This window comes from Streptomyces panaciradicis (assembly GCF_023516615.1).
GTDB classification, from domain to species: Bacteria; Actinomycetota; Actinomycetes; order Streptomycetales; family Streptomycetaceae; genus Streptomyces; species Streptomyces panaciradicis.
On record NZ_JAMGBF010000060.1, the window covers coordinates 56,713 to 105,297 of the forward strand.

41 protein-coding genes and 2 pseudogenes (1 of these 43 only partly in view) are annotated in these 48,585 nt (G+C 70.4%); 28 read left to right on the forward strand and 15 right to left on the reverse strand.

Annotation, left to right across the window (positions count from 1 at the left end; genetic code table 11):
- A protein-coding gene (locus tag M8J74_RS21110; protein WP_249837927.1) for an FG-GAP-like repeat-containing protein crosses the window boundary here: on the forward strand, positions 1–3,177 show its 3' portion. It extends 6 nt beyond the left edge of the window; only the last 3,177 of its 3,183 coding nucleotides appear in the window; its start codon lies beyond the left edge, outside the window; its stop codon occupies positions 3,175–3,177.
- A 143-nt stretch (positions 3,178–3,320) separates the two neighbouring features.
- Here M8J74_RS21110 and M8J74_RS21115 read toward each other — a convergent pair whose 3' ends face one another.
- From M8J74_RS21115 to M8J74_RS45155, 3 genes and pseudogenes are all read right to left on the reverse strand, one after another.
- Positions 3,321–3,698, reverse strand: a complete 378-nt coding sequence (locus tag M8J74_RS21115) for a toxin Doc (RefSeq protein WP_249837928.1) — start codon at positions 3,696–3,698, stop codon at positions 3,321–3,323.
- The gene (locus tag M8J74_RS21120) at positions 3,698–3,937 is read right to left on the reverse strand and encodes a hypothetical protein (protein ID WP_058920699.1); all 240 of its coding nucleotides are present in this window, start codon (positions 3,935–3,937) and stop codon (positions 3,698–3,700) included. The genes M8J74_RS21115 and M8J74_RS21120 overlap by 1 nt, the downstream gene beginning before the upstream one ends.
- 226 nt (positions 3,938–4,163) lie before the next feature.
- Positions 4,164–4,260, reverse strand: a pseudogene (locus M8J74_RS45155) (transposase); the annotation flags it as partial.
- Positions 4,261–4,755: 495 nt separating this feature from the next.
- On the opposite strand from M8J74_RS45155, the gene M8J74_RS21130 reads away from it, so the two are divergent.
- The 4 genes from M8J74_RS21130 to M8J74_RS21145 all read left to right on the forward strand — a co-directional run bounded on the left by M8J74_RS21130 (position 4,756) and on the right by M8J74_RS21145 (position 10,149).
- Positions 4,756–5,718, forward strand: coding sequence for a UDP-glucuronic acid decarboxylase family protein (locus tag M8J74_RS21130; protein ID WP_249837929.1), 963 nt, complete (start codon positions 4,756–4,758; stop codon positions 5,716–5,718).
- Positions 5,719–5,746: 28 nt separating this feature from the next.
- Positions 5,747–7,612 (forward strand): glycosyltransferase family 2 protein, encoded by a 1,866-nt coding sequence (locus M8J74_RS21135; protein ID WP_249837930.1) that lies wholly within the window; start codon positions 5,747–5,749, stop codon positions 7,610–7,612.
- A gap of 66 nt (positions 7,613–7,678) precedes the next feature.
- On the forward strand, positions 7,679–8,803 hold the full coding sequence (gene galE / locus M8J74_RS21140; protein WP_249837931.1) for a UDP-glucose 4-epimerase GalE: 1,125 nt from the start codon (positions 7,679–7,681) through the stop codon (positions 8,801–8,803).
- Positions 8,800–10,149 (forward strand): UDP-glucose dehydrogenase family protein, encoded by a 1,350-nt coding sequence (locus M8J74_RS21145; protein ID WP_249837932.1) that lies wholly within the window; start codon positions 8,800–8,802, stop codon positions 10,147–10,149. The genes galE and M8J74_RS21145 overlap by 4 nt, the downstream gene beginning before the upstream one ends.
- Here the strand turns inward: M8J74_RS21145 and M8J74_RS21150 are convergent.
- Entirely contained in the window at positions 10,116–11,801 is a 1,686-nt protein-coding gene (locus M8J74_RS21150) for a right-handed parallel beta-helix repeat-containing protein (protein ID WP_249837933.1), read from the reverse strand. The genes M8J74_RS21145 and M8J74_RS21150 overlap by 34 nt on opposite strands.
- 516 nt (positions 11,802–12,317) lie before the next feature.
- On the opposite strand from M8J74_RS21150, the gene M8J74_RS21155 reads away from it, so the two are divergent.
- From M8J74_RS21155 to M8J74_RS21175, 5 genes are all read left to right on the forward strand, one after another.
- Complete coding sequence (locus tag M8J74_RS21155) at positions 12,318–12,737, forward strand: WXG100 family type VII secretion target (RefSeq protein WP_249837934.1); 420 nt, start codon at positions 12,318–12,320, stop codon at positions 12,735–12,737.
- A 145-nt stretch (positions 12,738–12,882) separates the two neighbouring features.
- A complete protein-coding gene (locus tag M8J74_RS21160; RefSeq protein ID WP_249837935.1) occupies positions 12,883–14,325 on the forward strand; it encodes a WXG100 family type VII secretion target in 1,443 nt (480 codons plus the stop codon).
- On the forward strand, positions 14,322–14,483 hold the full coding sequence (locus tag M8J74_RS21165; protein ID WP_249837936.1) for a hypothetical protein: 162 nt from the start codon (positions 14,322–14,324) through the stop codon (positions 14,481–14,483). The genes M8J74_RS21160 and M8J74_RS21165 overlap by 4 nt, the downstream gene beginning before the upstream one ends.
- 51 nt (positions 14,484–14,534) lie before the next feature.
- Entirely contained in the window at positions 14,535–14,966 is a 432-nt protein-coding gene (locus tag M8J74_RS21170; RefSeq protein WP_249837937.1) for a protease inhibitor I42 family protein, read from the forward strand.
- The gene (locus M8J74_RS21175) at positions 14,963–15,376 is read left to right on the forward strand and encodes a hypothetical protein (RefSeq protein WP_249837938.1); all 414 of its coding nucleotides are present in this window, start codon (positions 14,963–14,965) and stop codon (positions 15,374–15,376) included. Before M8J74_RS21170 ends, M8J74_RS21175 begins: the two co-directional genes overlap by 4 nt.
- A 301-nt stretch (positions 15,377–15,677) precedes the next feature.
- On the opposite strand, the gene M8J74_RS21180 is transcribed toward M8J74_RS21175, so the two are convergent.
- Positions 15,678–15,887, reverse strand: coding sequence for a hypothetical protein (locus tag M8J74_RS21180; RefSeq protein ID WP_249837939.1), 210 nt, complete (start codon positions 15,885–15,887; stop codon positions 15,678–15,680).
- A gap of 42 nt (positions 15,888–15,929) precedes the next feature.
- Positions 15,930–17,882: an alpha-L-fucosidase gene (locus tag M8J74_RS21185; RefSeq protein ID WP_249837940.1), complete on the reverse strand. Its 1,953-nt coding sequence runs from the start codon at positions 17,880–17,882 to the stop codon at positions 15,930–15,932.
- Positions 17,883–18,418: 536 nt separating this feature from the next.
- Here M8J74_RS21185 and M8J74_RS21190 point away from each other — a divergent pair.
- From M8J74_RS21190 to M8J74_RS21245, 12 genes are all read left to right on the forward strand, one after another.
- Positions 18,419–19,480 (forward strand): sugar ABC transporter substrate-binding protein, encoded by a 1,062-nt coding sequence (locus M8J74_RS21190; RefSeq protein WP_249837941.1) that lies wholly within the window; start codon positions 18,419–18,421, stop codon positions 19,478–19,480.
- Positions 19,481–19,527: 47 nt separating this feature from the next.
- Positions 19,528–21,093, forward strand: a complete 1,566-nt coding sequence (locus M8J74_RS21195; RefSeq protein WP_249837942.1) for a sugar ABC transporter ATP-binding protein — start codon at positions 19,528–19,530, stop codon at positions 21,091–21,093.
- Positions 21,086–22,126 (forward strand): ABC transporter permease, encoded by a 1,041-nt coding sequence (locus M8J74_RS21200; protein ID WP_249837943.1) that lies wholly within the window; start codon positions 21,086–21,088, stop codon positions 22,124–22,126. The genes M8J74_RS21195 and M8J74_RS21200 overlap by 8 nt, the downstream gene beginning before the upstream one ends.
- A gap of 100 nt (positions 22,127–22,226) precedes the next feature.
- Positions 22,227–23,552: an L-fuconate dehydratase gene (locus tag M8J74_RS21205; RefSeq protein WP_249837944.1), complete on the forward strand. Its 1,326-nt coding sequence runs from the start codon at positions 22,227–22,229 to the stop codon at positions 23,550–23,552.
- Positions 23,545–24,447: an amidohydrolase family protein gene (locus M8J74_RS21210; protein WP_249837945.1), complete on the forward strand. Its 903-nt coding sequence runs from the start codon at positions 23,545–23,547 to the stop codon at positions 24,445–24,447. Before M8J74_RS21205 ends, M8J74_RS21210 begins: the two co-directional genes overlap by 8 nt.
- On the forward strand, positions 24,438–24,875 hold the full coding sequence (locus tag M8J74_RS21215) for an RbsD/FucU domain-containing protein (protein ID WP_249837946.1): 438 nt from the start codon (positions 24,438–24,440) through the stop codon (positions 24,873–24,875). Before M8J74_RS21210 ends, M8J74_RS21215 begins: the two co-directional genes overlap by 10 nt.
- Positions 24,872–25,915, forward strand: a complete 1,044-nt coding sequence (locus M8J74_RS21220) for a zinc-dependent alcohol dehydrogenase (protein ID WP_249837947.1) — start codon at positions 24,872–24,874, stop codon at positions 25,913–25,915. The genes M8J74_RS21215 and M8J74_RS21220 overlap by 4 nt, the downstream gene beginning before the upstream one ends.
- A complete protein-coding gene (locus M8J74_RS21225) occupies positions 25,912–26,673 on the forward strand; it encodes an SDR family oxidoreductase (protein WP_249837948.1) in 762 nt (253 codons plus the stop codon). Before M8J74_RS21220 ends, M8J74_RS21225 begins: the two co-directional genes overlap by 4 nt.
- Positions 26,670–27,299, forward strand: a complete 630-nt coding sequence (locus tag M8J74_RS21230; protein ID WP_249837949.1) for a bifunctional 4-hydroxy-2-oxoglutarate aldolase/2-dehydro-3-deoxy-phosphogluconate aldolase — start codon at positions 26,670–26,672, stop codon at positions 27,297–27,299. The genes M8J74_RS21225 and M8J74_RS21230 overlap by 4 nt, the downstream gene beginning before the upstream one ends.
- Entirely contained in the window at positions 27,296–28,333 is a 1,038-nt protein-coding gene (locus tag M8J74_RS21235; protein WP_249837950.1) for a sugar kinase, read from the forward strand. The genes M8J74_RS21230 and M8J74_RS21235 overlap by 4 nt, the downstream gene beginning before the upstream one ends.
- A 45-nt stretch (positions 28,334–28,378) precedes the next feature.
- On the forward strand, positions 28,379–29,392 hold the full coding sequence (locus tag M8J74_RS21240) for an aldo/keto reductase (RefSeq protein ID WP_249837965.1): 1,014 nt from the start codon (positions 28,379–28,381) through the stop codon (positions 29,390–29,392).
- Positions 29,383–30,105 carry a FadR/GntR family transcriptional regulator gene (locus M8J74_RS21245; RefSeq protein ID WP_058920677.1) on the forward strand — a complete coding sequence of 241 codons (723 nt, stop codon included), beginning with the start codon at positions 29,383–29,385 and terminating at the stop codon, positions 30,103–30,105. The genes M8J74_RS21240 and M8J74_RS21245 overlap by 10 nt, the downstream gene beginning before the upstream one ends.
- Before the next feature lie 71 nt (positions 30,106–30,176).
- Here the strand turns inward: M8J74_RS21245 and M8J74_RS21250 are convergent, their stop codons facing one another.
- Entirely contained in the window at positions 30,177–31,106 is a 930-nt protein-coding gene (locus M8J74_RS21250) for an alpha/beta hydrolase (protein ID WP_249837951.1), read from the reverse strand.
- A 107-nt stretch (positions 31,107–31,213) separates the two neighbouring features.
- On the opposite strand from M8J74_RS21250, the gene M8J74_RS21255 reads away from it, so the two are divergent.
- Positions 31,214–31,660 (forward strand): MarR family winged helix-turn-helix transcriptional regulator, encoded by a 447-nt coding sequence (locus M8J74_RS21255; RefSeq protein ID WP_249837952.1) that lies wholly within the window; start codon positions 31,214–31,216, stop codon positions 31,658–31,660.
- A gap of 33 nt (positions 31,661–31,693) precedes the next feature.
- Here the strand turns inward: M8J74_RS21255 and M8J74_RS21260 are convergent, their stop codons facing one another.
- The gene (locus tag M8J74_RS21260) at positions 31,694–33,454 is read right to left on the reverse strand and encodes an MOSC and FAD-binding oxidoreductase domain-containing protein (protein WP_249837953.1); all 1,761 of its coding nucleotides are present in this window, start codon (positions 33,452–33,454) and stop codon (positions 31,694–31,696) included.
- Positions 33,455–33,781: 327 nt separating this feature from the next.
- On the opposite strand from M8J74_RS21260, the gene M8J74_RS21265 reads away from it, so the two are divergent.
- Both M8J74_RS21265 and mug read left to right on the forward strand, forming a co-directional pair.
- A complete protein-coding gene (locus M8J74_RS21265) occupies positions 33,782–36,493 on the forward strand; it encodes a multifunctional oxoglutarate decarboxylase/oxoglutarate dehydrogenase thiamine pyrophosphate-binding subunit/dihydrolipoyllysine-residue succinyltransferase subunit (protein ID WP_308406080.1) in 2,712 nt (903 codons plus the stop codon).
- A gap of 104 nt (positions 36,494–36,597) precedes the next feature.
- A complete protein-coding gene (mug, locus tag M8J74_RS21270) occupies positions 36,598–37,155 on the forward strand; it encodes a G/U mismatch-specific DNA glycosylase (protein ID WP_249837966.1) in 558 nt (185 codons plus the stop codon).
- Positions 37,156–37,291: 136 nt separating this feature from the next.
- Here mug and M8J74_RS21275 read toward each other — a convergent pair whose 3' ends face one another.
- The 4 genes from M8J74_RS21275 to M8J74_RS21290 all read right to left on the reverse strand — a co-directional run bounded on the left by M8J74_RS21275 (position 37,292) and on the right by M8J74_RS21290 (position 40,498).
- A complete protein-coding gene (locus M8J74_RS21275) occupies positions 37,292–38,653 on the reverse strand; it encodes a dihydrolipoyl dehydrogenase family protein (protein WP_249837955.1) in 1,362 nt (453 codons plus the stop codon).
- 28 nt (positions 38,654–38,681) lie between these two features.
- On the reverse strand, positions 38,682–39,011 hold the full coding sequence (locus M8J74_RS21280; RefSeq protein WP_308406081.1) for an SDR family NAD(P)-dependent oxidoreductase: 330 nt from the start codon (positions 39,009–39,011) through the stop codon (positions 38,682–38,684).
- A gap of 79 nt (positions 39,012–39,090) precedes the next feature.
- A complete protein-coding gene (locus tag M8J74_RS21285; RefSeq protein ID WP_058920671.1) occupies positions 39,091–39,708 on the reverse strand; it encodes a VOC family protein in 618 nt (205 codons plus the stop codon).
- Positions 39,709–39,802: 94 nt separating this feature from the next.
- A complete protein-coding gene (locus M8J74_RS21290) occupies positions 39,803–40,498 on the reverse strand; it encodes a type 1 glutamine amidotransferase domain-containing protein (protein ID WP_203237594.1) in 696 nt (231 codons plus the stop codon).
- Between the two features lie 217 nt (positions 40,499–40,715).
- On the opposite strand from M8J74_RS21290, the gene M8J74_RS21295 reads away from it, so the two are divergent.
- Positions 40,716–41,819, forward strand: coding sequence for a TDT family transporter (locus M8J74_RS21295; protein ID WP_249837957.1), 1,104 nt, complete (start codon positions 40,716–40,718; stop codon positions 41,817–41,819).
- Positions 41,820–41,892: 73 nt separating this feature from the next.
- Here M8J74_RS21295 and M8J74_RS21300 read toward each other — a convergent pair whose 3' ends face one another.
- Together M8J74_RS21300 and M8J74_RS21305 are read right to left on the reverse strand one after the other, a co-directional pair.
- Positions 41,893–42,915: a GlxA family transcriptional regulator gene (locus tag M8J74_RS21300; RefSeq protein WP_249837958.1), complete on the reverse strand. Its 1,023-nt coding sequence runs from the start codon at positions 42,913–42,915 to the stop codon at positions 41,893–41,895.
- 192 nt (positions 42,916–43,107) lie between these two features.
- Positions 43,108–43,818, reverse strand: a complete 711-nt coding sequence (locus M8J74_RS21305) for an SDR family NAD(P)-dependent oxidoreductase (RefSeq protein ID WP_249837959.1) — start codon at positions 43,816–43,818, stop codon at positions 43,108–43,110.
- A gap of 416 nt (positions 43,819–44,234) precedes the next feature.
- Here M8J74_RS21305 and M8J74_RS21310 point away from each other — a divergent pair, with 416 nt between their 5' ends.
- Positions 44,235–44,954 carry an SDR family oxidoreductase gene (locus M8J74_RS21310; protein ID WP_249837960.1) on the forward strand — a complete coding sequence of 240 codons (720 nt, stop codon included), beginning with the start codon at positions 44,235–44,237 and terminating at the stop codon, positions 44,952–44,954.
- Here the strand turns inward: M8J74_RS21310 and M8J74_RS21315 are convergent.
- The gene (locus M8J74_RS21315; protein ID WP_249837961.1) at positions 44,944–47,736 is read right to left on the reverse strand and encodes a helix-turn-helix transcriptional regulator; all 2,793 of its coding nucleotides are present in this window, start codon (positions 47,734–47,736) and stop codon (positions 44,944–44,946) included. The two genes, M8J74_RS21310 and M8J74_RS21315, sit on opposite strands and share 11 nt — an antisense overlap.
- A gap of 610 nt (positions 47,737–48,346) precedes the next feature.
- On the opposite strand from M8J74_RS21315, the pseudogene M8J74_RS21320 reads away from it, so the two are divergent.
- Positions 48,347–48,585, forward strand: a pseudogene (locus M8J74_RS21320) (RNA polymerase sigma factor SigF); the annotation flags it as partial.

Below are 48,585 nucleotides of genomic sequence, written 5' to 3' on the forward strand. Positions count from 1 at the left end.
GCGCTGACCGCCGGCTTCCCGCTCGGGTACACGCCCGCGGCGGCGGCGCCGGCCGCGCCCACGGTTTCCGCCCAGGGCCTGGTCCTGCCGGCCGCCGCGCGGGGGGTTCCCCGGTTCACCCGGATACTCAACGCCGGCGCCGGCGGGTTCCTGTGGGCGCAGGAGGGCGACGACCGGTTCCTCTGGACGGACTACGCCACCGGCACCACCACCGCGATCGCACAGCACATGCCGGTCCCGCTCGAGTACAACATCGAAGACGGCTCAACCTTCGGGGACCTCTCGTTTCAACTCGGCTACTACGGAGACGGATCGGACACGGTCGCCCTCTACTCGGAGGACGACCATCAGGTCACGCTCATCCAGGGCGCCGGCACCTCGGGCGGCACCGCGGTCGTCCTCGTGCCCGAAAACCGCTCGTACCAGGGCACTTTCGGTGACACCGTCCTCACCAGCACGAGCGGCGTAAGCGGCAACCCGGACGCCTATCAGCTCCAACGCGTCGAAGAGGGCCAGGTCCAAGAGACGCCGGTAACGGGACTTCCCGCCGGCGCCGGCGACATCCGTGTCGAGGACGGTGACGCACGGTCGGTCGTCCTGCGCTACCAGACGGACGACGGTACCCACTGGAGCATCGTCGACCTCACCACGGGCGCATCCAGCCCCCTGCCGGACCGTCCCAGCCCAGAAGAGGCTTGGGAGGTCACCGGCTTCAGGCTGAGCCCCGACTCGGTGCTGCGACTGCGCCCGGGACGCGGCAAGGCGGACGTGTTCGACCGCGCCGACCTGGCCGCGGCACCCCGCACCCTGGAGACCAGCTCGCTGTCGTACGAGGCCGCCTTCGGCGTCGTCGGCTCGGCATTGCTGGGTGTCGAACCGATGGCGCCGGGCGACAACAAGTACCGGGGCCAGCCCCTGGTCGCCCTCACCTCCGACGGCTCGGACACCGCCTCGACCACCGTCATGGACCCGGCCGCCTACCAACTCGTCCAAGCTCCGGACGGTTCCGTCCTGGTGGCGGGCGCCGCGCACCCCGTAGACCAGGGAGACCTCGACTGGGGCGTGTACCGAGTCGCACAGCGCGCCGACGGGTCACTCACCCGCAGCCGCCTGACCGCCGTACAGCCGATGCCCGCGCAGATCCACGGCCTCTCCCTCGGCAGCGGCATCCTCACCACGGCCGACAACAGCACGCTCTACGAGCCGGACACCATCCTCGGCGCATACCGCAGCACCTGGCTCACCGCGAGCGGCACCCCGAGCCCCATCCGGAGCACCGTGGACGGGCTGGTCAGCGGTTGGGACGGCCCCTGCGACGAGACCCGGCTCCGCTGCATCCGGATGTTCGCCGACGGCGCCGGCCACCACGGCCGTGGCGAGGCCACCGAGGCCGGCCTGACCATGCTCCGCTCCAACGGCGTGGCCGCCTGGGGCCCGACCCTCGACACCGGCGACGACACCCCGCGGCTCGCGGACCTCTCCGGGCGCTACGCCGTCGTCAACGGCGCCTCCTCCGGCAAGCAGTACGTCGGCGAGTTCCCCGCCGCCGGGGAGGGCAAGGTCCTGATCAAGCGCGATCGGGTCGCCGCCGCCGTATGGGGGAACACCCTGTGGAGCGGCGCGGCCAGCGGTGGCAAAGTCACGGCCACCCGCCTTCCTACGGGAACGACCCTGGAGTCCTTCACCACCCGCAACGGTTGCACCCCGTCCGGCCTTCAGGCCGTGGGCCGCTTCGTGTACTGGGTCTGCGAGGACGCCTCGGGGGACGTGCACGGCGCGGGCTTGTACGACCGCACCACCAAGCGCACCTCCACCGCCCCGGACGGCCGGGTCCTGCTCGGTGACGGCTACCTCGTCGAACGCGTTCCGGGCATCCAGTCGGTCAGCGGGCTGACACTCATCGACCTGCACAACGGGCTGCCGGCCTCCGGCAGCGACGCCGACCTGCCGAGCCGCAAACTCGCCGACTGGACCGACATCGGACCGGACAACACCGAGGCCGGAACCAGCTGGACCGTGGACCGATTCGGCGGCGACGTCGCCTACGCCGACCGCGACCAGCGCGTGCACGTCATACCGACCGGCGTTCCCACCTCCCCGCTCACAGCCGTCGACGCCATGGTCGTCTCAGGATCCGCACAATGGTCCGGCTCCTGGTGGCTCTCCAAGCCCGCCGCCGACTGGAAAGTGACGATCCGCCAGAAGGCGTCCGGCACCGCCGTCCGCACGCTCTCCGGCACCGACGCCCGTGGACTGCTGACGGCTGCCTGGGACGGCAAGGACAGCGTCGGCCGCCCGGTCACCAACGGCACCTACACCTGGACTCTCACCGCCAAGCCCGCCGACGGCCAGGGCGCCGCGCTCACCCTTTCCGCGGACATCAAGGTGACGGCCGGGGCTGCGTCACCGCACGACTACGCCGGCAACGACGGCGTCGGTGACGTCCTCACCCTCAACTCCTCCGGCACCCTCACCATCCACCGAGGCACCGGTACGGGCACGCTGGGCGGCACGGTCTCCGGATCCGGGTGGCCGGCCACCGCCCAGTTCGTACCGTTCGGCGACCTCGGCAGCGACCACTGCAACGACGTACTGGTCCGCACCGGCGGCACCCTGCGTGCCTACCGACCGGCCTGCGGCAAGGCCGCCACCCCCACCACGCCCTACACCTCGCTCGGCACCTCCGGCTGGAGTGCCTACGACGTCCTGACCTCCCCCGGCGATGTCAACGGCGACGGCCGTCCCGACCTGATCGGCCGCCAGTCCTCCACCGGAGACGTCTACCTCTTCAAGGGCCAGGCCAACGGAAAGCTCTCCTCCCGCGCGAAGATCGCCTCCCACTGGACCGGCTACAAGAAGATCATCGGTGCGGGCGACCTCAACGGCGACGGCCGCGGTGACCTCCTCGTCCAGGACAAGGCGAACGTGCTGTGGCGGTATGAGGCCGGCACCACCAGCACGGGCGGCTTCAAGACCCGAGTCCAGGTGTCCAGCAACTGGGGTTCCTCCTACAACGCGGTCATCGGCGTCGGCGACATCACCGGCGACGGCCGCGCGGACCTCGTCGCCCGGGACACCACCGGGACGGTGTGGCGCTACAACGGCAACGGCAAGGGCTCCTTCAGCAGCCGCACAAAGGTCACCACGGGCTGGAAGGGCTACAAGGCCGTCATGTGACGACAAGCGAGGCCCGCCCGGCATCCTCGGGGTGCCGGGCGACGCCGTGCTCGGGGTTGGCTACCACCACCGGCGAAGCCCGTGCCTGTGCCGGCCTTTGACCGTCACTGAATGAGAGCGCGGACGTCGCGGGGCGCTGCCGATCAGATGCGCCAGGAGCGCAGGGCCTCGGCGACGGCGTAGACGTTCAGACGGCTGTCGCGAACCTTGCGGACGAGGTCGGACAGGGCGCCGTAGGGCGGATCGATGCCTTCGCCGGACTGGTCCATGTACTGGGCGGAGATGAACGCGGCGAAAAGGCTGTTGCGGTGGGGGAGCGGCTCGAGCCGCACGATCGTGTGCAGGAGTGCGGCCGCACGCCAGGCGGCATCCGGATCGGACGCTTCGAGCGTCGGCATCCTGGTTTTGTGCCGCGCCACGGCGGCCACCAGCGCCGAGTAGTCCGACACCGTCACGTCTTCCTGCCCGAGGGCGGCGTCCTGGACATCCAGCAGCCAGGAGACATCGACATACAGCACCATCAGGCGGCCGCGACCCCGTCACCGCGCTGGGAACGCGGCACCTCGTCGGGAAACGCCTCATCGAACTCACCGCGCAACCTGTCGGCCCACGCGGTCGCGCCTGCCACGAACTGTTTGCGGTGCATCTCCCGCACACCGAGGTCATGCAGGTACTGCTTCAGGCTCTTGCCCTCGGCGGCGGCAGCGGCCCGCACGCCTTCCATTTCTTCCTCGGAGAAGGACACGTTCAGCGATGGCATGCCGACATGGTACCAACTAGGTGCCAGATGTCACACCCCAGTCCCCAAGGATCGACAGAGACCCGCGCGCACCATGGCTACAACTGGCGCTGCGGCGTCACAGCATGGCTGGAAGAAGACTGACGCGGGGGCGACGAAACCTTGTAGGGGTACGCCTTCGGCCGGTGAGCCTGGGCGATGCTCGGGTTGGGAACGACGGTAGTCGATCTCGTCGGAGTCACCTTGTGCATGGTGCGGCTGACGTGCGTGTTCACGTTGTCCCACACCAAAACGATGGGGCCGCCGAGCTGCTGGTGTGCGGTATCCAGCAGGCGGCGAAAGTCGTGTGCTGCTGCCAGCCACCTCGAGCCTAGTGGGCTCCAGTGGAGCGTGATCTTGTCTGGTCGGTGAGTATGACAGCTAGCCGAGGTGCGCCGTGAGTCATTGTCGCGACCCATGGGTGCGTCTCGTGTCGTCACTGGCCCTGAGCCGGCAGTGAACCGCTCAGCAACGGTCAGCCGCTGGTGGTTGCTGGGACTCGGCCGCCGGCCGGCCTCCTGGATCGCCGTGCCTGTGTGGGACTGACAACGCGAGCGTGTTCGATGACACCGTTTCGACGCGCCGGTGCAGGTCCGGCGTTGGGCATTCACTCCATCGGTGTGTGCCGGTCAGGTGGGGGGCCTGCGGTGGGGCCGGTTGTGGACGGTCGCTGTGGCGTTCTCATTGAGCCGGTCGGCGGTATCCACGCCTTCACCGTGTCTGATCATGTCGACTGCTTTTCCTATCTTCCTGTCATGTCTGGTTTCTGACGGTCTGTGAGGACTGTGAAGGGGAGCAACATGCGTGTCGTGGTGACCGGAGGCGCGGGATTCGTCGGATCTCATCTCTGCGAGGCCCTGATGGCAAGGGGGGACGAAGTCATCTGTGTGGACAACCTCTGCACGGGTGACATCACGAACCTCGCCGCTCTGCGCGGGCAGCCGGGCTTCACTTTTGTACAGGCCGATGTGAGCTCGGGGCTGGACGTGCAGGGGCCCGTGGACGCGGTGGCCCATCTCGCGAGCCCGGCCTCGCCGGCCGATTACCTCAGCCTTCCGCTGCAGACCCTTGCCGTGGGCAGCCGAGGCAGCGAATACGCCCTGGAACTCGCCCGCCGGCACGGCGCCCGTTTCGTCCTGGCCTCGACCAGCGAGGTGTACGGCGACCCGCTGGCCCATCCCCAGGACGAGGAGTACTGGGGACACGTCAATCCGGTCGGCCCGCGCAGCGTGTACGACGAGGCCAAGCGCTACGCCGAAGCCGTCACCGTCGCCTACGCCCGCCACCACGGCGTGAACACCGGGATCGTCCGCATCTTCAACACCTACGGGCCGCGTCTGCGGCCGCACGACGGCCGGGTGGTGTCCACCTTCATCCGGCAGGCCCTGGCGGGCGAGTCGCTGACCATCTACGGCGACGGGACGCAGACACGCAGCTTCTGCTACGTCGACGATCTGGTCCGCGGCATCGTGGCGATGCTGGACTGCCGCGAGCCGGGACCGGTCAACCTCGGCAATCCCGACGAGCGCACCGTCCTGGAGCTCGCCGAACTCGTCCTGCGCATCACCGGATCCGACTCCGGCCTGCGGCCTCGTCCCCTTCCCGCGGATGACCCGGTGCGCCGTTGCCCGGTGGTCACCCGGGCGCTGCAGCGGCTGGAGTGGAAGCCCCGCATCGACATCGAGGACGGGCTGCGCACCACGGTGTCCTGGTTCAAGGACAGTGCCCCGAAGCCGGTTCTGGCCGCAGCCGAGGCGAGGTGACGCGGCCTCAGCGCCGTGGAGCGACGACATGACATCCCGCGACTTCTCGCCTCGCCCCCGCACGGGCGTCGACCGTGCCCGCTCCGACGTCCTGGAGTTGGAGCAGCTCACCCATGAGCTGCGCACGCTGTCCGGCGGCACGCTGAGCCGGGTCACCCCCAACGGGCCCCGGTTCGCCGGCCGCCGGCTCATGCGCCAGGTCGGCCGCACCACCTTCACGTCCGCGCTGAAGCTCCCCGAGCGAGTCCTGGTCGCCCTCCTCGTCGCCGGCTGGGCTTCGTGTGCGGTCCTGTTCTGGCGGTGGTGGCTGCAGCCGGAGCACCGCATTTCGCTCACCGCGCTGGCCGTCAACAGTGTGCTGCTGGGCTATCTGACGCTGCTTCCCGTGGCGTTCGTGGTCACCGTCCTGCGGTTGCGCCGCGTCAACCTCGACCTGCCCGTCCCTTCGCTGTCCGTGGCGTTCGTGGTGACGAAGGCGCCCTCCGAGCCCTGGCCGGTGGCGCGCAAGACCCTTCTCGCCATGCTCGCCCAGCGCTACCCCCACCCCTACGACGTTTGGCTGTGCGACGAGGACCCGACGCCTGAGGTCGAAGCCTGGTGCCGCGCCCACGGCGTACGCCTGTCCACCCGGCGGGGGATCGCGGGCTACCACCGCCCGAGCTGGCCGCGCCGCACCCGCTGCAAGGAAGGGAACCTGGCCTTCTTCTACGACCGCCACGGATACGAGGACTACGAGGTGGTCGCCCAGCTGGACTGCGACCACGTGCCGGATCCGACGTATCTGAGAGAAGTCGTACGGCCCTTCGCCGACCCGGCCATCGGATACGTGGCGGCACCCAGCATCTGCGACGCCAACGCGGACACCTCGTGGGCGGCACGCGGCAGACTGCACAGGGAAGGCGTCTTCCACGGCCCCTTCCAGCTCGGCCACAACGACGGCCTGGCCCCGTCCTGCATCGGCTCCCACTACGCGGTGCGCACCGCCGCGCTGCGACAGATCGGCGGACTCGGCCCCGAACTGGCCGAGGACTTCTCCACCACCTTCCTGCTCAACTCGGCAGGCTGGCAGGGCGCCTTCGCCATCGAGGCGCGGGCGCACGGCGACGGGCCCGCCACCTTCTCTGCGATGATCACCCAGGAGTTCCAGTGGTCGCGCAGTCTGGTGGCGCTGATGCTGAATCTCTTCCCCCGCCATGTGAGTCGGCTCAGCTGGAAACTGCGGGTGCGCTTCGCCTTCGCCTTCAGCTATTACCCGCTGCTGGGACTGTCGACGGCGGCGGCCCTGGTCCTGGCCCCCATCGCCGCCGTGACCGGGGTGCCGTGGGTCCGGGTCAACTACCCCTCCTTCCTGCTCCACTACTGGTCGATGTCCGTATGGCTGATGGCGCTGACCTGGTTCCTGCGCCGCCGCGGACTGCTGCGTCCCCGCAAGGTGCCGCTGATCAGCTGGGAGAACTGGCTTTTCGCTCTGGCCCGTTGGCCGTTCGTGGCCTGGGGAACCCTGGCGGCCGTATGGGTCACCCTCCGTCCGCGGAGCCTGACCTTCAAGGTCACCCCCAAGGCCCGGCAACCTCTCGCCCCCCTGCCTCTGCGGCTTGTGGCGCCCTATGTGCTCATCGCGGCCGCTCTGGGCGTCGCAGGCCTCTTCGGTGAACTCAACGGCCCGGCGTTCGGCTACGTCTTCTTGTGTCTGCTGGGCGCCGCCACCTACACCGTGGTCGCCTGCCTGATCTGCCTGCTGCACGCCGTGGAGAGCGCCGGCGCCACACAGAGCGGCCGCCGGCGGGCCCTGGCCACGGTCCGCGCCCCGCTCGCGCTGACCATGCTGACCGCGTCACCGATGATCCTCGCCGTGCTGATCTTCCCCTCCTACCTGGCGGGACTGCTCGCCTGACCAGCGCACGGCACGGCTTTCCCCGCAACGTCCCTGACTCCCCATGCCCTTCGGAGGTGGCCCTCCATGTCCCAGCCGCGCACGATCCTGGTGACCGGCGGTGCCGGTTTCATCGGCAGCCATACCTGCGTGGAGTTGCTCACGCACGGCCATGACGTGATCGTCGTAGACAACCACCAGAACAGTGTTCCCGAGGCGCTCCATCGGGTGGAGCAGGTGGCTCGCCGCTCCCTGGCCGCCTCCTACGTCCTCGACGTCCGCGACCGCGAGGCCCTGTCCGCGGTCTTCGCCTCCCACACGGTGGACGCAGTGATCCACTTCGCCGGCCGCAAGGCCGTGGGGGAGTCGGTGCGCATGCCCGTGCAGTACTACGACACCAACGTCGGCGGCACCACCGCGCTGCTGGAGGTGATGAGCGAACACGGCGTGCACCGTCTGGTGTTCTCCTCCTCCTGCTCCGTCTACGGCGTGGCCGAGCGCATGCCGCTGACCGAGGCCCACCCCACAGCGCCCGTCAATCCCTACGCCCGCTCGAAGCTCACCTGCGAACAGATCCTCGCCGATGTGTGCGCCCACCGCAGCGAGTTCACCGTCCACGCACTGCGCTACTTCAACCCTGTCGGCGCCCACCCCTCCGGACTCCTGGGAGAGGACCCCATGGGGGTGCCCGACAACGTGATGCCCTACCTCGCCCAGGTCGCCGCCGGCCGGCGGGAACACGTCACCGTCTTCGGCGACGACTGGCCCACCCCCGACGGGACAGGAGTACGCGACTACATCCATGTCATGGACGTAGCCGAAGGGCACCGCATCGCCCTGGAACACCCCGCGTCGCACGGCATGCACCTGCTCAACCTCGGCAGCGGACAGGGCACATCGGTCCTGCAACTGATCGAGGCCTACCAGCAAGCTGCCGGCCGTCCCGTCCCCTACCGCATCGGAGCCCGCCGTCCGGGCGACGTACCGGAACTCATCGCCGACGGCACCGCCGCCGGCGCCGCCTGGAACTGGCGCCCCACCCGTGACCTCGCCGCCATGTGCCGCGACTCCTGGCACTTCCAGCTGAACAACCCCCACGGCTATCGACCCCACGACCTCAACGCCGGCCCCGTCCCCGGACCCGGACCCGTAGCCGGCGCCACCACCACCCCCACGGGCCCACGCGCCCATGCCCTACGGAGCAGCGCATGAAACTGACCGTCATCGGCACCGGCTATCTCGGTGCCGTGCACGCCGCCTGCATGGCCGAGATCGGCCATGAGGTCCTGGGCGTCGACAACGACCACACCAAGATCGCCGCCTTGGCCGCGGGCCGCACCCCCTTCTTCGAACCCGGCCTGCAAGAACTCCTCAGCCGCGGCATCGCCTCGGGCCGACTGCGCTTCACCACATCCCTGCAGCAGGCGGCACACTTCGCCAAGCTGCACTTCTTGTGCGTGGGCACACCACAGCGCCCCGACGGGCCCGGCGCCGACCTCACACACGTCGACGCGGTCATCGACGGCCTGGCCACCCACCTGCTCCCCGGCGCCCTCATCGTCGGCAAGTCCACCGTCCCCGTGGGCACCGCCGAACGGCTCGCCGCCCGCCTGCGCACCGCCGGAGCCGCAACGGCCCACCTGGCCTGGAACCCGGAGTTCCTGCGCGAAGGCCACGCCGTGTCCGACACCCTTCGCCCGGACCGACTGGTCTTCGGTACCACCTCCGCCGACGCCGAGAAGACTCTGCGCGAGGTGTACGCGCCCCTGATCCGCTCCGGCATCCCCTGCGTGGCCACCGACACCGCCACCGCCGAACTGGTGAAGATGGCGGCCAACTCCTTCCTCGCCACGAAGATCTCCTTCATCAATGCGATGGCCGAGGTGTGCGACGCGGCAGGCGCCGACGTCACCGTCCTCGCCCACGCCATCGGATACGACGCCCGCATCGGACGTCCCTTCCTCAACGCCGGCCTGGGCTTCGGCGGCGGCTGCCTGCCCAAGGACATCCGCGCCTTCCGCACGCGGGCCGGCGAACTCGAGGTCGGCTCGGCACTCGCCTTCCTCAACGAGATCGACGAGATCAACCTCCGCCAGCGCCGCCGCACGGTGGAACTCACCTCCCGCCTCGCGGGCGGCAGTCTCACCGGCCGGCGCATCGCCGTGCTCGGCGCCGCCTTCAAACCCGACAGCGACGACGTACGAGACTCCCCGGCCCTCGCCGTGGCCGCCCAACTGCACGACGAGGGCGCCCTGGTCCGCGTCCACGATCCACAAGCCCTGGACAACGCGCGCGCCGCCTGCCCTCAACTGGACTACACCTCACGCGTCGACAAGGCGTGCGAGGGCGCCGACGTGGTCCTGCACCTGACGGACTGGGCCGAATACCGTTGCCTCGACCCCGGCGCCCTCACCCCGCTGGTGGGCCGGCCGCGTCTGCTCGACGCCCGCAACAGCCTCAACGCCGACGTCTGGACGCGGGCCGGCTGGCAGTACGCAGCCCTGGGCAGGCTCGCAGCCCTACGTCATCCCGCATCCGACGCCTTGGCCTCTGTCTGAGGCTGAACGGCACCCGCCGCGGGCTGCCGACCGAGCGGCCGGCCCACCACGTCGACGGGCCCGGGATCGACACCGAACCGGGCCCGCAGATCCACGGCAGGCACCCGCCCCGCGGCACACCCAGGAGCCAGCCCTCCCGCCGCCGCAAAGGAAGTAACGGGCACAGTCGCCGTGAAGCACGGGTCGGCGTCCACCCCGACCACCTTGGCGTCGATGGTCTCCTGACCCGTGGCCGCCCACCACTCACCGGGCGAGGAGTAGAACGACCCCTGCCACTCCACCGCGCGTTCGGCGCCCGGGGCGTAGTAGTGATTTCCGCGGAACTCAATGCCTGGCAGCGGTCCCACGGCCACCACGAGCGGCGCCCCGTCGGTGACGAACTGGTTGTTGAACAACGACACCGACCGCGGCCCCGGAGTGATCATCACCGCAGGGGTGTGCAGGGATCCGTTGCGCGCAGCCACCACGGTGTTGTGCAGGAACTTCGCGTCGCGGACGTAACCGCCGATGTAGAAGCCGCCGTAGGGCTCCAGCCGGCGAGCGTCACGGGAACTGACGTTGAAGCGCACCACGTTCCCGTGCGAGGGCCGCGCGGTGTCGGAGGAGTAGAGGAGATAACCGGCGCCGTCGTTGTCGTAGGACAGGTTGTACTGGAGCACCGAGGCGCTCGTGCCGAGGTCCAGGCCGAATCCGTCGCCGTCGGCCTCGCTGTTGGAGTGGTTGCGATACGACACGTTGTGCTCGATGACGAGCTTGCGGCTGTCGTGGGCCCACATGCCCTCGGGCCCTTCCTTGGCGGCAGCCGAGGAACGCCCACCGTTGTCGTGGGTCGAGGAGTTGCGGATGCCGCCCCCGTCCACCGATCCCAGGACGATGCCGCTGCCCGTGTTACGGCTGTCGCTGGCCGGGTTGCCCGCGTTGTCGTGCGCCTCCACCGCATCCACGACGACGTCCGCATGCGCGTAGCCTTCGCCCGAGCCGGGCGTCAACGGAGCCAGCCGGTAGGTGATCAGTCCGGCATCCGTATTGCCGTGCAGGACGCTGTGCGCGACCCGCACATCACGAAATCCCCAGCGCCGGGCGCCCACTTGGACGCCGTGCCGGAAACCCGATACGTCCACGTCCGACACCACGATGTGCGACAGCCGTCCGGGGGTGGTCAGGTCGCTGTAGAAACCGATGCCCCCCTGTTTGCGCGCCGCGGCGGATCTCCCGCGCACGATCAGGTCACGCACCTCCACCCCGGCGGTGTCCACCACCTCGATGGCCGGTCCCTTGACCGGCACGACGACAGCCCTGCCCCGCCCGTAGGAGCCCACGATCACCGGCTGCTTGGGCCGGCCGGCCTCGCCCTTGTCCAGCCGCAACGAGCCCTTGAACGTCTTGCCGCCCTGCAGCAGCAGCCGGTCGCCCGGGCGGAAGCGGACCTGATCGGCCTGGCGCAGGGTGCGCCATGCCGCATCCGGGCTCGTCCCGGTGGCGCTGTCGTCTCCCTGAGGGCTGACGTAGAAGGTACGGCCGCCCGTGGATCCGTACAGACCCCCGGGAGGACGGTAGGGCTTGGGCAGCATTCCGCACCCGGACAGAGAAACCAGCATGAGCGCCAGCAGCGCCGACTGGCGCCGACCGCGCCGTACCCACACATCCGCCACCTGATGCTCCCTTCGTCCCGCCGCAGTGACTGTCCTGCGATGCGACCATCTCCGCCTGCCGCTACCACTGCACACCACCGCGTGCGCCTGGCACCGTAAAGACCACCGGTCAGGCACTCATGACCGCCTGAACGGGTCCTTAAGTCACACCGGCTGCGGCGCATATGCGGCGCCGAAGCACCCACCGAGCCGCAGGAGGGCCCCGACCGGCAAGCGCGCCGAAATCCCGACTAGACCCCGGACGGCTTCCGGGTCGAAAAACAGGCAACGGGCCAGGCGCCACGAAGTTGGCAAGACCGTCGAACGCGCCGGATCGATCAAGGATCACCAAGCCGGCTGAGCGACGGCGCCGATAAGCGCGTTGGTAGGAAGCCGATGCCGATGCCGAAGCCGGTCCGTCCGGCCCGGACAGTGGCACGGAGGCCGCTTGCTCAGGACATGAGATCAGGTAGCATCCCTGGTCAGAAGGCCTGGGCGCACGGGGGTGTTCGGCCGTTCAGTCAGGGGGCGGGGAGCATGTCCGGTGCGGGCTCGGGCGGCTACAGGATCGACGAGAGCGGCATGGACGGCGAGGCCGGAAAGCTCGACCAGGCAGGCAACGACGTCGGTGCCATACGCAAGGCCGTGGAAGACCACATGTGCTACACACCGGACGCTCTCGGCGGCTCCGACTCCGGCCCGGCGTACGACAACTTCGCCGCCGCATGGCAGGCCGAGGCGGAGACGCTGGAAGCCGCGCTGCACGAACTCGCCGACAAGGTCGGCGTCTCCCAGCGGAACTACCAGGGCGCCGACCACGACACCATCGTGGCGCTGCACTCCGCGGGCGCGAACGACGGCCTGACGACCATGCCCGCACCCGCCGCGGCCCATCCGGGGACGACCACGGGCCCGACCCCGGGCGCTCGTCCGCCGAGCCTTGCCGACTTCGACTGACTGACCGGCACACGCCGTACAGATCGACACGTACCCGGCCGACGTGTGTGCCTCCACCTGACACCTGACACCTGACACCTGACACCTGACACCTGACACCTGACACCTGGGCAAGGACGAGCAAGGACAGCGGGGCTTTCACCACATGGCTGACGCAGGCGAATCCACCACCGACCGCAAGGAAAAGATCGACCGTTACACGGGAGACCTCGCGACGGCCGACAGCAAGAACGAGGTCCTGGAGGCCATCGGCAACCTCCTCGGTGTCTCCGCGCCGGTCGGCTCCCCTGGCACCCTGGACGCCATCGCCCAGCGTTACAGGAGCCAAGCCGACAACGCCGCGGACGTACAGCACCGCGTTGAGAAGGTCGCCTCGTCAGGGCTGCCATCGGTGTGGGTGGGCAGCACCGGCGCCAAGGCGGCCGAGGTGGTGGCGGCGGCCGGCCGGTCCGCCGAGCAGATGGCCGAGGCGTTCCGCAAGGCGTCCAAGGCCCTCCACGACCTCTCTGACGCGCTCACCTCCGCCCAGTCCAAGGACGACGACGGCCGCGAGCAGCTTCGCAAGGCCCGCACGATGCTCGGCGGCGATGACGGCTTCTTCGACGACATGGTGGAGACGGACGACGAGGAAGCCGACCGCAAGCGGGCCCAGGACATCGCGGGAACGGGGGCCAACTTCCTTTACGCCGCCGCGCAGGAGGCGGACGACGCGGCGCGGACGGCGGCACGGGAGCTGAACAAGTACGCGGCCGAGGCTCGTGCCGGGCACATGGACACCGACAACATCTCCGCCGCCGACCGCCTCGTCCTCGCCGACGTCGGCGTGTTCGGGGGCCCGCAGGAGGAGAACGAACTCCTCACCGCGGGTGACCTCGAACGTTCCGGCCGTTTCATGGAGAAGATGAACGCGCGGGACCAGGCCCGCTTCGAGCAGATGCTCGCGGATGCCAAGACACCGCAGGAGCGGGCGTATCTGGTCAAGGCGCTGGCCGCGGGCTACGACGTGGACGAGGTCGGCCAGTTCCGCGACAAGATCCACGGCAAGGACCCGTACTGGCTTCAGCAGCACCTCAGCCCGATCGTCACGGCCGGCGACAGCAAGGTGGACGAGGGGCTCAATCCGGACGGGTCGAACCGCAACACCGACTACCAGTGGTTCGGCGACGAGAAGTGGTCCCAGGAGGGCAACACCTGTGTGCCGTCCAGCACCGTGACCGCCCGCGCCATGGTCGATCCCCTCTACGCACTGGAGTTGACCGGCGGACCGTCCGGGCAGGAGAACGACCCCGATGCCTTCCGCCACCGTCTCCCGACGAACAGCTGCGCCTGCACGAGGAGGGCGACGGCGACTACCTGCACTGGTGGTCCGACGTTCCGGATGGAATGGACAGCGACGGGCAGAACGAGATCGCCAACGACGAGATCAGCCCGCACACCGGCAGTAAGTACGAGTACCAGCAGGTTCGCGGTGCGGACGAGCGCCGTGACGTACTGCCGGACATCGAGAAGTCGGTCGCCGAGGGCAAACCCGTCCCCTTCGAAGTGGAGGGGCACGAGAAGGACGGCAGCCGGGTCGGACATCAGATGATGGTGATCGGCCAGGAGGGCGACATGCTGGAGATCTACAACCCGTGGGGCCAGACGACCTGGGTGAGCGAGGACGATTTCGTCAACGGCCACATGGACAAGGCCTCCGACTCCCGCATGCCCGACGCGTACGCCGTCCACCTGCCCGCCGACCGATAAGTGAGTGTCATGACGAGCGCCCTGCGCCGACTCGCCCTTCCCGCCCTGCTGATGACCCTGCTCGCGGGCTGCGGCAGCAGCGGGCCTGACACCTACGAGCTGGGTGAGAAGCACATACAGGTGGATGCGGGGGAGGAGTTCAGGCTGTCCGTTCCGGTCGACACCGCGATGGGGGAGTGGTGGTACCTGACATCGCCGAAGCCCGACCCTGACGTTGTCCGGAGGACGGGCAAACAGGAGGAGATCAAGGCCGACGACGACGCCGTCGGCAGCGGGAGCGGAACGGACTCTTTCGGCTTCAAGGCCGTCGGTCCGGGCACGACGAAGATCCGGCTCATCCAGTGCCCGCGTGGCGCCTGCGCCGGCGGCGGCGATGCCGGCGGTCCCGTCACCCCGTCCCCCGTCCCCAGCGGCAGCCCCACCCCCCAGAAGAAGTACCGAGCCACCGTCCACACCTTCACCGTCACCGTGAGGAAGTCATGACCTCCGCGTCGCAGACCCCGCCCCCCGGCCGGACCGACGACGAGCTGGCGCAGTCGGACATCCCGGCGATGCTGCGTTACGGCCTCTCCTTCGCCGGACCGCACCGCACCGCCCTGTTCGGCGACGGCGCGGTGGGCGCCGCCGTCCTGCTGGACCGTCTCGGCATCCAGCCGCGGGCGGTGGCCTTCCTCGCCAAAGTGGTACGCAGCGGTGGTGTCCGGTACGCGGCCGGGCTGCGCGAGCCGGTGCCGGGCGACGATGCGGCGTCCATGGTGCGTACGTGGCTGGAGTCCGCGGCCACCACCGCCGACGGGGTCGACGGGGACGAGCAGGCCGCCCGCTGGCTGGAGGCCGTCGCCGAACTGCTCGGCCTCCGGCACGTCTACCGTTCTCGGACAGCCGGGGAGTGAGCGGCGCGGCTCCGCGGCCGTCCAGGTCCACACCTCAGCGAGACCGACAGCAAGCCCCGGCTCTCCAGCACCTTGCTCGTCTCGCGTGTCGGGGCGGTGCCGGCCTCGGGGAGGCCGCGGGGTCGTCCAGACGCACAGGGCGAGGGTAGACCGGAGAGCGAGACGTGGGCCGTGCGCTGAGTGGACGTGAGCTCCCCAGCAGTCTGTCGGCGCCGACGTCTCCGTAGGAGGCGACGCTGCCGGCGGGAATGGCCGCCACCGCGTCGCGGATCTCTCCGACGATGTCCATGCCCACCTGCCTTCAGCAGGGCGCCGGATAGGTGATGCGCCCGTTCTCGACGCGTTCGGGGTGGCTGCCCGCTGCCTTCGAAACCAGGCCCTGCACCAGGTGCAGATCGAGCTCGCGGCGGCTGGCCTGCGGACGCAGGGTTCCGGTGCAGGAGACCCCGTCGGCATCACCGTGGTCCGGCGCGGTGGGGTGGAGCGGGCCGAGTACGGGCGGCCCTGTCACCGACGGCGGGTGTCGGTGACAGGGCCGCCCGCTGTCGGGGTGTCAGAGGGCGATGATCTGCCACTGCTGCTCGGGTGCGCGGGTGTAGGTCAACTGGTCGATGTTGGCCCCGTCGGCGGTCGAGCCCGCATCGACGTTGAGCGACAGGCCGCTGAACCGGTTGGTGAGGTAGTAGTAGCCATCGCCGGTGGGCGTGACCGCCCAGTGTTGCTGGGGAACGTCGTGGTCTGCGTAGATGGCGACGTTCCCGCCGTCCACCCGCGAGAGCCCGGCCACCTCCATCAGCTTGCCGCTGTTCACGTTCTTGATCTCGTAGTAGCCGTCTCCCGTGGAGGCGAAGGTCCACTTCTGCGCGGTGTTGTTCAGCCACGGCCACTGCTGGATGTTGGTGCCGTCGGCCGTGCCGAAGTTGAACACGTCGACGACCTTGCCGCTCTTGCGGTTGACGATGCGGTAGACCGTGCCGTCGCCAGGGAGGACGCGCGACACCAGGGCCGGCTTGGCGGTTCGGCCGCCGATGTGGAGGCCGCCCATGTTGGCATAGCCGCCGGTGGCCGCGTTGGCCTGGATCCGTACGAATCCCACGTTCCGGGCGGGCCATTCGGCCACCTTGGTGGCGCGGTCTCCGGCCCAGGTGCCGGTGGCCACCTGGGTGAAGTTCGTGCCGTCGGTGCTGGTGGAGATGGTGTACGAGGTGATGTCGCCGTCGGTGGTGTTGGTGCGGTTCCACTGCTTGGGCAGGTACTCCAGGGTGGAGACGTTGCTCCACACCCCGCCCAGGTCGATCGTGATCGAGTGGGGCAGGGCCGGGGACAGTCCCCAGGTCGACCAGCAGGTTTCGTAGTCTTTGTCGCTCAGTCCGTCGATGGCGTTGAGCGGTCCCTCGCCGGTGCGGAACGCGGTCGCGTAGGCGTTGACCGGCGTGACGGGGTGCTCGGCGCGCAGCATCTGGGTCGGCAGTGGCGGGCGGGAGGTGTCGGGGCTCCAGGCCGCGCCGACTTCGGTGAGTCGGTCGACGATGTTGGTGTCGAGCCTGCCGTCACGGTTGGGCGGGCAGTTGAGGATGAACGAGGTGTACTTCGGTTCCAGGTCGGCCAGGTGGGACAGGATCGCCGCCTTGCTCATGGGGTCGGTGGTCGGCGTGGTCGGATGCCAGAACCAGCCGTTGCTGATCGTCTGGCCCTGCGTGGCGGCATAGGTGTTTCCGGCCGGAGCGGTGACGCCCAGCGGCTCCTCGAAGTAGATCGCGTCACCGAGGAACGGCACCGACAGCGCACCGTGGTCGATCATGATGATGTCCGGCTGGAGCGACTTCACGTGCTCGCGGATCCGCTGGTAGGAGACGGCCTGCTGGCCCATCTGCCATGCATAGCCGTCGGTGATGAAGATGTCGATGGTGCCGTAGTTCGTGAGCAGTTCGGTGATCTGGCCGAGGATCAAGGTCATGTCGCCGGGCTGAATGGCATCCGTGGTGTCGAGCCCGGACACGTTGTGCCGGTTCTCCCATGCCTCGACGCCGAAGGTGCGGTCCCATATCGAGTAATAGAGTCCGACCTTCAGTCCCTTGGCCCGGAAGGCGTCGCAGTAGGCCTTCACCACGTCGTGCTTGTAGGAGCTGTTGGCGACGTTCTGGGTGCCGTAGGCGCTCGGCCAGAGGGCGAAGCCGTCGTGGTGCTTGGTCGTCAGGATGCCGTAGCTCATCTTCGCCGCCACGGCGGCGTCCGCCCACTGGCCACAGTCCACGGAAGTGGGGGCGAACAGGGCGGGGTTCTGGTTCGGCTCGGTCCACTCCTGGTTGGTGAACGTGCCCAGGTTGAAGTGGTTGAACATGCCGAACCGCATGTTCGCCAGCTTCTCCAGGTTGGTCTGCAGGTCGGCGGCTGCCGCCTGGGGCACCAGGCTCGAGAGGGCGGGGATGACGGGCAGTGCCGTGGCGGCGGCAGCGCCGGCGGTCGCCCCCAGGAAAGTGCGGCGGGACAGTCTTCCTGACGACATGGGTCTCCTCCCGGTTGAGGGTGGCTCTGAGGCACGGGGTGAGGATTGGCGGCGGCAGCCCGAGGGCGGGCGGGCTCCAGACTTTTGGGCGCGGCTCTCCAAGCGGCTCCGAAGCGCCGGATGTTACGCATGAAGGTCGGTGACGTGACTGTCCTGTGTCAACAGGCGAAGGGATGAAAGTGCTCAAACGGGGACCGGAATCAGCGCTTTCATCCCTCTAAGTACCTTTCGATTTCCCTTAGACATGCCATGTTCAGCGGAAGCGTCAGCGCTCCGGCCGTACTCTTGCCTGCCGGCACGCCGGCCGCCCGGCGGAGCGGCAGCGACGAGCATCATTGATGGGATGGATTGATCAAAGGGGGCGGCCGGGTGAACGTCCTCAGAGTGCTCTACCTGAGCTTTTCGGCGAATTTTGCCGCCACCTCTAGACGGCGCCAGCAACAAGCCTCTATAAACATCCCATCTCTGGAGGCGACACGCAGCGGTCGCATCTCCGAAACAACCACCTGCTACCGGACCAGTGCGAGGAAGTACGCATGAGACTCAGAACCGGCCTCTGTTCCGCCGTCTCCGCCCTCTCCGCAGTGGCGCTGCTCAGCGCCTGCAGTGGCGGCTCCGGCACCGCCTCGTCGAGCGGCGCCCCGCTGGTCGGCGTCGATTACCCGCGCTCCGACACCGACTTCTGGAACTCGTACATCAAGTACACGCCTCAGTACGCCAAGCAGCTCGGCCTGTCCCTGAAGACCACGAACTCGCAGAACGACGTCGCCAAACTGACCGCCAACGCGCAGACGTTCATCAGCCAGGGCGTCAAGGGCATCGCCATGGCCCCGCAGGACACCGCCGCCATCGCGCCGACGCTGGCGCAGCTGGAGGCGAAGAAGATACCGGTCGTCACCGTCGACACCCGTCCCGACAGCGGCAAGGTGTTCATGGTGGTGCGCGCGGACAACCGCGCCTACGGCGAGAAGGCCTGTCAGTTCCTCGGCGCGAAGCTGAACGGCAAGGGCAAGGTCGTCATGCTCGAGGGCGGCCTCGACTCCATCAACGGCCGTGACCGCACCGAGGCGTTCAACGACTGCATGAAGAAGAACTTCCCCGGCATCAAGGTGTTCGGCGAGGCCACGAACTGGGACGGCGCGACCGCGGCGCAGAAGCTGCAGACGGACCTGACCGCCAACCCGGACATCAAGGGCGTCTACATGCAGTCCAGCTTCGCCCTGTCCGGCACGCTCCAGGTGCTCAAGCAGAAGGGCCTGCTGGTGGGCCCCAAGGACAAGAAGCACGTCTTCATCGTGTCCAACGACGGGATCCCCGAGGAGCTCAAGGACATCGCCGCGGGCAAGATCGACGCCACCGTCTCCCAGCCCGCCGACCTGTACGCCAAGTACGCCCTGTACTACCTGAAGGCAGCGATCGACGGGAAGACGTTCAAGCCGGGCAAGACCGACCACGACAGCACGATCATCAAGGTCCGTGACGGTCTGCTGGAAGACCAGCTCTCCGCACCCCTGGTCACCGGCGACGGCGGCACCTACGGCGGCGTGGCCAGTGTCAAGAGCGACGACACCTCGCTGTGGGGCAACAACCTCGGCTGACCTGCTCTCCCAGGAACCCAACGGCTATCCAGCACAAGGCGGTTGAGATGAGCGACGGGGAGCGTACTGTCACCCCCGCGCCCGCCCCGGCGGACGACGGGCGGGCCCTCGCAGCCCCGCCGGTCGTCGAGGCGACGGGCATAGTCAAACGATTCGGTCCGACGGTGGCCCTGAACGGCGCCCGGATCACCATCAGGCCCGGTGAGACCCACGCGCTCGTCGGCCGCAACGGGGCCGGAAAATCGACCCTGGTATCCGTCCTGACGGGCCTGCACGCCCCTGACGAGGGAACGGTCACCTTCGGCGGCGGTCCCGCACCACGACTCAGCGACCGCGACGCCTGGCGACAGCGCGTGGCCTGTGTCTACCAGAAGTCGACGATCATCCCCACGCTGACCGTCGCGGAGAACCTCTTCCTGAACCGGCACCACCACGGCCGGGGCCGGCTGATCAGCTGGACCGGCGTACGCCGCCGGGCCCAGGAGCTGCTGTCGACCTGGTCGGTGGAGGTCGACCCGCAGTCCCCGGCCGGCGAGCTGAGCGTCGAGCAGCGGCAGTTCGTCGAGATCGCCCGGGCACTGTCCTTCGGGGCCCGGTTCATCATCCTCGACGAGCCCACCGCACAGCTCGACGCGGCGGCGATCAACCGGCTGTTCGACCGTATCCGCGACCTGCAACGCCAGGGCGTGACCTTCCTGTTCATCAGCCACCATCTGCAGGAGGTCTACGAGATCTGCGACATGGTGACGGTGTTCCGCGACGCGGCGCACATCGTGACCGCCCCGGTCGCCGACCTCCCCCGCGCCGAGCTGGTCGCGGCGATGACCGGCGAGGCGGCGACCGACCGGCGGCAGGAGCGCGTCGGCAGCCTGGACCACAGCACCGCACCCGCGCTGGCCGTGCACGCCCTCGGCAGCGACGACCTCTACACCGACGTCACCTTCCAGGTGGGCGCCGGGGAGATCGTCGGCCTCGCGGGGGCAGCCGCCAGCGGACGGACGGAGGTCGCCGAGACCGTCGTAGGACTGCGGGCGGCGGCGACCGGGGACCTGGAGATCGCCGGGCACCGGCCGCGGCCGGGCAGCGTGCCCGCCGCGCTCGCCGCCGGGGCGGGGTTCGTCCCGCAGGACCGGCACCACCAGGGCTTCGTGCCCGACATGTCGATCGCCGACAACGCCACCTTGTCCGTGCCCAAGCGGCTGGGCAGGAACGGCTTCCTCAGCCGCGACCGCCGGGACCAGCTGGCGGGGCGCATGATCGAGAACCTGGCCATCAAGACACCGGGACCCGAACTGCCCGTGTCCGCCCTGTCCGGTGGCAACCAGCAGAAGGTCGTCATGGCGCGCGCTTTGGCCGACGACCCCCGGCTGCTGGTGCTGATCAACCCGACCGCGGGCGTGGACGTGCGCTCCAAGGAGTTCCTCCTCGGCAAGGTCGAGGAGACCGCTGCGTCCGGCACCGGGGTGCTCATCGCCTCCGACGAACTCGACGACCTGCGCATGTGCGACCGGGTCCTGGTGATGTTCCAGGGCCGAGTGACGACCGAGACAGCCCGCGGCTGGCATGACCACGATCTCGTGGCCGCGATGGAAGGAGTGGACCTCGATGCCTGAAACCGTCCTCGCCGAGGGCGCCGCCCAGACCGTGGAGCCCATGCAGAAGCGGACCGGGCTGTTCGGCGGCCGGATCCCACTGGCCCGGCTGCGCGACCTGGCGCTCGTCCCGGCGATCGTCGTCATCGCGATCGTCGGCCAGATCGTCAATCCGGTCTTCCTGCAAGCCGACAACCTCATCAACGTCCTCCAGACCATGTCCGAGATGGCCCTGCTGGTCCTCGCCCAGACGATGATCCTGATCGTCAAGAAGATGGATCTCTCCCTGGAGTCCACGATGGGCCTGGCGCCGGGCGTCGCGGCCTGGCTGGTCGTCCCGGCCGGCGCCGGACACGGACTCGGGCTGCTCCCCGGCGCCTGGGCGATCCCCATCACCCTCGCCGTGGGCGCCCTGGTGGGCGTGATCAACTCGCTGCTGATCATCCGCTTCGGCCTCAACGGCTTCATCGTCACGCTCGGCATGCTGATCGTGCTGCGGGGCATCCTCACCGGCATCTCCGGCGGGCAGACCTTCTTCCAGCTGCCGCAGTCGATGCTCTACACCGGCACCGCCGAATGGTTCGGCATGCCCGCCTCCATCTGGATCTGCCTGGCCCTGTTCGCCGTCGCGATCGTGGTGCTCGGCTGGACCAGCTTCGGCCGCTCGCTGTACGCCATCGGCGGCAACGTCGACGCCGCGAAGGCGGCCGGCATCCGCACCGACCGGGTGCTGTGGATCGTCATCGTCACCGGCAGCGTGCTCGCCGCCCTCGCCGGGCTGATGCTCTCCGGACGTCTCGCCTCGGTCGCCTCCGCACAGGGCAACGGCTACATCTTCACCGTCTTCGCCGCCGCCGTCATCGGAGGCATCAGCCTCAACGGTGGCAAGGGCACGATGTTCGGCGCGTTCTGCGGCATCCTGCTGCTCTTCATGATCCAGAACGTGCTGACGCTGGCCGGTGTGCCCGCCCAGTGGATCGGCGCCCTGAACGGCCTGATCATCCTCGTCGCCCTCGCCATCTCCCGCATCACCGGCGGCAAGGTCCAGGAATGACCCGGGCGGCCCGCCGGCCGCCCGATCTCCGCCGCGTTCACGTCTCGCCGCAAAGAGGGGAACCGATCCCCCCTCCTTGCTCCTCACAGGAGTTGCCGCCATGTCCTCCCCCGTGCCCGCATCCGCCCGCATCACCGCCCTGGACGTCCTGGACGTGCGGTTCCCGACCTCCGAACACCTCGACGGCTCGGACGCCATGAACCCCGAGCCCGACTACTCGGCCGCCTACGTGGTTCTGCGCACCGATGCGGGCGACGGACTGGAGGGCCACGCCCTCGCCTTCACCACCGGACGTGGCAACGACGCCCAGGCCGCCGCCATCGCCACCCTCGCCCCGTACGTGGTTGGCCTGTCGGTGGAGGAAGTCTGCTCCGACCTCGGCGCCTTCTCCCGCTCCCTCGTCCACGACCCCCAACTGCGCTGGCTGGGACCCGAGAAGGGCGCCATCCACATGGCGACCGGCGCCGTCGTCAACGCCGCCTGGGACCTGGCCGCCAAGCGCGCCGGAAAGCCCGTGTGGCGCTTCCTCGGCGAGATGTCGCCGCAGGAGCTGGTCGCACAGGTGGACTTCCGCTGGCTGTCCGACGCGCTGACCCCCGAGGACGCGCTGGAGATCCTGCGCCGCGCCGAGCCGGGCCGCGAGGAGCGCATCGCCCACCTGCTGCAGGTGGGCTACCCCGCCTACACCACCACCCCGGGCTGGCTGGGCTACTCCGACGAGAAGCTCGCCCGCCTGGCCCGTGAAGCCGTCGCGGACGGCTTCACCCAGATCAAGCTGAAGGTCGGCGCCGACCTTGAGGACGACATACGGCGCCTGCGCGTGGCACGCGAGACCGTCGGCCCGGACATCCGCATCGCCGTCGACGCCAACCAGCGATGGGACATCCAGCCCGCCATCGACTGGATGCGGGCCCTGGCCCCCTACGACCCGTACTGGATCGAGGAGCCCACCTCTCCCGACGACATCCTCGGCCACGCCGCCGTCCGCCGGGCCGTCAGCCCCATCAAGGTGGCCACCGGCGAGCACATCGCCAACCGGGTCGTCTTCAAGCAGCTCCTCCAGGCGGGCGCCGTGGACATCGTGCAGATCGACTCCGCCCGCGTCGGGGGCGTCAACGAGAACATCGCCATCCTGCTGCTCGCCGCCAAGTTCGGCGTCCCGGTCTGCCCGCACGCCGGCGGAGTCGGCCTGTGCGAGATGGTCCAGCACCTGTCCATGTTCGACTACGTCGCCGTCTCCGGCACCACCGAGGACCGCGTCATCGAGTACGTCGACCACCTGCACGAGCACTTCGTCGACCCCGTCCGCATCGCCGACGGCCACTACCTCGCCCCCACCGTGCCCGGACTGAGCGCGCAGATGCTGCCGGACTCGCTCAAGGAGTACGCGTACCCGGACGGCCCCGTCTGGACGGCCCGTGCCTGACGCCCAGATCCTCGTCGACGCCCATCACCACGTGTGGGACCTGGACATCCGGCCGCAGTCCTGGCTCGACGAGCCCGGACACGAGCCGATCCGCCGTACCTTCGGCATCGGCGACCTGCGCACGGCCGCGGCCGCGACTGTGGCGAAGCGGCGGCTGGAGTGCTCGGTGCTCGTCCAGTGCGTGACGTCGGTCGACGAGACGCGCGAGTTCCTCGCCCTCGCCGGCAGTGACCCGCTCATAGGCGCGGTCGTCGGCTGGGTGGATCTCACGTCCCCGGCGATCGGTGACGTACTCGACGACCTGCGTGCCGGACCCGGCGGCAGCCACCTGCGGGCCATACGTCACCTCGTCCAGGGGGAGGCCGATGCCGCCTGGCTGCAACAGCCGTCGGTGGAGCGGGGACTTCGGGCGGTCGGCGAACGGGGCCTCGGGTACGACCTGCTCATCAGCAGCCACCAGTTCCCCCAGGCCATCCGCCTGGCCGAACGCCTTCCCGACCTTCCCCTGGTCCTCGACCACGCCGGAAAACCGCCCATCGCCCGGCAGGACCTGGACGACTGGGAGCGGGGCGTGCGGCAGCTGGCCGCACATCCCCAGGTGCGGTGCAAGGTGTCGGGTCTGGCCACCGAGGCCGACCACGAGCAGTGGACCGTCGACGACATCCGGCCGGTGTGGGAGGTCCTGCTGGCGGCCTTCGGCCCCGACCGGCTGATGTTCGGCTCGGACTGGCCGGTCTGCGTCCTGGCCGGCGGCTGGAACCGCTGGGCCGCCACCGTCGAGGAACTCCTGGCCGGCTGCTCCGCCGCCGAGACCGAGGCGGTCCTGGCCGGCACCGCCACCACGTTCTACCGCCTCGACCCCGGTCGAAGGAAAGAGAGGACTCCGTGCTGCTGACCGAACTGCTGCACCCGGGCATCCTCCAAGCCCTGGCGGGCGCCGGGCATGGAGCCCGGGTCCTGCTCGCCGACGGCCACTACCCGGCGTGTACGGCAACCGGCCCGCGCGCCAGGACCGTCCATCTCAACCTCGCACCGGGTCTGCTGGACGTCACCACCGTGCTCGACGTCCTGCTGCGGGCCCTGCCCGTCGAGTCGGCGCACGTGATGGTGCCGCCCGAGGAGGAGCCGGAGCCGCCGGCCATCGGCGAGTACCGCTCGATGCTGACGTCCGTCCCCGTCGAGACACTGGGCCGCTTCGAGTTCTACGACGCCGCCCGCTCACCCGACCTGGCCCTGGCGATCGTCACCGCCGACACCCGCACCTACGCCAACCTGCTGCTCACCATCGGCGTCCGCGCTGAAGGGACCCTGAGAACACGATGACACTCGCAGTCCGCTACCTCTCCGCCCGCACCCTGGACACCGCGCCCGCCGAGAGCCCGTCCCCCGGCCCCGGCGAGGTGGAGATCGCCCCCGCCTACGTAGGTATCTGCGGCACCGACCTGCACATCTTCCACGGAGACATGGACGCCCGGGTCGCCGTGCCCGCCGTCCTCGGGCACGAGATGTCCGGCCGTGTCGTGCGGGTGGGTGCCGGCGTGGAGGGCTGGGCAGCCGGTGACGCGGTCACCGTGATGCCGCTGCGCTGGGACGACACCTGCCCGGCCTGCCTCGCCGGGCATCAACACATCTGCCAGCACCTCGACTTCATCGGGATCGACTCCCCGGGCGCGATGCAGCAACGCTGGACCGTGCCCGCCTCGACACTGGTCCGGCTGCCCGGCTCCCTTGCCCTGGACCACGCGGCCCTCGTGGAGCCCACCGCGGTTGCGGTGCACGACGTCGGTCGGGCACAGATCCGCGACGGTGAGAAGGCCGTCGTGGTCGGCGGCGGCCCCGTCGGAATCCTCATCGCGCTGGTCGCCCGGGCAGCCGGGGCCGACGTCCGGGTGGTCGAACTCAGCCCTCACCGGCGGCGTCTCGCCGAGGAGTTGGGGCTGGCCGCGTGGGATCCGGGTGCCGAGGACCTGGCCGAGCTGGTCCGGCAGTGGGCCGGCGAGGCCGGCGCGGACGTCGCCTTCGAGGTGTCCGGCGCGCAAGGCGGAGTGGACACCGCCGTCGAGGTGCTCGGCGTGCGCGGCCGGCTCTGCCTGGTCGCCATCCACCCCCGCCCCCGCGAGATCAACCTGCACCGCTTCTTCTGGCGCGAACTCACCCTCGTCGGGGCCCGGTTGTACGACCGCTCCGACTTCGAGAAGGCGGTCACCCTGGTGGCCGACGGCACCATCCCGGCCGAGCGGTTGATCAGCAAGGTGGTGCCGCTCACCGAGGCACCCGCGGCGTTCGAGGCCCTGGAGGGCGGCGGTGACGTGATGAAGATCCTCGTGGACTGCACCGGCGAGGCCCAGGAGGCAGCCGAATGAACGCCTTCGACCTCACCGGGAAGCTCGCCGTCGTCACCGGAGCCCGGCGCGGGATCGGCCGGGCCATGGCCCGCGCGCTCGCCGGAGCCGGCGCGGACGTCATCGGGGTGAGCGCCAACCTGGAGGAGACCGGCAGCGCGGTCGAGAAGGACGTCCGCGCCGCGGGCCGCACCTTCGAGGCGATCCGCACCGACTTCGCCGACCCCCAAGCCGTCCGGGCGCTGGGCGCGGATCTCGCGGGCCGGGAGCGTCCGGTGGACATCCTGGTCAACAACGCGGGCACGATCCGTCGCGCCCCGGCCGCCGAACACACTGACGACGACTGGGAGTTGGTCCTCCAGGTCAACCTGAGTGCGCAGTTCGTGCTCACCCGGGCGGTCGGCGCGACGATGGTGGCCCGCGGCCAGGGGAAAGTCATCTTCACGGCCTCCCTGCTCAGCTTCCAGGGCGGCATCACCGTCCCCGGCTACACCGCCGCCAAGCACGGCATCGCCGGGCTCACCAAGGCCCTGGCCAACGAATGGGCCCCGCACGGCGTCAACGTCAACGCCATCGCGCCGGGCTACATCGCCACCGACAACACCCAGGCCCTCCAGGACGACCCGGCCCGCAGCAAGGCGATCCTGGACCGCATCCCAGCGGCGCGGTGGGGCAACGCCGACGACCTCGCGGGCGCCACGGTCTTCCTGGCCTCCGACGCCGCCGCGTACATTCACGGCGCCGTGCTGCCCGTCGACGGCGGATGGCTCGGCCGATGACCACCGACTTGACCACCGTCCTGGCCGGAGCCCGCCTCCTGCCGGTACTGACCGTGCCGTCCGCCGCGACCGCCGGCCCACTGGCCGACTCGCTCGCGGCGGGCGGCGCCCGGTGCGCCGAGGTCACCTTCCGTACCCCGGACGCCGAGCGGGTGCTCAAAACGATGGCGGCCCACGGCGGCCTGGCTGTCGGTGCGGGCACCGTGCTCACGCCCGAGCAGGCGGAACGTGCGGTGGCAGCCGGAGCCCGCTTCGTCGTTTCTCCGGGCTATGACGAGGAAGTCATCGCCAAGTGCCGGGAGCTGAGGGTGCCCGTGGTGCCCGGCATCGCCACCGCCACCGAGCTGATGCGGGCCCTGAAGGCGGGACTCGACATCGTCAAGCTCTTCCCTGCCGAGCCGCTCGGCGGCCTGCGTGCGCTCCGCGCGCTCGCAGCGCCCTTCCCGGCAGTGCGCTTCGTGCCCACCGGCGGGATCGACGCCACCCGCCTGACCGCCTACCTGGCCGATCGGGCGGTCCTCGCGGTGGGCGGCAGCTGGATGGCCACCGCCGCCCATCTGGAGCGGGGGGACTACCACGAGATCCGCCGACTGACGGCCGACGCCGTGGACAGGAGCACGACGTGATCGACGTGGTGGCCCTCGGCGAGGTGATGCTGCGCTTCGACCCGGGCGAGGGACGCATCCGCACCGCCCGCACGTTCCAGGTGTGGGAAGGCGGCGGCGAGTACAACGTCGTCCGCGGGCTGCGGCGCTGCTTCGGGTGGCGGACGGCCGTCGTGACCGCTCTTGCTGACAACGCGGTGGGCCGACTCGTCGAGGACCTGATCCTCCAGGGCGGTGTCGACACGTCGCTGATCCGCTGGACACCGGACGACGGCATCGGCCGCACCGCCCGCAACGGCCTCAACTTCGTCGAACGCGGCTACGGCATCCGCGGCGCGCTGGGTGTCAGCGACCGCGCCCACACCGCCGTCTCGCAACTGCGCAAGGGTGACGTCGACTGGGACGCGGTGTTCTCGGCCGGGGTGCGCTGGTTCCACACCGGCGGCATCTTCGCGGGCCTGTCCGACACCACCGTCGACGTCGCCGACGAGGCGATGGCGGCCGCCCGCCGCCACGGTGTCACCGTCTCCTACGACCCCAATTTCCGCCCCAGCCTGTGGGCCGGCCGGGGCGGCGCCGATGCCGCCCGCGAGACCGACCTGCGGCTCGCACGGCACGCCGACGTCATCGTGGGCGCTCTGGGCCTGGCCGGGACGTACCCGGGGCAGACACGCATCGGGGACGGCGAAGTGGCCGACACCCTGGCCGAGTTGGCCGGCCTGCTGCCCGATGCGAAAGTACTGGCGACGACCCTGCGCGGCGTACCGTCGGCCGGCGTCAACGACTGGTCCTCGGCCGCCTGGTCCGCCGAAACCGGCCTCATCACCGGCCCCCGGATGCCCGGCCTGCAGGTCCTGGACCGCATCGGCTCCGGCGACGCCTTCGCCGCCGGCCTGATCCACGGACTGCTGGACGACGCCGGCCTGGAGCGCGCCCTGGCCTACGGCACCGCCCACGGCGCGCTCGCCATGACGACGCCCGGAGACGTCTCCATGGCCTCGCTCGCCGAGGTCGAAGCACTCATCACCGGCGGGTCGGCCCACGTCAGACGCTGACCGACGCCGGCAACGCCCGTATCCCAGGAGCACGACTTGCACCAGCTGCACCAGCGGAAGATCCGGAACACGTCCGTCGCACTCACCGGACTCGGCTTCGGGGCCTCAGTGATCGGCAACCTCTACCGCGTCACCCCGGTCGACGAGTCGGCCGCCGCGATCGACGCGGCCTGGGACGCGGGTATCCGCTACTTCGACACCGCACCGCACTACGGCCTCGGCCTTTCCGAGCGTCGTCTGGGCGCCGCGCTGAGGGGCCGCCCGCGTGCCGAGTACGTCGTCTCGTCCAAGGTGGGACGTCTCCTCGTCCCCAACGAGCACCCACGCGGCGTCGATACCGAGGGGTTCGTCGTACGCGACGACCTGCGCCGGCAGTGGGACTTCAGCCGTGACGGCGTACTCCGCTCCATCGACGAGACGCTGCAGCGCACCGGCCTGGATCGCCTCGACATCGTCTACCTCCACGACCCCGACGACCACTGGCAACAGGCCGCCGACGAGGCCATGCCCGCCCTCGCCGACCTGCGCGACCAGGGTGTGATCAGGGCGATCGGCGCGGGCATGAACCAGTCCGCCATGCTCGCCCGCTTCCTGCGCGAGACCGCCGCCGACGTGGTGATGCTCGCCGGGCGCTACACACTCCTCGACCAGTCGGCGCTGGACGACCTCCTGCCCGCCGCCCGCGACCTCGGCAAGAGCGTCGTCGCCGTCGGCGTCTTCAACTCCGGCCTGCTCTCCCACGACCGGCCCGCCGAGGGCATGAAGTACGACTACCAGGACGCCCCGACCGACCTCGTCACCCGCGCCCGCGCCATCGCCGACGTCTGCGCTGCGCACGGGACCAGCCTGCCCGCGGCTGCGATCGCCTTCCCGTACACCCATCCCAGTATCATCAACGTCACCCTCGGCATGCGGACTGCGCAACAGGTCGGACGAAACGTGGCACTCCATGATCAGCACGTCCCGGACGGCCTCTGGGACGATCTGCGCACGCAGGGGCTGATCAGGTCGGACGTGCTCGCGGGGCACGGTGGAGGGAGGGATGAGCGGTGTCTCTGACGGACAAGGCCATCGAGCAGATCCGTGAGCTGATCCGTACGGGTGCCCTTCCTCCGGGCTCGAAGCTCCCACCGGAGCCGGACCTGGCCGCGCAGCTGGGCCTGTCCCGTAACCTCGCCCGCGAGGCGGTCAAGGCACTGGCCGTCGCGCGGGTCCTGGAGGTCCGCCGGGGGGACGGCACATATGTGACCAGCCTCCAGCCGAGCCTGCTTCTGGAAGGTCTCGGCGGTGCGGTGGAGCTCCTGCAGGGCGACTCGGTCGCCCTGCGGGACCTCATGGAGGTACGCCGGCTCCTCGAACCCATGGCCACGGCCCTTGCCGCCACGCGGATCTCGGATGAGCAACTGGCCGAGGTGAAGCAGCACCTGGACGCCATGCGCGAGGCCCGCGACAACGTCGAACGGCTCAACGCCCACGACGCCGCCTTCCACCGCGCCGTGGTGTCCGCCACGGGCAACGAGACCCTCCTCACCCTCCTGGAAGGGATCTCCGGCCGCACCCTGCGCGCCCGTATCTGGCGCGGCCTGGTCGACGACAAGGCCGCGGGCCGCACCCTCGCCGAGCACGAGGCCATCTTCAACGCGCTGTCCACCCGTGACGCCACTCTCAGCCAGGCTGCGGCACTGCTGCACGTGAGCAACACCGAGCAGTGGCTGAGGGAGCATCTGCGCTCGGGTGAACCGCTGTCCTTCGGGACGACAGCGGGGAAGTGACGGGCGGATGCCGATGTTCTTCCGGGACCGGAGCTCGGAGGGCTGAGATACGTGGAAGGTGCCGGTCCCCGTCAGTGGGCCGGTTCGAAGCGGTCGGTGTCCGGGCGTCCCGCGCTCAGATGGGTGGTGAGGAAGTGGGCGGCGCGTTCGAGTGCGGCGTCTGCCTCGTCGAGGCGGCCGTAGTGGTGCTGGAAGACGTGGGGGAGGCCGGGCCCGATGTCGAGTGTGACCTCGACGTCGTCGGCGCCCGCGCGGCCGGCCAGCCGGACTGCGTCGTCGAGCAGTATCTCGTTCGCACCGACCTGCACGAGTAGCGGGGGCAGTCCGGTGAGGTCGGCGAACACCGGGCTGGCCAGGGGGTGTGCGCGGTCGCCTGCGCGGACGTAGAGATCGGCGTAGGTGCGCAGGTCGGCCTCTACGAAAATGGGGTCCGCGCCCTCCTTGGAACGGATGCTTTCTCCAGCGAGGGTGAGGTCGACCCAGGGGGAGAAGACGGCCACGGCGGCCGGCTGCGGCAGCCCGGCCTCCCGGGCCGCGAGCAGCGTGGCGATGCTCAGGCCACCCCCGGCGGAGTCACCGGCCACGACGAGGTCACGTGGGTCGGTGCCGGTCGCCAGCAGCTCGCGGTAGGCCGCGAGCCCGTCGTCGACGGCCGCGGGGAAAGGGTCCTCGGGAGCCAGCCGGTAATCCACCGACACTGTCCGCAGCCCGGCGCGGCGGGCCAGTTCACCGACCAGGCCTGCGTGGGTGTCCGGTGAGCCGATGACGTAGCCGCCACCGTGCAGGTAGAGCAGGCGCCCCTGGCCGGAGACCACGGCCGGCTCCAGCTCGAGGGCCGGCCGGCCGCCCAGGACGGTCCTGCGCGTGGCGACGCCCTCCGGCGCGGGGCGGGTGATGGCTGTGGCGAAACCGGTGCGCTGCTCCTCGGGAGTGGGCGGCGTCTCGCTGCGAGGGGCGGAACGGAGCATGGCGTCCAGGGCGTCGCGCTGCTCTCGGGACATGCGGGCCTCCATGAGTCGGGTGCGAGGATGGATTCCTGGGAATCCATCTGCCTGAGCCCAACCGGATTCCATGGAAGATGATTCCTGGGAATCTACTGGAGGTTTCTGTGAGCCGTGTCACCCCGGTCTTCGTCGACCTCGTCCGCGTCGAGACCCGCCTCTACAACGCGGTGAGCGCCCGGCTGCGCGCCGAACAAGGTTTGGGGCTGGGGCAGTTCGAGATGCTGGACATCATCGACCGGGTGCCGGGGTGCCGCGTGCTCGACATCGTCAACGAGCTGGCGATCACCGTGGGAGCCGTCAGCAAGGCGGTCGACCGGCTGGAGGCCGCGGGCTGGTGCCTGCGGGTCGCCCATCCTCAGGACCGCCGTTCGTCCGTCCTCCGGCTCACCCCCGAGGGCGAGAAGCAGCTGGCCGCTTCCCGTCCCGCCGTCGAAGGCCAACTCCGATCGCTGACCGCGTCGGTTCCCGCCGACGACCTGGCCCGCATCGCCTCAACCCTGGCCGCGCTGCGCGCAACCCTCGAAGCAGGCGCCGACCGCCAGCCGGGCTGAGGGTTCACTGCCCGCCCGTGGCATCCGATCCGCTCAGAGGTCGAGGACGACTTCGCTGATGGGTTCGCTGCAGCACACGAGGACGGTGTCGGGCTCGGGGAGTTCGAGGGGTGGGGTGGTGTAGGTGATGTCACCTGCGACCAGGGGGGTGACGCAGGTGTGGCACACGCCCGTGCGGCAGGACCAGCGGGTGGGGATGTCGCAGGCTTCGGCAAGGTCGAGGAGTGACGCGTGGGCGGGGGACCACGGGGTGGTGATGCCGCTGCGGGCGAAGGTGATGAGCGGGCCGGTGCCCGGCTGCCCGGGTGGTTGGTGCGGACGGACGACGGCTGTGCCTGTGACGCCGGGATTGATGGCCGGCAGGGCGCTGAACTGCTCCGTATGGATCCGCTCGGGGCTCAGGCCGTGCTCGCGCAGGATGCCGCCGAGGTCGTCCATGAACGCGTTCGGCCCGCAGAGGTAGGCGACAGCGTCGGTGGGAATACCCATCGCCGCGAGCGACGGGGTGGTCGGACGGCCCTGGGTGATGTGCGGCTCGTCGGGATGTGGGGCTTCGGAGGTGTAGTAGACGTACTCGCGGGCGTCGGGGAGTTGCGCCAGGAGAGCATGGGCCTCTTCCGCGAAGGCGTGGTGGGCGCGGTCGTGGGCGGTGTGAATCCACCAGACGGGGCGTGGGTCTCGTGCGTCGGCGAGTCGATGGAGCATGGCGAGCAGGGGAGTGACGCCGATCCCCGCGGATACGAGGACTACCGGGCGGGCGTCTCCTTCGAGGACGAACGTCCCGCGAGGACTGGCGACGTCCACGAGGTCGTCGGGGTGAAGCGCGGCATGGATGTAGCTGCTGACTGCGCCGTGAGGTTCGTGCTTGACGCTGATGCGGTACGTGGTGGCCGTGGGCGCGGAGGACAACGAGTAGCTGCGTACCGCGGGGGCGGCATCGCCGACGGTGAGGCGGAGGGAGAGGTACTGGCCGGGGCGCGCCTCGGGCAGCGGTGTGCCGTCGATGCCTTCGAGGTAGACCGACGAGACGTCGGGGGTTTCGGGGACGATGCGGGCGACGCGCAGGGTCTTGAATCCCGGCCACCCTGGCACTTCCCCGGCCTGCTGGGTGCCGGCCCGGTCGCCGGGCAAGCCCGGTTCCTGTGTGGGCTGGTGGGCGGCGGTGAGTTCGCGGAAGGACTGTTGCCAGCCCGGGCTGAGGGCGGGGATGTTCAGTGCCTTGCGCAATATCGCGGGATCGCGGTCGGGGAGGTAGAGCAGTGCGTCGGTGTCGGCGACGCTGAGTTCTTCGGGGCCCTTGCGGATCAGAGTGATCTCATCGCCGGCCTGTACGTGTCCTTCGGTGAGGACGCGCAGGTAGAAGCCGGGACGATGGTGGGCGACCAGCAGGGAGGCCATGGTGGGCTCGCCCAGGCGCATACCGACGCGGTAGCAGGTGACGCGGGGCTGGGTGACTTCGAATTCGGCTTCGCCGATTCGGTACCGGTCCCCGATGCATACTTCGTCGTCGGGGAGGCCGTCGACGGTGAAGTTCTCCCCGAACATCCCGTGGGTCAGGTCGTCGCGGCCCAGGTGCTTCTGCCAGTACTGGTAGGACTGCGACTGGTAGACGAGGACGGCACGGATGTCGCCGCCGTGCCCGGCCAGATCTCCTTGGCCGTCTCCGTCGACGTTCAGCCGCCGCACCATCCGCGGGCCGTGCACGGGTGACTTCCAGGCTCCGGTGTGGACGGTCCTGCCCTGCCAGGAGACGTCCTTGGGCACTCCTACGTTGACGGACAGCAGCATGGCCATTGCGGACCTCCTGCGGGGTGGCCGGCCGGGGACAGCCCCTCATGGCGCTGTGAACTGTGCGCTCTGACCGATCCTAGTTCGCGCGCCGGGGCGGCGCCGCGCTGTATCCCACGGCGCTGCGGCCGTCCCCGGGAGTCCCGCAGGTCCGGATGTGCCGCCGACGTGGCACATCCGCGCGCTGCCCGATCGCGGACACTGGCCTACCGTGGATGGGGAGATGCGGCGCCCGGCCCCGCCGGCCGCGTCGGCCATCGGCCCGCCAAGGGCCTGCGAGGAGGAAAGAAGGCGATCCACACAGTGGCATCGCGATCTCGCACCGGACAACCGGTGAGTAGTCAGTGGGAGTTCGGCCCCAACGCATGGGTCGTGGACGAGCAGCACAGGCGCTTCCTGCGGGACCCCGACTCGGTCGACCTTGAGTGGCGCAACCTGTTCTCCACCGCGCCCGGAGCGGCTGAAACGGCGCGTGACGGGACGACCGCCATGAGCGACGAGACGGAGCAGGCCGCGGTCAAGGCGGTCCGAGTCGCGGCCCTCATCCACGCCTACCGTGTACGCGGTCATCTGATGGCCGACATCGATCCCCTGGGGGACGGGCACCAGGCGACGGCGCCCGAACTCGACATCGCCGCGTTCAAGCTCGGCGCGGAGGATCTGCCGCGGACGTTCGTCGTCGACGACTTCGCCGGGCGCGACACCATGACGCTCGACGAGGTCCTGCGGGCCCTGAGACAGGCCTACTGCGGGACCATCGGCATCCAGTACATGCACATCCAGAGTTCCGACGAACGGTGTTGGCTCCAGGAGCGGATGGAAGGCCCCCTCCCGCACACGGACCGAGCCGAGCAACTGCAGATCCTGTACCGGCTCGGCGCCGCGGAGGCGTTCGAGAGGTTCCTGCACACCAAGTACGTGGGCCAGAAGCGCTATTCGCTCGAAGGCGGCGAATCGGCGATCGTCCTGCTGGACGTCCTGCTCCACCGCTGCATCCGCAACGGCATGCGGGAGGCCGTCATCGGCATGGCGCACCGCGGCCGGCTCAACGTGCTGGCCAACATCGTCGGCAAGTCCTACGGCGAGATCTTCCACGAGTTCGAGGACACTGAGGACGTCGACTCGGTCCAGGGATCCGGCGACGTGAAGTACCACCTCGGCGCCGCGGGAACCTATCGGGCCCTCAACGGCAGCACCATCAGCGTCTCCGTCGTCGCCAACCCCTCCCATCTGGAGGTCGTCGGGCCGGTGACCCAGGGCGTCGTCCGCGCCAAGCAGGAGGTGATCGCCGACGGCGACGGCATCTCCGGTGTGCTCCCCGTCCTCGTCCACGGTGATGCCGCCTTCGCCGGTCAGGGTGTGGTCAGCGAGACGCTCAACATGTCGTTGCTGCCGGGCTACCACACCGGCGGAACGGTCCACATCGTCATCAATAACCAGCTCGGCTTCACCACGGCCCCCGCCCACGGCCGGTCCAGCGTGTACGCCACGGACGTGGCGCGCGGCATCGAGGCACCGGTCCTCCACGTGAACGGCGACGACCCCGAGGCCGTCGTGCGCGCCGCACGGCTGGCGTTCGACTACCGCCAGGCCTTCCTCAAGGACGTTGTCATCGACCTCGTCTGCTACCGGCGCCACGGCCACAGCGAGGTCGACGACCCCTCCATCACCCAGCCGGCCATGTACGACCGCATCGACGCCCGCCCCTCCGTACGCGCGCTGTACGCGGATGCGCTGCTGCACCGGGGAGACGTGAGCGCACGGCAGGTGGAAGGCGCCCTGCAGGACTTCCGCGGACGCCTCGACCGTGCCTTCGCCGAGACGCACGTCCCGCCCGGCCCCTCTGTCGGGCAGGACGCCGACGCCATCGACGAAGGATCGGCCTCCGAGGTCGACACCGCGATCACGGAGGAGACGGCCCGCCGCGTCATGGCCACCCAGACCGAGCTTCCACCCGGCTTCACCGTGCACCCCCGCGTGCTGCCGCAGCTCAACAGGCGCGCCACCGCACTCGACGGCGGAGCCGTCGACTGGGCCGCCGCGGAGACGCTCGCCTTCGGCTCCCTGCTCCTGGACGGGATCCCCGTCCGGCTGACCGGGCAGGACTCCCGCCGCGGCGCGTTCGGGCAACGGCACGCCGTTCTCACCGACCGGCACAACGGCACGGAGCACACACCGCTCAATTCCCTCGGTACCCAGGCGCAATTCACGCCGTACGACTCCTCCCTGTCCGAACTGGCGGCACTCGGCTTCGAGTACGGCTACGCGCTCGCCCGGCCGGACGCCCTGGTGCTTTGGGAGGCCCAGTTCGGCGACTTCGCGGACGAGGCCCAGACCGTCATCGACGAGTACATCGCGTCGTCCGAGCAGAAGTGGGGGCAGCGCTGCGGCGTCACCCTGCTGCTGCCGCACGGCCTGGAGGGGCAGGGCCCGGACCACTCCTCGGCCCGCATCGAACGCTTCCTCCAGCTGTGCGCCCAGGAGAACATGAGCGTCGCCATGCCCTCCACGCCGGCCAACTACTTCCACCTGCTCCGCCGGCAGGCACTCGGGGCGCCGCAGTGGAGGAGGCCGTTGGTCGTCTTCACCCCCAAGTCGATGCTGCGTCTGAAGACCGCCACCTCCACGCCGGCGGACCTCACCGCGCACGGCTTCCGCGCGGTCCTCCCGCATGAGCCGGCGGACACGGGCAGGGTCTGGCGCGTCCTGATCTGCTCGGGCAAGATCTTCTACGACCTGGACGGCTACCGGCGCGCCCACGACGCGACCGACACGGCGATCGTCCGCGTGGAGCGCCTCTACCCCTTCCCGGAGCGTGAACTCGGCAAGGAGCTGGCCCGGTTCCCCGCCGACGCCGAGGTGCGCTGGGTGCAGGAGGAGGCGGAGAACCAGGGTCCGTGGCTGTTCGTCGCCCCCTACGTGCAGCGCCTTGCGGGCCGGGCCGTGACATGCGTCAGCCGGCCGGCGGCGTCGGCACCTGCCGTGGGCTCCTCCCACCGGCACGCCGAGGAACAGAGGAGCCTGGTGGCAGCGGCCTTCCGCTGAGCAGCCGTCTGAGGGACGCGACGTGCGCACCGCCTCACAGTTCCGCCGCACCATTTCGACGACCCAACCGTGGAGCAAAGATCAACAGCGATACGTATCCGACCCTGGCCGACGTGGTCGCCGATCGGCTGGACGTTGTCTTCGTCGGGATCAATCCGGGCCTGGCATCGGCTGTTCGGGGGCACAGCTTCTCCACCCCGGGCAACAGGATGTGGCCGGCCCTGCACCGTTCGGGCTTCACGCCGTACCGGTTCCGGCCCGAGCAGGAGCGTGACCTGCTCGGGCTGGGTCTGGGCATCACGAGCATCGTCCGAAGGCCTACGGCGCGCGCGGCGGAGCTCATGCCCGACGAGTACCTCCAGGGAGGAGAGGACCTCGTACGGCGCATGGAAGCCCTGCGCCCGACGTGGCTGGCATTCCTGGGCGTCACCGGGTACCGCGCGGCGTTCGGGGCCGTCGACGCGGGCGTGGGCGCGCAGCCGGTGAGCATCGGCGGCGCCCGCGTGTGGGTCCTGCCGAACCCCAGCGGCCTTAACGCGCACTACCCGCCGACGGCGCTCGCCGTGGAGTTCGCCAGGCTCAGGGTCGCCGCCGGTCTGCCCGACCGTTCGGGCCTGATCGGCGACGGCCCGTTCGGTCAGCCGGCCCCTGCAGTTCGCTGAGCGTACGGATCGTGCCGGTGTGGTCGGGCAGGGCGAAGTCCGGGAAGACCCCGCCCAGAACGATGTCGGACCGCATGGCGAAAGCCACCTCTCTTCGTCGGCGCAAGGTCCGCCGCACGGGGCGGGCCCCGGCGCGTCAGGCAGGGACCCGCCCCTTGACCTCGCTGGCGCGGGCGACTTGGTGGTGCAGGTCGGTGAGCGCGGCGACGTAGATCTCCGAGAACGTCGGGAACGGCTGAATGGTGTCCCGCAGCACCTCCAGCGGGACGTGGGCACGGACGGCCAGGGTCGCCTGCTGCAGCCACTCTCCCGCCTCCGGTCCCAGCGCGTAGGCGCCGGTGACCGTCGAGCCGTCGCTGAGCAGGTTCAGGAAACCCATGGCATCGGCGTAGGCGCGGCTGTAGGCGGCGGTCTTGGCGACCTCGGAGATGGGCACCGTGGCGCTGAAGCGTGCCTCGGCGGCGCCCACGGCCGCCGCCTGCGGGTCGGTGTAGACCACGCGGGGCACGGCGGTGTAGTCGGCGGCGCGGGGATTGCCGAGGATGTTGTCGGCGACGACCTCGCCCTGGTACTTGCCGACATGGGTGAGCATCCACAGACCGGTGGCGTCGCCGACGACCCAGAGGCGTTCGGCGGCGCGAAGCCGGCTGTCCACCGGGATACCTCGGTCGGTGGCGCTCACGCCGACCGTGTCGAGGCCCAGGTCGTGTGTCCGTGGGCGGCGCCCGGTGGCCACGAGCAGTTTGTCGCCGCGCAGTTCCCGCCCGTCGTCGAGGACCAGGACGTACTCCTCGTTCTCGCGCCGGGCGGCGACGGTGCGCGGGCCCAGGACGAGTTCGACGCCGTCACGCCGCAGTGCCTCGCCGAGCGCCCGGCCCAGCGGCTCGGGCTCGCGCGGCAGTACGTGGTCGGCGTGGCCGGTGAGCACGACCTCGCCGCCCAGACGCCGTACCGCCTGGCCCATCTCGACGCCGACGGGCCCGGAGCCAAGGACGAGCAGCCGCCGCGGGACCGCCTTCATGCCGGTCACCTCGCGGTTGGTCCAGATGCCATCCAGCTCGCGCAGGCCCGGGACGGGAGGCACGACCGCTGAGGCCCCGGTGGCCAGCACGACGTGGTCGGCGGTGTAGCGGGTACCGGCCACCTCCACCGCTCCCGGTCCGGCGAGCCGGCCCGAACCCCGCAGCAGATCGATGCCGTTGGCGGCGAGCCAGCGCTCCTGGCCTGCGTCGGAGTAGTCGGACACCATGAAGTTCCGCCACGCCAGGGCCTGTTCGACATCCACCTCCGCGGTCGCTGCGGCCTCGCGCGCCCCCTGGACGGCCTCACCCGGGCGCAGCAGGGTCTTGGACGGGATGCACGCGAAGTACGAGCACTCCCCGCCGACCAGCTCCCTTTCCACGAGCGCCACGCGCAGCCCGCCGTCCGCGAGGGCGCCCGCGCAGTGTTCGCCGGGTGAGCCGCCGCCGATGACGATGACGTCGTAGTCGTGCTTCATCCGTCCCTCTCCCGTCGCCCGTGCCCGGTCACCATGTCTGGTCACCGGCGCGCACCAGCATTTCGTTGACCGCCACCCGTCGTTCACGGATGACGACGTGGCCGATCGCGTCCGCAAGGTCCTCGGTCCGCATCGGCTCGCCGCTGATCTGTCGCGGGGCGGCGTCGCCGAGGTGCTCCACCCGCTCCGTCTGCACGGTGCCGGGCTCGACCACAACGACGCGGACGTACTCGCCCACGAACTCCTGGCGCAGCGCCTCCGTGAAGCCGTTGAGGCCGAACTCGGTCAGGTTGCACACACTGCTCGACGCACGGGCGACCCGGCTGGCCGGCGAGCCGGCGTTCACGACGTTGGACACCTGCCGCGGGGACGTCGCGGCGGCGTCGATGAGGTCGGGGACCGCGGCGTGCGTGCGTGGGGGCCGGCCGGCGAGGTGCTCACGTCGGCAGTTCGGTGCCGGCCTGCTCGCTCACCATGTACCGCGCGTACCACTCCGGCCAGTCCGGGTCCTCCGCGCCGGTGCGTGCCTCATGCTCGCCGTGTGCGGCCGCCGCCCGGCGCAGGGCGCCGGCGAGGTCGGACGCCGAGGCGAAGGCGGTCGTCGCCGGGTCCAGGCGGCCCGGAAGCCGGGAGGTGATCTCCTGCAGCACCCAGCCGTTGCCGTCCGGGTCGTCGAACGACAGGAACGAACCGTAGCTGCTGCGCTTCGGGTCGGGCCCCGGCACCCGGGCGTCGGTCCCGGCGCGGTGGAAGACGCCCCCCGCGTCGTGGAACACGTCACCGGGGTCCGCGCCGCGCCGCTTGAGCTCGTCGTGGGCGGCTCCGATGTCGTCGACGATCAGGTGCAGGCCCTGAGCGGAGCCCGGTGCCTGCGACGAGACCGAGGTGCCGAAGATGACCGATGCCGGGGAACCCGGCGGGGTCATCTGCACCACCCGGAAGTCCTCGCCCGTGGCGACGTCGGCGTCGAGCCGCCAGCCCAATGCCGAGTAGAAGTCCTTGGCCCGGTCCACGTCCGACACCGGCACCACGACGACCTCGAGCTTCATGTCCATGGTTCATGCCTCCGCACTGGGACGAAAAGCCGACGTGACGAGGGTCCTCCGGGTGGCAGGTGTTTCGCGCCAGGGATTCTCACTGGTCGCACTGCTACTTCAGCAGCACCAGCAGACGCTCCGCGAGGACCGCGGCCGAGGCCGGGTTCTGCCCGGTGATGAGGGTGCGGTCCTCCACCATGTACGGCTTCCAGATCTCGCCGCGGCTGAACTCGACACCGATCTTGTCCTTGAGTTCGGTCTCCAGCAGCCAGGGCGCCCTGGAGGCCAGTCCGACGGCTTCCTCCTCCTCGTCGGTGAAGCAGGTCATCCGGTAGCCGGTGAACGGCGACCTGCCGTGGATCCGGGTGGACAGGACGGAGGCGGGGCCGTGGCAGACGATCGCCAGCGGCTTGCCCGAGGCGAGCTGCGCCGTCAGGATCCGGCCGACGTCGGCGTCCAGCCACAGGTCGGACATCGGGCCGTGGCCGCCGGGGAGGTACACGGCGTCGTAGTCCTCGAGGCGGACGTCGGACAGCTGCAGCGGCCGGCGCATCACCTCGGCGGAACGGATGATCTCCTCCAGTTCCAGCGCGCCCTGCTCACCGCCCGCCATGGAGGGACGCAGGCTCATCATGTCGACGTTTGGTGTCACACCGTTCGGGGTGGCGACCACGACCTCGTGCCCTGCCTCGGTGATCGCCTTGTACGGCGCCGCGAACTCCTCGGCCCAATAGCCGGTCGCGTACCTGGTGCCGTCCTTCAGGACCCAGTACGTCGCTCCGGACACCACGAAAAGCACCTTCGCCATCACGACCACTCCTGTCGTTCGGGACCGGGCCCCGTGCCGTGCGCGCGGAACCGCTCGTCCCCCTCACGATTCCGCGTGAGGTCGGCCGGTCGCACCGGTGGGATCCACTGGTCCTCACGGGCCCGCGTGGCCCCGCGCGACTCGATCCGTGCCGGGGCACCCTCACATCCGGACACGATCAACCGACTCGCACCGGTTCGTACTTAGGCTGCGGATCATGCAACTCTCCCGGGCGACCCGCCCCTCACCTCCCGCTTCCGACAGCACGGCACGTCCGCTCCTCGGCCCGACCTGGTTCGCCGCGGTGATGGGCACGGGCATCGTGGCCAACGCCGCCGCGACGCTGCCGCGGACCTTTCCCGGGCTGCGGACGGCCGCCACGGTGGTCTGGGCGGGGGCCGGGGTCCTGCTCGTCGTGCTGGTGGCGCGCTACCTGCGGCAGCGGGCGATCCGCTCCCACGCGGCCGACCCGGTGACGGTCCAGTTCCTCGGTGCACCGCCGATGGGACTGCTCACGGTCGGCGCCGGTGCGCTCCTGCTGGGCAAGGACATGATCGGACTCGACGCGGCGGTGAGCGTGGACTGGGTGCTGTGGCTGACCGGGACCGCGCTCGGCCTGGTCACGGCCTGCATGGTGCCGTACCTTATGGTCACGCGGCATCGCTTCGCTCCGGACGCGGCGTTCGGCGGCTGGCTGATGCCGGTGGTGCCGCCGATGGTCTCCGCCGCGACGGGCGCGCTGCTGGTTCCCCACGCTCCCGCCGGGCAGCCGCGCCTCGCCCTCCTGCTGGGCTGCTACGCGATGCTCGGCCTCGGCCTGGTCGCGACGCTGCTGGTCCTGGCCATGATCTACGGCCGCCTCGTGCACCACGAAGCGCCCACCGGAACCACGGTGCCCACCGTGTGGATCGGCCTGGGCGCGCTGGCTCAGTCGGTCACGACGCTCGGCGCGCTGGCGTCGGCGGCGCCGGGCGTGCTGCCCGCGCCTTACGCCCGGGGTGCCGCGGTGCTCGCCCTGCTGGGAGGCATCGCGGTGTGGGGATTCGCCATGCTCTGGCTGGCCCTGGCCACGGGGCTGACGGTCCGCACGATCAGGGCCGGCCTGCCCTTCGCGCCGACTTGGTGGTCCTTCATCTTCCCGGTGGGTGCCTGCGTGACGGCCACCGGCGCCCTCGCCACCCGCACCGGCTCCACGCCGCTCGACTGGGCAACCGTAGTGCTGTACAGCGCACTTGTGCTCGCATGGCTGGTGGTGGCGGGCCGCTCCTTGCGACACGTCACCAGGCACATGCGCCGTCCGGTCCGTCACGCTGTGGACTGAGCGGAAGGCAGGGCCGTCCCGAAGTGCAGATTGGCGCGCCTGTGGGTGCGGGCCATCGCCACGGCGTGGCGGCCTACGACGCCGAAGTTCCCGCGGTCTGCGGCTCCTTCGAGGCCAGGCCCGTCGTGCGGAACCGGCTGCGGAAGACGCCCGGCGTGACGCCCAGATGGCGTACGAACGCGCGGCGCAGGGACTCCGCCGAGCCGAAGCCCGTACGGCGGGCCACCACCGCCATCGGATCGTCGCCCGTCTCCAGCAGGATCTGGGCGGCCTCCACCCGGACCTGCTCCACGTACCTGGCGGGCGTCGTTCCCACTTCCTCGTGGAAGAGCCGGGCCAGGTGGCGGACGCTGACTCCCGCGCGCCGAGCCATCGCGGACAGGCTGTGGTTGGCGCCCGGGTCCTCGGCCACCGTGTCCAGGATGCGACGCAGCAACTCTTGGCGCGAGTAAGGGATTTGGGAGCGGACGCTGAACTGGGACTGGCCGCCGGGCCGTTGCATGAAGACGACCATGTCCTTGGCGACCGAGCGAGCGACCTCCGCGCCGTAGTGCTCCTCCACCAGCGCAAGGGACAGATCGATGCCGGCGCTCACTCCGGCCGAGGTCATCATCGTGCCGTCGCGTACGAAGACGGCGTCCGGTTCGACCCGCACCGAAGGGAAGCGCAGGGCCAGTTGGCGGGTGAAGCGCCAGTGCGTCGTGGCGCGGCGGCCGTGGAGGAGCCCGGCCGCGGCCAGCAGCAGCGCCCCGGTGCACACGGACGCCGTACGGCCCGCCGTCGCGTCGAGCCGCCGGACCACGTCCAGCAGCGCGTCGTCCTTGATCAGCGTCTCCCATTCCGGGCCACCGGGGATCACCAGCACGTCGGAGGGCTCGTGGACCTCGTCGGCGGCGCGGTCGGCGCTGAGGCGCGTGCCGGCCGAGGTGATCACGTCGGCTCCGTCCTCGGACACGATCTGCACGCGGTAGCGACCGCCGAACTCGTTCGTCGAGGTGAACACCTCGATGGGTCCGGTCACATCGAGCAGGCGCACCCCGGGAAAGACGAGCACGGTGACGGTCAGCGGGCTCATCCCGGGACGGTTGCGGTTCATCGCGTACCTCCGGCGGGTGCGGGCGGGTGCCGTGGTGGGTCCGGCGCTCGGGCCGACCGTGACCGGTGCGCCCGACACGCCCGGCGCCTCACTCCCGCCATCCTTCGTCCCCGACCGGGGTTCGCGCCACGACTTGTTTGCTCCTTGCTGGGAGCCGCGGCCTCTCAGGCGGCCGGGCGACCGGTTGCTCGCTCAGTGGCCCGCGCTCCGGCCGCCGTCGACGCGCAGCGTCACCCCGGTCACGAACGAGGCGGTCTCCAGGTAGAGAACTGCCTCGACGACGTCCTCCACCTCGCCCATCCGCCCGAGCGGATGCCGACGCGCCAGTTCCGGGTCCTCCTCCGGGTGCATAGGCGTCCTGATGATGCCGAGCGCGACGGGGTTGCTGCGGATGCCGTGTGCCGCGTACTCGATGGCGAGGGACTTGGTGGCGGACTCGAGGCCGCCCTTGGTCAGGGCGGCGAGCACCGAGGGTTCGGCGGAACTGGCGTGTTCGGCCAGGCTGGTGGTGATCTGCACTACGTGTCCGCCGCCGTTACGGAGCATCTGCCCGACGGCGAGCTGGGTGATCCGGAAGAAGCCGGTGAGGTTGACGCCGACGATCGCCTCGTAGTCCTCCTGGGAGTACTCCGTGAACGGCTTGCCGATGAAGAGGCCCGCATTGTTGACCAGGATGTCGATGCGCCCGAACCGCTCGATGGTCTCGGCGGCGAGGCGCTCGGCCGTGGCGGGGTCGGCGATGTCGCCGCGGACGGTGAGGACGTCCGGGTCGTCGGAGTCAGGGATGGACCGGGAGGTGGCGACGACCCGGTGGCCGAGCTTGCGGTAGGCCTCCACCAGGCCCGCGCCGATGCCCTGTGACGCACCGGTGACGACGGCGACCTTCCTGCCGGACTCGTTCATGATCGGCTGCCTCCGTTGGGGTGGACGGTCGGGCGGCCACGGTCGTAGTGCGGGACGTGGGGCAGGACCGTGGCGGCGCCACGGTCGGCTCCCCGGCGGTCAGGTCCCGCGTTCGGTGCCACGTGGCCTGCTTCCACCCTCACGCCGCGGCCGGCACCTCGCGCCCGTGGAAGTCACTGGTCGTGGTGCGGAGGGGGGCACGCGCCATGAAGGAACGGGCGTCGGGAGCCGACCGGCGCAGGGGGCTCGCAGACGAGCCGGCGGCTGCGTTCGCGGTCCCGGGTCCGCTCCCTGGACGAGGGAAGGCCAGTGAGGATCACGGGCGCGAGCGTCAGCGTCGCCCCTCGATCCTGAGAGGAGGGCCGACGTCCCGCGCCACCGGCTCGCGGCGGACGGGGGCCCCGAAGGGAGGAGCAGTGAACGATCTCTCGGGAAGCACGGTCGTGGTCATCGGCGGCAGCTCGGGCATCGGCCTGGAAACGGCACGCCAGGCACGCGCGGCCGACGCGAAGCTCGTCGTCACCGGCCGCGACCCGGAGCGGCTCGACGCGGCGCGTGAGGAGCTCGGAGCATCCGCCACCACCCTCGACCTGGGCGACGCCCCGGGGCTGGGCCGCTTCTTCGGCGAGTTGCCCGCACCGGTCGACCACGTCCTGGTCGCGGGCGGCGGGCCGACGTACGCGACGATCGCCCAGATGGACTTCGAGCAGGTCCGCAGCGTGCTGGAGGAGCACCTCCTGGGGTCGCTGCGCGTCGCGCGGGAGTGCGCGACGCGGGTCGCTCCCGGCGGGTCGCTCACGTTCATCACCGGCACGCACGCCCGCCGTCCGGGCACGGGGCTGAGCGTCGCGGCCATCGCCGCCGCCGCGCTCCCCGCCATCACGGCGAACGCCGCGCTGGAGATCGCCCCGGTCCGGGTCAACGCGATCGCCGCGGGCTTCGTCGACACCCCGCTCTCCGCCCGACTGCTGGGCGACGCCCTTGAGGAGCGACGGCAGCAACTGCGCGCCACGCTGCCGATACGGCGCGTCGTCGGACCGGCGGACGTGGCCAGGCTGGCTCTGCACCTGATGACCAACACGGCCCTCACCGGGGCGACCTACGACGTCGACGGCGGCCAGCAGCTCATCCCCTGAACCCCTGCTCGGGCGCGGGCTCGTACCCGTTGCGGGGGAGGGCGTCGCGGAGCTGTCTCCGGGAGGTGATCGACAGCTTGGTGAAGATCTTCCGCAGGTGCCACTCGACGGTCCGTGGGCTGAGGAAGAGCCGGGAGCCGACTTCGGGGTTCGAGAAGCCGTCCCGCACGAGCAGTGCGATCTGCTTCTCCTGCGGCGTCAGCTCGTCCCCAGATGACGACTTCAGCCTGTGCTTGCGGATCGACTCGCCGCTGGCGAGGAGTTCACGGCGGGCGCGTTCGGCGAACGCCTCCATGCCGATTGCGGCGAACATCTTGTGCGCGGTCCGCAGATGCTCGCGTGCCTCCACACGCCGCCGCTCCCGGCGCAGCCACTCCCCGTACACGAGATGCGCCCGGGCGAGCTCGGGCCGCAGCTGCGTGCGGGCCAGCCGGTCAACTGCAATGCGGTAGAGGCCGTCGGCGGCGGTCCCCTCACTGACCAGGGCCCGGCTGCGGGCCAGGATGCCCTGTGCCCAATCCGTGTCGCACGGTTCCGACGCGTCCGTCAGCCGTTCCAGAGCTCCGCGGGCAGCCACCGCGTCGCCGACGCGTACGGCCGCCTCCACCAGCTCGGGCAGGACCCAGACAGAGACCCACAGCTCGGGGATGCCGGCGCTGGTCTGTGCGACGGTCAGGGCCTGCTCGTAGCGGGCGAGGCCGTTGTAGAGCACCGCGGCCGACCACTGGGCCACGGTGACGCCCATCAGCTGGCCGCTGGCGCCGGCCTCCTCGACCGTGGCCGCGATGAGCGGTTCGACCTCGGCGGTGTGGCCGCTCAGCGCGCCGAGGCGCAGCTTGACGTGCGGGACGAGGGGAACGCCGGTCGCCGCGGCGATGATGTCCGCCTCGTCCACGATGGCCTTGGCTGCCGTGAAGTCCCCGGTCCAGGTGGTCGCCATGCCCAGTGACGCCAGGCAGAACGGGAGCTCGGTGAGGGCACCGGCCGCGCGCACCACCTCGACCGTACGGCCGTACAGGGCGCGCATGGCCCGGTCGTCCCATACGGCCGCGCTGACGCCGTTGGCCACCCAGCCCCACTTCAGCAGGTCGTCCGGCGGCAGGGCCGCGAGCGCGTCGGCTGCACGCCTGAGGACGGGTACGGCGGCGGCGCGGCCCTCGGTGACCAGCAGCGCGTAGCCCTCGGTCACGAGATCGAGGGCGCGGGGTGTGGCCGACGGCGGCGCGAGCCCCCTCATGGCCTGGGAGATCGCCGCGAGGCTGTCGCCGTCGGCGGCGACCAGGGCAGAGGTACCCCAGGCGAGCAGGTAGGTCTCGCGGGCGAGGTTCGCGTCGAACCGCTCCAGTCGCCGGGCGGCGGTCAGCAGCAACGGGGGCGCCTCGCGGTTGAGGCCGGCCGCGAAGATGATGTGGCTGCGGACCAGGTTCGCCCGCACGCGCTGGAAGTCGCTCTGGGCGTTCTGGTCGGCCACGTCGACGAAGCGGCGGGCGGCGTCGAGGTCGCCGGCCCGGAGGCTGGCGTCAGCGGCCGCGACCGCCCGGTCGGCGCGCCGAGAGGAGTCCACGGTCAGGACGACGGACCGCTGCAGGAACGCGGCCGCGGCGGCGAGCCCGCCCCGGGCCTGGGCGCGTCCCGCGGACCGTTCGAGCTCGGCGGCGACCGCCTCGTCCGGTCCGGCCGTCGCGGACGCCAGGTGCCAGGCACGGCGGTCGGGGTCCACACGCGGGTCCGTCGCCTCCGCCAGCGCCAGGTGGGCCGATCGGCGCTCGCTCTCCGTGGCCGACCGGCAAACGGCGGAGCGCACCAGCGGATGCCGGAAGGTCACGCTCACGTCAAACGACAGCAGTCCGTCCGTGCCGTCGGCGAGTGCTTCCTCGGGTGCCACGCCGAGCCGGCGGGCGGCCCGCCACACCAGTGCGGGGTCGCCGACGGGCTCGGCAGCGGCTACCAGCAGAAGCAGCCTGGTCTGTGCGGGGAAGTCCTCGATCCGGGGCAGGAAGCTCTGCTCGATCAGGCCTGGGAGCGTGTCGGTGTGCAGCAGACCCAAGCCGCCTGCCAGCTGGGTCACGGACAGGGCGCGGGGCAGCTCCAGCAGGGCGAGTGGATTGCCCTGGGTCTCCGCCACGAACCGGCTGCGAATGTCGTGGTCGAGACGGGTGTGCGTGGCGGATTCGAGCAGGGCGTGCGCGGCGGCGTCCCGCAGTCCGGTCACCTCCAGGTGGGGGAGTCCGAGCAGGTCCCGGGCCCGCTCGCGGGCGCCGAAGACGAGGGCGATCGACTCCGCGAGGAGGCGGCGGGCGACGAAGCCCAGGACCTGGGCCGAGGCGCGGTCCATCCAGTGGGCGTCGTCGACCAGGCAGAGCAGCGGGCGCTTCTGCGAGACCTCCGACAGCAGACTGAGCACAGCCATTCCCACCAGGAAGCGGTCGGGCGGCGGTCCCTCGCGTACCCCGAAGACGGTCTCCAGTGCCGTCCGCTGCGGATGGGGCAGGTGGGCCAGCCGGTCCACCAGCGGCACGCACAGTTGGTGCAGTGTCGCGAACGGCAGCTCCATCTCGGATTCGATGCCGACCGCGCGCAGCGTCCGCAGATCGCCAGGTGCGTCCATGAGATGTCCCAGCAGGGCCGACTTGCCGATGCCGGGTGGTCCATGGATCACGAGGGCGCGGCTTTCTCCCGTACGGACCGCGTCGAGAAGCCTGTCGAGGATGGCGCACTCGACCTGGCGCCCGAGCAGGCCGACCTTGTCCCCGCGTCCCGGTCTGCTCTCCGGTTCCACCACGGTTGCCCGCTTTCGCTGCGGTTGGTCCCCTGGTCTTCTTGCACGTTACAGGCGGGACAGGGTGGCCGGAACTCCGACCGCACAAAGACCGGCCGCAAGGGCGGACTCCGCCCCTCCGCTCGATATGTCCGTTTCTCCTGGGTAGCATTGTGTGGGTCGCGGGCCGCTAGGACGTTTCGCCGGCGGTCGATGCGACGTGGGTGCGACGGTGGAGGCAGCAGGCCAGCGGAGGAAGCTCCCCAGGCGGTTGGTGAGTGGGATGCCGCCGGAGGCCGCCCGTGCGTGGTGCACCTCATCCCACTCGAGCAAGTCCTCTTGATGGACGGTGGCTTCGACGGTCGGGGCCACCAACGGGTCCTCGGAGCTGAGCACATGACCCTGTGATGGGGGCCGTCGGCCCCGCCCGCCGCGACACGGCGTTGGGACGAACGTTGGGCTCCCCTCCCAGGGTGTGCCGGATGGCGTCTGTGAACTCGCCGGGCTACCGCCACCACGGCGGGACCCGCCACCGAAGATTTTGTGGGCATGCCCTGTGGGCGCCGGGGTAAGCGCCGTGTTGTCGGCCCGGGGCCAGAGGGGCGATGTGCGGATGCAAGGGGAGGGGGACGCCATGACGACAGTGACTGCGGCGACGACGGAGACCGTGGCCAGTTTGCCGGAGGTCGCCGAGCCCTCCCGCGTGGAGCCGAAGGACGCCCGGCAGCTGACGCGGTTGTTCCTTGACCGGCTGGCGGTGCTCGAGGAGGGCACGGCCGACTACCAGTACGCGCGCAACACGCTGATCGAGATGAACGCCTCCCTGGTGCGTTTCGCGGCAGGCCGGTTCCGCAGCCGCGGGCCGGAGGAGAT

What these genes read in the sequence shown, in the direction of transcription:
- M8J74_RS21205 (WP_249837944.1), top strand. Translation starts at nt 22,227, where the DNA reads ATGTCCTCCCCCGTGCCCGCATCCGCCCGCATCACCGCCCTGGACGTC.
- M8J74_RS21285 (WP_058920671.1), bottom strand. Translation starts at nt 39,708, where the DNA reads ATGGACATGAAGCTCGAGGTCGTCGTGGTGCCGGTGTCGGACGTGGAC.
- M8J74_RS21170 (WP_249837937.1), top strand. Translation starts at nt 14,535, where the DNA reads ATGACCCTGCTCGCGGGCTGCGGCAGCAGCGGGCCTGACACCTACGAG.
- M8J74_RS21225 (WP_249837948.1), top strand. Translation starts at nt 25,912, where the DNA reads ATGAACGCCTTCGACCTCACCGGGAAGCTCGCCGTCGTCACCGGAGCC.
- M8J74_RS21160 (WP_249837935.1), top strand. Translation starts at nt 12,883, where the DNA reads ATGGCTGACGCAGGCGAATCCACCACCGACCGCAAGGAAAAGATCGAC.
- M8J74_RS21175 (WP_249837938.1), top strand. Translation starts at nt 14,963, where the DNA reads ATGACCTCCGCGTCGCAGACCCCGCCCCCCGGCCGGACCGACGACGAG.
- M8J74_RS21300 (WP_249837958.1), bottom strand. Translation starts at nt 42,915, where the DNA reads ATGAACCGCAACCGTCCCGGGATGAGCCCGCTGACCGTCACCGTGCTC.
- M8J74_RS21250 (WP_249837951.1), bottom strand. Translation starts at nt 31,106, where the DNA reads ATGTCCCGAGAGCAGCGCGACGCCCTGGACGCCATGCTCCGTTCCGCC.
- M8J74_RS21165 (WP_249837936.1), top strand. Translation starts at nt 14,322, where the DNA reads ATGATGGTGATCGGCCAGGAGGGCGACATGCTGGAGATCTACAACCCG.
- M8J74_RS21275 (WP_249837955.1), bottom strand. Translation starts at nt 38,653, where the DNA reads ATGAAGCACGACTACGACGTCATCGTCATCGGCGGCGGCTCACCCGGC.
- M8J74_RS21200 (WP_249837943.1), top strand. Translation starts at nt 21,086, where the DNA reads ATGCCTGAAACCGTCCTCGCCGAGGGCGCCGCCCAGACCGTGGAGCCC.
- M8J74_RS21305 (WP_249837959.1), bottom strand. Translation starts at nt 43,818, where the DNA reads ATGAACGAGTCCGGCAGGAAGGTCGCCGTCGTCACCGGTGCGTCACAG.
- M8J74_RS21230 (WP_249837949.1), top strand. Translation starts at nt 26,670, where the DNA reads ATGACCACCGACTTGACCACCGTCCTGGCCGGAGCCCGCCTCCTGCCG.
- M8J74_RS21220 (WP_249837947.1), top strand. Translation starts at nt 24,872, where the DNA reads ATGACACTCGCAGTCCGCTACCTCTCCGCCCGCACCCTGGACACCGCG.
- M8J74_RS21185 (WP_249837940.1), bottom strand. Translation starts at nt 17,882, where the DNA reads ATGTCGTCAGGAAGACTGTCCCGCCGCACTTTCCTGGGGGCGACCGCC.
- galE (WP_249837931.1), top strand. Translation starts at nt 7,679, where the DNA reads ATGTCCCAGCCGCGCACGATCCTGGTGACCGGCGGTGCCGGTTTCATC.
- M8J74_RS21145 (WP_249837932.1), top strand. Translation starts at nt 8,800, where the DNA reads ATGAAACTGACCGTCATCGGCACCGGCTATCTCGGTGCCGTGCACGCC.
- M8J74_RS21130 (WP_249837929.1), top strand. Translation starts at nt 4,756, where the DNA reads ATGCGTGTCGTGGTGACCGGAGGCGCGGGATTCGTCGGATCTCATCTC.
- M8J74_RS21115 (WP_249837928.1), bottom strand. Translation starts at nt 3,698, where the DNA reads ATGGTGCTGTATGTCGATGTCTCCTGGCTGCTGGATGTCCAGGACGCC.
- M8J74_RS21155 (WP_249837934.1), top strand. Translation starts at nt 12,318, where the DNA reads ATGTCCGGTGCGGGCTCGGGCGGCTACAGGATCGACGAGAGCGGCATG.
- M8J74_RS21195 (WP_249837942.1), top strand. Translation starts at nt 19,528, where the DNA reads ATGAGCGACGGGGAGCGTACTGTCACCCCCGCGCCCGCCCCGGCGGAC.
- M8J74_RS21290 (WP_203237594.1), bottom strand. Translation starts at nt 40,498, where the DNA reads ATGGCGAAGGTGCTTTTCGTGGTGTCCGGAGCGACGTACTGGGTCCTG.
- M8J74_RS21295 (WP_249837957.1), top strand. Translation starts at nt 40,716, where the DNA reads ATGCAACTCTCCCGGGCGACCCGCCCCTCACCTCCCGCTTCCGACAGC.
- M8J74_RS21135 (WP_249837930.1), top strand. Translation starts at nt 5,747, where the DNA reads ATGACATCCCGCGACTTCTCGCCTCGCCCCCGCACGGGCGTCGACCGT.
- M8J74_RS21190 (WP_249837941.1), top strand. Translation starts at nt 18,419, where the DNA reads ATGAGACTCAGAACCGGCCTCTGTTCCGCCGTCTCCGCCCTCTCCGCA.
- M8J74_RS21120 (WP_058920699.1), bottom strand. Translation starts at nt 3,937, where the DNA reads ATGCCATCGCTGAACGTGTCCTTCTCCGAGGAAGAAATGGAAGGCGTG.
- M8J74_RS21260 (WP_249837953.1), bottom strand. Translation starts at nt 33,454, where the DNA reads ATGGCCATGCTGCTGTCCGTCAACGTAGGAGTGCCCAAGGACGTCTCC.